Here is a 57,064-nt window from a genome sequence, read left to right as displayed (position 1 = left end):
CTCCTCTGTCTTTCTATATTCATCCGCGATTAAAGCGAAAGTATTTTTGCCTGATTTAGCTTCTTCTTCATTTTTCTTCACAACCGCTGGATCTATATTTTGGGCGAGTAATTCTCGACATTCAGTTCTTTTTGCTCTTGCATTTAGCAACGATACCTCTGGGTATGTCCCAAAAGAAATGCTATTACGTTTTTTAGTAATTGGGCGAGCATAGTCCCACCTCCAATAGGTGTTACCATTTTTATCAATGATAAAAAATAGTCCTTTACCATCGGCTAGTTTAATTTGAACCTTGGTTGATAACTTTTTATGCGAATTTACTGCTGAACGAATCTGTGTATCTGTCAGATTTACAATTATTTTTGGCATTTTTACGGTAAGCCTTTGCAATAATTTTGAAATTACCGCAAAAATTACCGCAAAAAACTTAAATAACCTAAAACATGCTCGGACAATATCGGATAACAGAAATACATAAGTTGTTTATTTTTAATGATTTTCGTATTTGATCGGATGAGGTAAAACAAAGAAATGGTGCGCTCAGCGGGACTCGAACCCACGCCACAGGCTTCGGAGACCTGTACTCTATCCAGTTGAGCTATGAGCGCGCGTGCACATCATATCAAAAAATTCTCTCAGGTAAAGCAACTATATATAAGTCTTGCATATTAGTGTCTACGCTTTGTACAAAGTTCTATATTTGCAACTCAGAATTCCATCCCATTTACTTGGTTTATTTGCCTAGATCGCTCACAATAACCACATTATTCACCAAGTGAGAACCACATGACTGATGCACTGACACTCAGGGAACTGTCAAAAACCTATAAAAATGGGTTTCAAGCTTTAAAAGGCATTAATTTGACGGTGCCCGAAGGTGAGTTTTATGCCCTACTTGGCCCAAACGGTGCAGGCAAATCAACCACGATTAGCATCATCAGTTCTTTGACCAAAAAAACTTCTGGAACAGTTGAGATTTTTGGCCATAACTTGGATACCCATCCTTCACATGCAAAACAACAGCTAGGTGTCGTTCCTCAAGAATTTAACTTTGGGCAGTTTGAAAAAACCTTCGACATTTTAGTCACTCAAGCTGGTTATTATGGCATTCCTAAAAAAATTGCAGAAAAACGTGCAGAAGAATATTTAGAAAAGCTTGGTCTCTGGGAAAAACGTAGCACTCAAGCACGTATGCTTTCTGGCGGTATGAAACGCCGCCTAATGATTGCCCGCGCCATGATGCATGAACCAAAACTGTTAATTCTTGATGAACCAACAGCAGGTGTCGATATTGAATTGCGCCGTTCAATGTGGGACTTCCTGACAGAAATAAATGAAAAAGGCACTTCCATCATTCTCACCACACATTATTTAGAAGAAGCTGAAGTACTGTGCCGTCGCATTGCAATTATTGACCGCGGTGTGATTAAAGAAGATACCAGCATGAAAGGCTTCTTAAGCCAGTTAAATGAAGAAACCTTTATTTTTGATTTAGCTGAGCCTATTCAGCCACTTCTGATCGATATTATTGGTGTGCGTTTTAATTTGGTCGACCCTATGACACTTGAAGTGACCATGGATAAATCTCACAATTTGAATGATTTATTCCAGCTGATGCAAGCACAGAATATTCAAGTTCGTAGTATGCGCAATAAATCAAACCGCTTAGAAGAACTCTTTGTAAAAATGGTTGAAAAAAATCTTGAGGGCGCAGCACAATGAATTTCTCCCAGCTCCAAGTCGCACTTTATACCCTCGTTTATAAAGAAATCCGCCGTTTCATACGGATTTGGCCACAAACACTACTTCCACCTGCAATTACCATGAGTCTGTATTTTGTGATTTTCGGCAATTTAGTCGGTTCACGTATCGGTACGATGGGTGGCTTTACCTATATGCAATTTATTGTGCCTGGCCTAATTATGATGGCAGTGATTACGAACAGCTACGCCAATGTATCATCCAGTTTTTTCAGTGCTAAATTTCAAAAAAGCATTGAAGAGCTGATTACGAGCCCAGTACCGTTGCATATGATTTTATGTGGCTATGTGATTGGTGGTGTTTGCCGTGGTGTATTGGTCGGTATTATTGTTACTGCAATGAGCCTATTTTTTACCGACTTATATATTACCAATTGGTTTGTAACTATATATACAGTATTAGTCACTTCCCTACTTTTCTCATTGGGCGGGTTTATCAATGCTGTCTACGCAAAATCATTTGATGACATATCCATTATCCCAACTTTTGTACTCACACCACTGACTTATTTAGGTGGCGTATTTTATGCAATTTCAGCATTAAGCCCTTTTTGGCAAAATCTTTCTTTAATTAACCCTGTGGTATACATGGTCAACGCTTTTCGTTATGGTATTTTGGGCCATAGCGATGTCAATGTTGCTATTTCATTGACTGTTATTACAGCCTGCTGTGCTGTGTTGTATACCGTAGCTTATCAACTCCTCTCCCGCGGTTCAGGAATGCGTGAATAATGACTGTAGAACAATCACTTTTAGGTAAAGACACCAATTACCCAACTGAATATCAGCCCGATATTCTATTCCCGATCGCTCGTGCACCTGCACGTGAGACTTATGCACATGTTGAAGGCATTCAACAAGGTAAAGACTGGTGGCATGTTTTTGAAATTTCATGGCTCAATGCAATGGGCATTCCACAAGTTGCAATTGGCCGACTCACTTTACCTGCATCATCAACCAATCTCATCGAATCTAAATCATTAAAGCTCTACTTTAATAGTATGAACTTTACCAAGTTCGACTCTAAAGATGCCTTTATTGCAACCGTAGAGAAAGATTTATCACAAGCCGCTCAAGCACCTGTGACGATTGATCTATTTGCTGCTAATGATTTAGCCATTGCACAACCTGAAGGTATTTGTATTGATACGCTTCAACCGGAGCGCTTAGAAGAACATCCTGATGCCTCTTTATTACAATTTGATGCAAGTGATGAGCACGTTGAAGTCCAACTTTATTCACATTTATTAAGAAGTAACTGTCCAGTCACTGGACAACCGGACTGGGGCACTGTATTTATACGTTATAAGGGTAAAAAGCCTTGTTACAAAAGTATCTTGGCCTATATTATCTCTTACCGTCAGCACAATGGTTTTCACGAGCAATGTGTAGAACAAATGTATGCTGATATATGGCAGAACCTGAAACCAGAACAACTGATGGTTTATGCCACTTATACACGTCGCGGTGGTTTAGACATTAATCCTTGCCGTGTATCGGACCCAACATGGATGCCTCGCCCAATTCGATTGGCGCGTCAATAAAATAAAGAACATTGAGGTTTAATAAGATGCCATTTTTTGGTTTTATTCCTTCAGAGGAACTTCTCAGCAGTATTCAAGAAGGTCATGCAAAGAAAAATTCAAGCGAAACACTTTATCCACTACGTGATAAAACTGCTCTGCTGATTAACGAAGAAATTATTGGAGCGACAATATTAGCTCCAGTACATCTATTCCCAGCCAGCGACAAACGTGATACCGCCGAGAAATTAGCGGGTTACGTAAAGTCCACAGTTGCAGTATTACTGAAACAACTTTTAAGCAAAGCTTCGAATGATGTAGTTAAACAATCGATTGAATTTTCTGAACGGAGCTTATTTAAAGATGCAGCTGGTGCACATCGTGTCGGCTTTAGCCTGGATACAAGCTTGGTAACCAACCTTAAAAATAGCTTTGCTGAAATCAAAAGTGGCGCAGATGTAAATAAAGCTGCACTTGCAGAATTGTATAAACAATTTGCAGAAGCAGCCGTACGTCATTTTATGAATGATTTTAATAAAACTTTAGATTTGGGCATGATCAAACGCAAAGCAGCGGATATCGGCTCATCTGCTGTGATTAAAGCCATCCATATTGCAATTGATAAAATCTTCCCAAATTTGACCAAAGATGAACTTATAGCACTTGCTGAAGCACATGACGATATGTTCAATATGAACTAAATATTGTCTTTCACAAAAAACCTAGCCTAGCTAGGTTTTTTTGTATGAATAACCATACTATCACGGATGAAGAACAGATCACGTGATAGCATCGCGCCCAACTTCATGTGGGCGGATGATAACGATTATGCCTTTACAATCAGATATTCAGCTAAAATTTTTACGCCATTCTCCACGCGATGGGCTCAGCATCAAAAATGAGCATCGATTTTTCACACGTATTCATCTAGATCCGTGGCTATGCCTTTTTATACTGCTGACTGCTTGTCTCGGCTTAATGACCTTATATAGTGCTTCAGGTCAAAATACGTCTATGGTTTTAAAACAAGCCATGAGTTTCGGCATTGGATTTGCCGTCATGTTTTTTCTAGCACAAATCCCACCTAAAATTTACCAAGCATTATCACCATTTTTTTATGTTTTTGGTTTGTTGTGCCTATTTGCAGTATTTGCATTTGGTGAAGTCCGCCTTGGCGCTAAGCGTTGGATTGGTATCCCTGGATTCGGCAGTGTGCAACCCAGTGAGTTTATGAAAATTGCTATGCCAATGGCTGCCGCATAGATTTTATCCAGAGCATCCATCCCACCTGCTATGAGTAAAATTTTTAAAGCATTATTGCTGACTTTCGTTCCATTTTTACTGATTGCGAAACAACCTGACCTCGGAACCTCCGCATTGGTCTTAGCAAGCGGGATTTTTATTTTATTTTTAAGTGGCTTGTCGTGGAAATTAATTGGTAGTGCAACGGCGCTCATTTCTATTATTGTCCCTATGCTTTGGGAATTTTTACTACATGACTACCAAAAAACTAGAGTCCTGACGTTATTTAATCCTGAAGCAGATGCTCTAGGTGCAGGCTGGAACATTATTCAATCCCAAATAGCCATTGGATCTGGTGGATTCTTTGGAAAAGGTTACTTAAATGGCACGCAGTCTCACCTTCATTTTTTACCTGAAGGGCATACAGATTTTATTATTGCTGCTTTTTCTGAAGAATTTGGACTGATGGGCATCATTATTTTATTTTCACTTTATTTGTCCATTATTTTACGAACACTGCAAATTAGCATGCAATCCTTTCATCATTATGGAAAATTGCTCGCAGGTGGCTTAGGTTTGTCCTTTTTTGTATACATTTTTGTAAATGCAGGAATGGTTAGCGGTATATTACCTGTAACGGGTATTCCTCTGCCGTTTATGAGTTATGGCGGAACTGCAATCATTACTTTGATGGCATCTTTTGGCATCGTCATGTCGATTTACACCCACAAATAATATTCGTGGAATTGAGTTTTTATGCATACACACTTTTATAACAAACTGAAAAGCATTTTATTAATTACTGGCGCGTTATCGCTGACCAGCTTTTGCCAAGCCAACGACTTTCAATCCAACCCTGCTTACCCCAGCTTTAAACAAAAAACCATGCAAACCTATGGTTTAACAGCCGAACAGGTTGATTGGGCGATGAATGGTGCGAAAAATATACCCAACATTATTAGTATTATGAACAGACCTGGTGAAAGCAAACCATGGTATGACTATAAAACCAACTTTTTAGCCAACAGCACGATTCAGCGTGGTGTCCGCTTTAAACAACAATATTCCGACACACTCAATCGTGCTGAACAGCAATTTGGTGTACCGCAATCGGTTATTTTAGGCATTTTAGGTGTAGAAACAGGTTTTGGCTCAAATAAGGGTTCATTCGTGACCCGTGATGCGCTCGCAACCCTAGGTTTTGGCTATGAACGTCGTGCTACTTATTTCCAAGATGAGCTAGCAGCTTTAATCGCTTGGTCATACCGCGATGGGATTCCAACCAACTCGGTAGTTGGCTCATACGCTGGCGCAGTGGGTTACCCACAGTTTATGCCGAGCAATGTAGCCAAACTCGGTGTCGACTACGACGGCAATGGTCATGTTGACCTTAGAAATTCCGCTGTAGATGCCATCGGCTCGATTGCAAATTATTTAGCACAACATGGCTGGCAACGTGACCAACCGATTGCATTTGCAGCCCGTTATGCTGGCAATAATCCAGATAGCGTTATTTCTAAAGATTTAACACAGCCCGTACCCTACGGTGTGTTAAAGGCTCAAGGCATTAGCCCATTGAATCCTATCGTAAAAATAGATGACTTAGATCTTGTGAATGTCATTCAATTGCAAGACAGTTATGGGCCAATTTATTACATTACCTACCCCAATTTTCAAGTCATTACCACCTATAACAAAAGTCGTATGTATGCCACTGCTTTATGGCTCCTAGGTAACGAAATTACAAGCCAATAAGGCTTGTAATTTAAAACTGACAAAAAATGTCAACATTTTTTTAGACAATTTGATCACATTTCGCACTTTTTACATATATTGTTACAATATTGATTATTTTTTATACAGCAAATGTTATTTTTTCGTACAATTTTAAATTATTTTAATTAAACACTAGACAGCGGAATCGGAGGATGAATATTATCCATTTCGTTAAATGTAGTTGCAAAAGTGAAATATCAGACATGTTGGTATGAATATCAATCACTTGAATGATTCATGCTAAATGTCCTTGGGAGATAAACAATGCAGTCGTCGATTATTAAATATATCTTAGCGGTCGCTACCACAGTTGCCCTGAGTCAATCGCAAGCTGAGATGGTTCAATCATCATCATTCAATAATGATAATGATCATTCACGTCTAGCCGCTCGTGCCCTCAACAAAGAAGCACAGAGCTTTAATTCAAATTTTAAAAACCTAAGCAGCCTTTCAATCACTGAGCGTTCTGGCGATAAAATTCGTCGCGAAACAATCGCTGCTAAAATTGAGATTCCTGAAGACGAGCCTTCAGTGATTGAAAAACTGAACGATGTTGCATCAAACACCGTACGTCGCTTTAGCCAAACAGGTACAGCGTCATGGTATGGTCGTCAATTCCACGGTCGTAAAACTGCCAGTGGTGATACATTCGATATGAATGCATTGACAGCAGCACATCGTAGCTTGCCACTCAACTGCTTTATTCGTGTAACGAATAAAAACAATGGCAAAAGTATTGTTGTAAAAGTAACAGATCGCGGTCCATTCCACGGCAACCGAATCTTAGACTTGTCTTATGGTGCTGCAAAACAACTCGGCATTACCAACAGTGGTACAGCAAGAGTCAATATTGAACGTGTAGATGGTCCATCTTCATAAGGCTCCCTATGAATTTGCATACATTTAACAAAAAAACCGCTTATGCGGTTTTTTTTATATCTTGTGTTTATAAATGGGCTTCACGTATATCAGCTCCGCCCTATCTTGATCCAACATTTTTTAGCTTCGTTTTGACCAACACATCAAACTGAATTATATTTTTAGCTATACCCGATTAAACTACGCGAAGGACATCGCAATGAAAACTATTCAGGAATGGTTTGATGAATATAGCGAAAGCCACCAAGATCCCACTAATAAATTAATGCATTGGGTCTGCGTGCCAACCATCTACTTTTCCATCATCGGCATCTTGGCTAATTTTAGTGTGTTGTTGGCGGCATTAGTGTTTATTTTAGCCCTCATTTTTTATGCGCGTTTAGATGTCGTATTAGCCATTGCAATGGCTGCCCTCACCTTGGTCATGGCATGGCTTATTTTTCTCTTACCGAAGGGCTTTGGTTTATATATTTCGCTGTTTGTTTTGGCATGGATTGGCCAATTTTATGGACATAAAGTTGAAGGGAAAAAACCTTCTTTCTTTAAAGATCTTCAATTTCTCCTGATTGGCCCTATTTGGTGCCTAGATACATACCTTGGTAAAGTTAGCGCAAAATGGAAAACACGCCATAAAACGCAAATGAAGAGCATTTAGCACATATATTTTTTTATTATGCTGAAAATTACTTTTTAAAATGTATTTTTCAGCTTTTTTAGTCTATTTCAATATGCAATTCGAAGGGTTTAAGCAAAGTTAAAATAAATACAGCAATCCATAAAAAAACAATAAACTTGCCACAATACTGAGGAGCATTTTTTGGGTGATTGCTGTTATTAAAATGCAAAAAATAGCACCATAAATATATTCATTATGCCCCATGCCTTTCCATGTAGCATGATCAAAAAACACGATAGGTGTTGCAATTGAAATCATTAAACAGGGGGCAGCATATTTCAGCATACACATCATAAATTTAGGCACAACAACACCTGTTTTCGGCTCCAAAAAAAGATAACGATTAAAAAATGTCACCATTACAAGACTGATTAATAATACCCAACTCATGTTTAAGCCTCCTGCAATGTATCGAGACATGCTGAAACACACATACCGCTCAACCCAGCAAGTAAAATCGCCACATCCAATTGCATCCACGTTAAAACAATGGCCATAACAGCAGAAACACATATCCCAACGATCGCAATTTTATTTTTAATGAGAAGAATCGCCATCACAATAAAAATGGCCACAATAGAAAATTCCAAATGAAAGCTATTTAAATTGGGAATCCGAGTAACCAAACGTATTCCTACAAGGCTAAAACCCACCCAACAGACATAAAAGCTCAAGCCAGCCCCAAGTAAATACCAATATGGACGGTGATGTTTTAACATTGCTGTCGCGTATAGCTCATCTGTCAGTAAAAAGCCAATCGTGATGCGTTGAATAAGTGGCCTATGACCGATGTCTTTTTGAAGTTGTAATGCATATACAAAATGCTGACTGGTGAGAAAAAAATAGTTAACACAATACTAAAAATTGATGCGCCTGCAGTCAGCATACTTAAACTGACCAGTTGCGCAGCGCCAGCAAATACCATGCTGACATTCCTAAGGCTTGCATAAATGTTAATCCAGCATGCACAGCAACAGAACCTGCCAGCACAGCCCAAGGAATAACAGCAATTGATAATGGCAATATATCTTTCATGCCATGCAAAAAACCTAAAGATGGGTGTTTATTATCCTTACAATCTGACCTATTCATCGCCAACGACTCAATTCAACATTTTGACCTTGCCAATATGCAACTTCAGCACGTGTGATACTTGTACAAAATTGCTCATGTATTTATTCAAATAGTGGAATCACACGTTGAATAAGCTTCAATTGTCTTAACACAAGATCATCTTATTTATGATGCAATGTATATTGAGCAGGTGTACAGCCTAAGGATTTTTTAAAATGTCGATTAAAATGGCTTTGATCTGAAAATCCGCACAATTGCGCTGTAATGGCAATCTCTTGACCCTGTTTTAATAATTTTAATGATTTACGTAAACGGCACTGGATGAGCCATGCATGTGGTGGCAATCCTGTATGCTTTTTAAACTGTCGTAACAAATACCACTGGCTTAAGCCCACCATTTGCGCTAAATCCGCAAGCTGGTGCTCTTTTTCTGGCTCAGCGACTAAAAGATCTTGAATAATTTTTATTTTATCCTGCACCTCGGTGCATATTTTAAGTTGTTGTTTTTGTTTAGCATACTTACTGCACAAATAGGCCACAGTTGACACATATAAACTTTGTTTAAACAACACATTTTTAGGTTGTATTAACAAGTCAAAGAGTAAATTTAATTGTTCAGCTAGCCCCTGATCATGTATGACGGCTTCAGGAAACCAAGGTGCCATACTACGCTCATTAAAAAAATCGTAGCTCATCTCTTTGATCATTTCAGGTGTTGGATAAATAGCTCGATAACACCAACCCGTTTCAACAGCCGATGATCCCGTATGCACCTCATCAGCATTGACTAAAATAATGTCACCTTTGGGTGCAATATGTTGAGAGCCCGTACGTAAGAATGATTGCGCACCTTCATCAATCAAACCAATACAATAGCCCTCATGTGTATGTTTTGAAAAATGTGTTTGTTGATAGGATGCTTTTAAGAGCTCTAAACCTCCCAACTCTTGGACATGCCAATAATCTACAAACTCAATCACATTAGTATCTTGCATACTCATTCCTATGCGCTAAGAATTTACATTAGCAAGAACGTATGAAAAGCATAGAACAAAATTGCTCTCCCCCTTCATAAAATATACAATTATTGGTAAATTTTACCCTGATGTTTCAGCCAACCATCCACATGGCGACCATTTGGATCATGATGCGTCCAATGAATTACACCACCTTGCGCCGAATATTCGTACTCACCATAAAATTCCACAGTATCTCCTTTTTGCAAATGATCAATTCGCGGTGAAAGATCAATATTATGTGCAACCAATACTGTCTGCCCATTATTCAACTTTAAAATAAATTTTTGATGGCGCGATCCTTCGTTATCATCTTTTAACACAGCTTTAACTGTACCGACAGATTGCACCTGTACATTACTTTTCTGTTGAGCAAAGGCTTGCTGAATTTTTGCAAGGTCATCCTGCGATACAGTATCTGTATTTTTTTGATGATCAAATGTTTTAGGCGTTTCTTCTGGCTGAACTTTGGGCTCATTTGCCTGTTCAGCTACAGATACCTGCTGCGATCCAGATTGCTCTGATTTAGACCCTACATCTAAACCCAAATATGCTGCAATCAGTAAAACGATGACCGAGCCAATTCCAAGATGTGTTTTATTCGCCATTTTTAATCTATTTCTTCCTCTATTTGCTCATTATCTTAAAGCAGTTCATCACATTCTAAATGCACAATTTTGCTGCAAACTTACAAAACTTAAAATGATGTTCATATAAAAGTGCAAACATAAAAAAAGCCCCCAGTGGGGACTTTTTTAACACTTAATTTTTAGCGAAATCGCAAAAAATTATTGTGCAGCAGCAGCTTGAGCAGCAGCAACTTCGTCAGCAAAGCTCATTTCTGCTTTTTTCTCAATACCTTCACCAACTTCGAAACGTACGAAGTTTGCTACAGTAGTTGAAGTCGCTTTAAGAATTTCAGCAACTTTCTTGTCGTTGTCAATTACGTACATTTGGTTAACAAGTACAACTTCGTTAAGGTACTTTTGAACTGAACCAGTAACCATTTTTTCAACGATGTTCGCTGGTTTACCAGATTCAAGTGCTTTAGCTTCAGCGATTTCTTTCTCTTTAGCGATAAGATCAGCAGAAACGTCAGCTTCAGTTACAGCAACTGGGTTGAACGCAGCAACGTGCATTGCCAAACCTTTACCAGTAGCTTCGTCACCTGTGTAAGATACAACAACACCGATTTTTAAACCGTGTTTGTAAACAGCAAGGTTTTCGCCTTCAACGATAGTTGCGCGACGAACTTGGATGTTTTCACCGATTTTTTGAACAAGAGCAATACGAGCTTCTTCAACTGTAGCGCCATCTTCAAGTTTTAATTCAGCAATTTGAGCAGCATCAGTTACGTTTGCAGCAAGCGCAGCAGCAGCAACTTTAGCAGAGAAGCCAGCAAAGTTTTCGTCTTTAGCAACGAAGTCAGTTTGGCAGTTAACTTCTAAAAGAAGCGCTTTGTTACCTTCTTGAGCGATAGTGATCGCACCGTCAGCAGCAATGTTACCAGCTTTTTTAGCTGCTTTTGCTTGACCAGATTTACGAAGGTTGTCAATCGCTAATTCGATGTCACCGCCCGCTTCTGTTAATGCTTTTTTACATTCCATCATCGCAAGACCAGTACGGTCGCGCAATTCTTTAACCATGCTTGCTGTAACTGCAGTCATGTTATTCTCCTAAATACGGTAGAAAATGAATTCTTTTTAGAACAGAAACGGCCCAGAGGTATCTCATGGGCCGCCTGCATACATAACGCTTACTTTGCCACCATCACATGTCGCAAAAATGACAAGCTCACGTCAAACGCATTAAGCCTCAGAAGCAGGAGCTTCTTCGCCTTTAGCTTGTGCATTTGCTTGTGATTGAGCATATTCTTTACCAGCAAGAATCGCGTCAGCCATAGCAGAAGCATAAAGAGTAACTGCACGGATCGCATCGTCGTTACCAGGAATAACGTAGTCTACGTTGTCTGGGTTAGAGTTTGTATCAACGATACCGATTACAGGAATACCAAGGTTTTTAGCTTCTTTAATTGCAATAGCTTCGTGATCAACGTCGATTACGAATAATGCGTCAGGTAAACCACCCATGTTTTTAACGCCGCCAAGACCGCGTTCAAGTTTTTCCATCTCACGAGTACGTTCTAAAGCTTCACGTTTAGTAAGCTTAGCGAAAGTGCCATCTTGAGATTGAGTTTGAAGGTCTTTTAGACGGTTGATTGACTGGCGAAGAGTTTTCCAGTTAGTCAACATACCACCCAACCAGCGGTGATCAACGTATGGTTGACCTGCGCGTTGAGCTTGTTCACGGATGATTGCAGAAGCTGCACGTTTTGTACCAACGAACAAAACTTTGTTCTTTTTGCTAGCCAAGTTGTTAGCAAAGTTCAAAGCATCATTTAACGCAGGAACAGTGTGCTCAAGGTTGATGATGTGAATTTTGTTGCGCGCGCCGAAGATGTATTCGCGCATTTTTGGATTCCAAAAACGTGTTTGGTGACCGAAGTGAGCGCCAGCTTGAAGAAGGTCGCGCATGCTTACGTTGTAATCTGCCATTTTCTTTACCTTAAAGTTTGGGTTAGGCCTCCATATACCCGCATTCTCCACCTAAAAAGGCACCCAGAGATATGTGTCGATATATGTGCGGATTTTAATGCCCCATCGCACAAAGCTCGTGAAAGATATTCACGAAAAAGCATTTGATAAAATGGGCGGCTATTTATACCATAGTCACATACAAATTTCCAAAAGTTTTTAGAGATCATGAACAGTACTTACGAAGCTCCCCGCCGTTTAATTAAAACTCCAGACGAAATTGAAAAAATGCGTGTGGCTGGTCGGCTGGCTGCAGAAGTTTTGGATATGATCAAACCGCATATTGTTCCAGGTGTGACTACCCTCGAACTTGATACGATTTGTCATGACTATATTGTCAACAAACAAGATGCAATTCCAGCATGTTTAGGTTACGGTGCAGCGCCTGGTCGCCCAGCGTTTCAGCATGTAATTTGCACATCTGTTAACCACGTGGTATGCCACGGGATTCCATCTGAATCTAAAACATTGAAAAAAGGCGACATCCTCAATATTGATGTGACTGTAATTAAAGATGGTTATCATGGTGACACCAACATGATGTATATCGTCGGTGGTGAAACATCTATTTTGGCCAACCGTTTATGTAAAGTAGCTCAAGAAGCAATGTACCGTGGTATGGAAACTGTTAAACCTGGTTCTACCATTGGTGACATTGGCCATGCGATTCAAAAATATGTTGAATCTGAACGTTTTGGCGTAGTACGTGAATATTGTGGTCACGGTATCGGCACAGTGTTCCATGATGAGCCACAAGTATTACATTATGGCCAAGCAGATTCAGGCATGATTTTAGAAGAAGGCATGACTTTTACCATTGAACCTATGGTAAATGGTGGTGACTGGAAAACTAAACTTCTTGGTGACAAATGGACTGTGGTAACTAAAGACCACAGTTTATCTGCTCAATACGAACATACGATTTTAGTGACTAAAACGGGTATTGAAGTATTAACTGCACGTCCAGAAGAAGATTTATCACGCTTCCAAAACTAAGTGTGAGATAAACATAAAAAGGCCGCCCTGTTGCGGTCTTTTTTATTGCGCATGTGAAATGGTATATCACTCTATTTTTCTCAAAAAATTTAGATTTAATCTGTAGTTCTCTTTTATCCATATTCATATTAATGGCTAAAAATTCAAAATAAGTTGAAGTCTCCACTTCATTTTTATGCTTTTTCAAAATTTATGTAGACTTTTTTATGATTAAGCCAATTCACACTCCCCTTTATGCACCATTTTAGGCTAAGATAATGTGCTTTTTAATTTTTAATCCCTATAAGAAGGAATACTGCCGTGGACGTACGTCTCTCTGATCGTGTAAATGCCATCAAACCGTCCCCAACTCTTGCTGTAACGAACAAAGCAGCTGAATTGAAAGCTGCGGGTAAAAACGTTATTGGTTTGGGCGCTGGCGAACCTGATTTCGACACACCACAACACATCAAAGATGCAGCAATTGCAGCAATTAACAACGGCTTTACAAAATATACAGCTGTTGACGGTACTCCAGGCCTTAAAAAAGCAATTATCGCAAAATTAAAACGTGATAATAACCTTGACTATGCAGCAAACCAAATCTTGGTTTCTTGTGGTGGTAAACAGTCATTCTTCAACTTAGCACTTGCTTTGTTAAACAAGGGCGATGAAGTGATCATCCCTGCACCATTCTGGGTAAGCTACCCTGACATGGTCATCATCGCTGAAGGCGTGCCTGTAATTGTAAAATGTGGTGAAGAACAACGCTTCAAAATCACACCTGCTCAATTAGAAGCAGCAATTACTAACAAAACTCGTTTAGTTGTTTTAAACAGCCCTTCAAACCCAACAGGTATGATCTACACTAAAGCTGAATTAGAAGCTTTGGCTGAAGTTCTTCGTAAATACCCAGAAGTTTATATCGCTTCTGACGATATGTACGAACCAATCCGTTGGGACGACGAATTCTACAACATCGCAACTGTAGCGCCTGACCTTTATGACCGCACTATCGTTCTTAACGGTGTATCCAAAGCTTATGCAATGACTGGCTGGCGTATCGGCTACGCAGCGGGCCCTGCTAAACTGATTGGTGCGATGAAAAAAATCCAATCTCAATCAACTTCAAACCCAACTTCAATTTCACAAGTTGCTGCAGAAGCTGCATTGAATGGTCCTCAAGACGTTCTTGAGCCAATGATTGAAGCATTCAAACGCCGTCACGACTTAGTTGTGAAAGGTTTGAACGACATCAATGGTATCACTTGCCTTCCTGCTGACGGTGCATTCTATGCATACGCAAACATCCGTCCTTTAATTCGTGCAAAAGGTTTAAAATCTTGCACAGAATTCTCTGCATGGTTGTTGGAAGAAACTGGTGTTGCAGTAGTTCCTGGCGATGCATTTGGTCTAGGTGGTTACATGCGTATTTCTTATGCAACTGCAGACGAAGTACTTGTAGATGCGCTTGCACGTATTAAGAAAGCTGCTGATTCAATCGAAGGCGTAGATGCTGCGATTGCTTCAATTGCTGCTGAAAAATAATTTGATTTAAATATCAAATTTGAAAAACCCGCGAATTTCGCGGGTTTTTTTATACCTACTCATAAGTCATGAGATAAATCAAAGCACTCCATCTTCCCACACAACCAATTAAATGAAATTCACGATTCAAACTAGATCAGTAAACTCATTTGGCCTTTTTTCCAAAAAAATTAACTCAAATACAAAACCTAAAAACTTAAAATTGACTTTTGCATTCAAATATTGAATTTGCATTCTTTTTATATATTCAGCTATGTTATTCAAACAAGTTCCTTTTTAGAACCTATAACCGACCACAAAATTAATTTATCTCGAGAAATAGCAATGAATATAAAAGAAATGACTGGACTTGAAATTTTAAAGGCAATGATGCGAGGCCAAATTCCTCCAGCAAGCATTAGTGAAATCATTCCTATGCAACCGCAAAAGATTGAACAAGGTCATGTAGAGTTTGTTGTACAAGCTGATCAGCGCCATTTAAACCCACTTGGTGGGGTACATGGTGGCTTTGCCGCAACGGTATTAGATACGGCCATAGGATGCGTCGTACACTCAGCATTAGGTGCAGGTGTCGGCTATGGCACGATTGATCTCAATGTCAAAATGTGTCGCCCAATCCCTAAAAACCAAGAGCTACTAGCAATAGGTGATTTAATTAATATCAGTAAAAACTTAGCTATTTCAGAAGGGAAAATTATTGATGCTAAAGGAAAGATATATGCACATGCCACTGCAACATGCATGATTATTCATCCTTAAAAAGTTTTCTGCTCGCATGGTCATGCGAGCATTTAATTTTTAACTTTAAATGGCGGACTGCAATGCACGAATTAATTGATGCTGCGTCAAATCAATTCGATTGCTACCTTTCTGAAAGCAATAATATTTGAGTGTGCTATCTAGCTCAACACTTAACACTTTCTGCTCAGACACAGACCAGACTTTTGATCGGTTTGAACCAGAGAGTGCACTACCCGCCAACTGAAATAAAAACAGATCATGATCACGCTGCAAGGGAATGCGACGGCCGTCATCCTTATGTTCAAAGCGCAAATGACAAGAGGCATTAATTAACCACTTTTCACTAAACCATAATTGCAATAAATCACCCAACTGCAAGTCACGATGACCCAAAGGCCAAACGTTAACATACGCACCTTCTACAGGTGTTTGATATTGAGTTTGATCGGCAATAATCGACAAGTAGTTGTCTTGATAGAATTTGAAATTTGAGAAGATTTGAGAAATGCTAAGCGTATTCATTCGCTTTCTCCTATTTAGCCATTTTAGTGCTGGCAAGTTGGATTTAAATCCACACTGTCTAAGCTTTCGCCTAAACGCTCTGTTGTTAAATTCAGACTATCAACTGAATTTTATTTTTGCAAGCCCACATTTAACATTTCAGTAAAATTAAATTCTTTTGCGCAAATAAACAACATCCAAATCAAATATCAACGAAAGATCGCAATTTCTTCTTGACCCTCCCTCAAATGTCCTTATAATCGCACTCAGATTCTCCCATAGCTCAGTCGGTAGAGCGACGGACTGTTAATCCGCAGGTCCCTGGTTCGAGCCCAGGTGGGAGAGCCAAATACTTAAAAAACCCGTTCATTGCGAAACGGGTTTTTTATTAACTATTATTTTTACTTTTCTTTCTTTTCATTCCTTTTAATCATCTTTACTCACGATTAACTTGCACTCTAGCTCAAAAAATCCAACATCCTTACAACACAATGCTAAACAAGCAACAAACCAAACAGAGTGTTTCTCAACATCTCAACTCAACAGATTTAACACCCACCCAACACCCAGCCTTAAAAATAAAGTTCTTTCAAAAAGTAAAAAATGATTTATGAGAAAAGTCTAATACTGCTTAAATTTAGCACCAATTTTTAAAAAACATTTTAGCAAGATTATGCAATATCGTATTTAACAAGCATTTTTTTGATTAAATAAAATTTACGACTTGTCAGCAAAATACCAATATTGATAAATAGCTAAGAAAAACAAAAAAAACCGCATAAATGCGGTTTTTTTGGTTGCATTGACTGCAACATAAAGCAATCGCATGGGCGTAAAGTCCCACTTATATTGCTCTATATAGAGAAAATAACCATATTTTTAATCTTTGTCAAAGTTTCAATATAAACCCACAACCCTTTTAAACCATAAAACCAACGACAAAAATTATAACAACAGTCTAAAACTTCTCTCAACTCAAGTTAGATATCACATGCCCTATTGATTCAAAAAAATGCCGACTTCAAGTCAGCATTTTCATGATCATGTTATTCAACAACGTTAAATGCCAATGTGTATTTATAACGTTTTAACTGATCCCCTTTTGCAGTAAACGGTTGCTGATAATCTACAGTCAAAAGATACTGGCCTTGATCTTTAATCACAAAATTTAAGTGACCTTTATCATCAGATTGCAGGGTTTGATAAACACGATCTGTACGTTCAAAAGCATAACTTTGTGCCAACACCGATGCTTTTACATCTTTCACACCTTGAGCAGAGTCAACAACTTGCAACTGAATTGGCTGATTTACTTTCAACGTATTTGGATGACTTATAAAACGCACATCAAAACCTTCATGCACATGCTTTACAGAAACATCTGACATAGTACGACGTGAAATAAAAGTTTCTATAATTTCCTGTGTTTCTACAGTTTTAACTTTGCTATTTTTTTTCAAATCAGATTAATACACCACATTTGCTTTAAGCGGCTTAGCTTCATCACGTTTTGCTTGAATAAGCGCTTTCCACTGCCCGTCAACCAAAGCAAAGCGAGATGCAGAACCTTGTTTTACGCCACGAATACGGTAAGTACCTTCTTTTTTATTTTCCAAACTAAAACTACTTAATGTTTGAGTTTTTGCCCAAGCATCATCTGCAATTTCAATTTTTTCACCGGAAGGCGTGTGATAGTGGAATTTGAAATTCTTAATCGCGATCTCAGACACAAAAGGATTGTCATAAAAGCCTGAAACCACTGCGCTATAATTATTAAAAGTCTGATAATTTAAAGGTGCAATATAAGGATAGTGCGCAAAACCTGCTGTACTCAACAAGCCCAATGACAAGAACATCCAAGGTTTTAAAAAAGAATGCATAAAAATTTGAATCATCGATTAATAATGCCGACATTTTAAAAACCAAAAACCCAATTGTAAATGATTATCAATTATATTTATTTATTGGTATAAAAAATCCCCCATTTATGGAGGATTTTTTTAACTTAAGCAGCCTGAACTGGCACACCACTATGAAAACGAAATAATTCATCAGGTGAACTAATCAGATTCTTTTCTACTTCACGAATATGATCAATCCGCTCCTGAATATCTTCTTTCGGGTTTTTCAGTTTAGACGTCGTAGCCACATCCATTGCAAGCGACAGATAGTCCTCATAATGGCGTGATTCAGACTTAAGTAAATAACGGTAGTAACGACCTAACTCTTCATCTACACGCGGTGCAAGCGCATAAAAACGCTCACATGAGCGTGCTTCTACAAAAGCACCAATCACCAAAATATCAATTAAGGCTTCTGGCTCATAAGTACGTACTTCTTTTCGCAAACCACCCGCATAACGACCAGCACTAATTGCCGTCCACTCTTGACCGCGCTTTGCCATCAACTCAAGCACTTGTTCATAATGAAGCATTTCTTCACGCACCAATTGCGCCAGTTTAATCTGTAAATCTGAGAAAAAACTGTAACGGAACATCAAGTTCATGGCCGTGCTGGCAGCTTTCTTTTCACAATTGGCATGATCCTGCATCAGGATATCCAAATTATCTACTGCCATATCCAACCATGCAGTTGGCGTTTCACAGCCCAAGAAGCCAATGACTGGCTTCATGAGTTCATCATAATTAATATTCGACATTATCTTTACTATTTAATTAACGAGCGGCTTTAATCACAGCTTTCATCTGTTGCACAGCTTGTGCCAAACCAACAAATACAGCATCTGCAATGATTGAGTGACCAATGTTTAATTCGTGAATCTGTGGGATTTTCGCAATTGGCGTCACATTGTCAAGGTTTAAACCATGCCCAGCATTTACAATTAAGCCCTGAGATGCTGCATATTCAGCACCTTTCACAATACGCTCTAATTCATGTTGCTGTGCTTCTGCTGTTTCGGCGTCCGCATAAGCACCCGTGTGCAATTCAATGGTCGGCGCACCACATGCAACAGCCGCATCAATTTGCGCAAAATCAGCATCAATAAATAATGACACTTCACATCCGATTGCTGCTAATTCTTGTGTCGCTTTTTTAACATCTTCAAAATGCCCCACCACATCTAAACCACCTTCTGTGGTAACTTCTTGGCGTTTTTCAGGCACAAAACAAACATGATGAGGTTGGATCTCTTTTGCAAAGGCCACCATTTCATCTGTAACTGCCATTTCCAAATTCATGTGTGTTTTTAATACAGGACGCATACGACGCACATCATCATCTTGAATATGACGACGGTCTTCACGCAAATGCAAGGTAATACCTTCTGCACCTGCTTGTTCGCAAATCAGCGCCGCATTTACAGGATCTGGGTAAGTGGTGCCACGTGCTTGTCTTAAAGTCGCGACATGGTCAATATTTACACCAAGTAATGCAGCCATAATATTTTCCTAAATTACGCTTTCGTTTGAGAATTCTGTATCCAAAGCTGGCGACTTTTTAAAGGTCTGTCACCCAACAAAGAGCTAATCATTTGCCGATAGAGCTTAGAGAGTAATTGTAACTGTTCTGAATTAAAATCCATACCCTTTTCATAATTACACATAGACAAGATCTTCTGTCCACTTAAGCTCGCTCGACTGGCTTGCACAATCGGCATAAAGCCTGCATTCAGTTGAAACTGATAATACTGTAGGGGATTAATATCGGCCTGTGATGCATCAACAGAAAAGTCTAATGGATAACCCAATTCTTCAATCAATTCATGTTCAAATTTTCTTAAAATTTGCCTTAAAAATTCATTTGGATTGATCTGCTGAGCCATCGTTTGCAAACTACTTAGGGTTTCAGCATATTGTAAAAATGTTTGAGGCATTTCTACTTCTAATGGGCATAGTCGCAACAAAATTTCATTTAAATAAAAGCCAGAAAAGAAGGCATCACCAAAAAAGAAAATCGGCTGATTGACAATTTCTAATTTTGTAAAATTTTTTAGATCAGATTTACCTGATGCTTGCAGTGAGATTGGCTGATATTGAGGAGGTGGCGTTTGCCTAAGAATACCATCGACACGGCCGTGTTCTTGTGTAAATAAATGCACAATATGACTACGTTCACGGTATTTTCTATGATGGATGAGATAACCATGCAAAACTTCATTACGCATGATTCAGGCAATTATTCCTTGCTCTGTTTATCTTGTTCTTTACTGCTATCTTCTTCACCATCTGGAATGATAGCTCCAACTACAGCTGCAGTGCCTTTCACTACACCTTTCGTCGTTTTATACGCAACTTTAACAGGAACAGTCACAATTTTAGTAATACAGCCTTGTAGTAAAAAAACACTCGCTACAATGAATACAACTTTTATCATGACCATTCCTTTTAAAGTTTAAACTTTAGATATCGCTATATCCTAAGCTTTTTAATGCACGCTCATCATCAGACCAACCGCCTTTCACCTTAACCCACAGTGTTAGCATGATCTTTTGTTCGAACATTTTTTCCATGTCCACACGTGCATCCATACCAATTTTTTTCAGCTTCGCGCCTTTTTCACCAATCACAATGGCTTTTTGACCTGGGCGATCCACAAAAATAGTTGCATCAATATAAGTACATGCAGCCTTCGGACGACCTGTTTTTGGATTGATGGTTGCTTCTTCTGTTTTAAATGATTCAATTTGAACCGTTAAATCATACGGAAGTTCTTCACCCAATTGACGCATAATCTTTTCACGAATCACTTCAGATGCAAGGAAGCGCTCTGAACGATCTGTAATTTGATCCATTGAATACAGTGGTGGCTGGAATGGCAAATACTTTTCAATTGTGTCACGCAGGTGATCTAAGTTTGCACCACGTAATGCTGATACAGGAACAATTTCCGCAAAATTCATCAGTTTTGCACGTTCTTGAATCAATGGTAATGCGTGGTTCTTGTTTTCTAGCGTATCAATTTTATTGATCACAAGCAGCACAGGCATATCTGCATTTTTAAGTTTTTCCAAAACTAAATCATCGTTTTGAGTCCACTTATCTGCGTCAATCACGAATAACACAAGGTTAACGTCACGCAGTGCCGAATGCGCCGCACGGTTCATCATTTTATTGATAGCGCGAACTTCTTTTTTATGCATCCCCGGTGTATCCACAAATACAGCCTGTGATTTTTCTCGCGTATCAATACCAACAATTTTATGTCGTGTAGTTTGTGGCTTACGTGAAGTAATAGACAATTTTTGACCCAAAATATGGTTCATTAATGTCGACTTACCTACGTTTGGACGACCAACAATCGCCACAAAACCACTTTTGAAGTCTGACGGAATTTCAGTACCTTGGGCACTAAAAAACTGACTAATTAAATCGTTACTGTCGCTTTGCGACTCGTGATCAGCATCAACGTGATCGGAATGAGTAGTCATTAAGACTTTTGCTCCAAAATTTTTAAAATATCAGCCGCCACTGCTTGTTCAGCAAAACGACGACTGGATCCTTCACCATATTGCACAGCAATACCCTCAACAATACATTCAACTTTGAAATGCTGATTTGGAGCATCACCTTGAATATCTATCACATCGTAAACCGGGAGAGGCTTTTTACGTGCTTGTAAATATTCTTGCAATCGCGATTTTGGATCCTTCAATTGATCTGTTGGTTCAATGTGGTCTAAATAAGGTACATACCATTTCAGCACGATTGGCTCTAAAACCTTCAGGTCTTGGCAATCCACATAGATTGCACCAATAATCGCTTCTACCGTATCTGCCAGTATAGACTCACGATGATGACCGCCAGATTTCAACTCACCCGTACTTAAAATTAAGTTTTGGCTGAGTTTTAAATCGTTAGCAATTTTACCAAGTGCTTCCTGACGTACAAGCGTTGCACGCATACGCGTTAAACGCCCTTCATTTTCATCAGGATAAGCGTGGTATAGATAATTGGCAATTATCATACCCAACAATGAATCGCCTAGATATTCTAAGCGTTCATAGTTGTATTTGTGGCTCACCGATCGGTGGGTCAACGCCAGTTTCAGCAATTCAGGCTGTTTAAACTGATAACCGATTCGACTCGCTAAACGGGCCTCATTTAGCTTGGACTGAGCTTTGATCAAAACGTTTCTCGAACTTTAACACAATATCTATATTCAATAAGAATGGCTTTCTTATTTCATAATTTTTTTCAACAAGTAGACCATTTTCATTGCTGACTTTTGCAACATCAGCAAACTTCTTATCCACCATATTCATCTGAAAACGCTTATCCATCTCCTTATCAAATGCCGCCGGAGATAGATTTTTAGGACCACTTGCTATTTGTTGCTCAATTTGATCATTGATCAAACGATCATCAACGTATGGCCCCCAAACTGCAACCAGTGCTTTAGCAATAAATGCTAAACCAATAACTGCAAATAGAATTGCAATGTATGACGCCCCTTTTTGATGTCGCATTTTTATTTTCCTAAAGACATATTAATCGATCGCACCATTTCGACCAAATGATGGGATTTTAAAGCCAGGCTCTTTATGCATCCATTTGTAGAATGCACGACCTGTTAAGTTCTCTTCTGGTACAAAGCCCCAAAAACGACTGTCAGCACTTTGATCACGATTATCCCCCATCGCAAAGTAATGACCTTCTGGCACTTTCACTTCCCAATATAAACCATTTTCATTGGCATACTTACCATTGTCAACATAGTTGATAAACGGTGCTTGACGCGCAACATTCACCCCTTCAAGTTCACGCATCGTAAATGTATGCGTACCTAAAGTTTCTTTATGATAAATAGACGTTGGTGTATCTAAACTATCTTTTTCTCGACTAAATTCAGTCGGAACTTTTGGAACCTTTTGACCATTAATAATCAACTGCCCATGATCATATACAATATGATCCCCTGGCAAACCCACAATACGCTTAATATAACTAATTGTTGGTTGTGGTGGATAACGGAAGACCACGACATCGCCACGCTCTGGCTCGCCTACGTTAATAATTTTCTTATTCACGATTGGTAAGCGTACACCGTATTCAAACTTATTCACCAAAATAAAATCACCTGTTTCTAAGGTTGGTACCATAGAATCCGAAGGAATATTAAATGGCTCATATAAAAATGAACGCAGAATAAGTACAACGGCTAATACAGGCCAAAAATCATAAGCCCATGTAATGATGACATTTTCATTACCCTTGCCCTTGGTTTGTCTTTGTTTCCAAACCAGTTTATCCAACAGCCACACTAAAAAGAAAATTAATGTAACTGGTACAAGGATTAAATTAAAATCAAAATCCATGAGCTAAATGACCTCTGTCTTTATTATCTTTCTACTTTCAATACTGCAAGGAACGCTTCTTGTGGGATTTCAACACTACCCACTTGTTTCATACGTTTCTTACCTTCTTTCTGCTTCGATAAAAGCTTTTTCTTACGTGATACGTCGCCGCCATAACATTTTGCCAATACGTTTTTACGCATTGCTTTTACGGTTGAACGAGCAATGATTTGAGCACCAATGGCCGCCTGGATTGCCACATCAAACATTTGACGTGGAATCAAGTCTTTCATTTTCTCAACCAATGCAATACCACGATGACGTGCATCTTGACGATGACAAATCATTGCTAAAGCATCTACCTTATCACCATTAATTAACACATCAACCTTAACTAAAGATGAAGACTCGAAACGAACAAAGTTATAATCAAGTGATGCAAAACCACGTGAGCATGATTTCAACTTATCAAAGAAGTCCATGACAACTTCAGCCATTGGAATTTCAAAGGTAATTGACACTTGGTTCGCCATAAACTTCATGTCTTTTTGCACACCACGGCGCTCTACACACAATGTCATTACATTACCCAAGTACTCTTGTGGAACTAAGATATGACATTCTGCAATCGGTTCACGCAGGTCTTCTACTGTCGAACCATCCGGCATTTTAGATGGGCTATCAATGTAAATGGTTTGACCATTTTTCATGACCGCTTCATAAATTACTGTAGGCGCTGAAGAAATAAGGTCTAAATCGTACTCACGTTCTAAACGCTCTTGTACGATTTCCATGTGTAGCATACCTAAGAAGCCACAACGGAAACCAAAACCTAAAGCATCTGAGCTTTCTGGTTCAAAGAACAACGCTGAGTCATTAATTTGTAGCTTGTGCAATGCTTCACGGAATGGTTCAAACTCGCTGGCATCAATTGGGAATAAACCTGCATAAACCTGTGGCTTCACCTTTTTAAAACCAGGCAAAATTGCAACATCTGGTGTGCTTGCCAAAGTAATGGTATCACCTACTGGTGCACCAAAGATGTCTTTAATACCCGCAATAACGAAACCAACTTCACCCGCTTCTAGGATGTCAGTTTCGGTATGTTTTGGATTAAACACACCCACAGAAGTAATAATGTGCGTTTGACCTGTTGATTTCATCAACATTTTGTCACCTTTACGCACACGACCTTCTTTAATTCGTACCAGCGAGACAACACCTAAGTAGTTATCAAACCAAGAGTCAATGATCAATGCTTGTAATGGTGCATTTCGATCGCCTTGTGGCGCTGGAATCACATCTACCAAACGCTCAAGCACGCCTTCAATGCCTAGGCCTGTTTTTGCTGAACATGTTGGCGCATCGGTTGCTTCCACGCCAATAATGTCTTCAATTTCTTGAATTACACGTTCAGGCTCTGCCTGTGGTAAATCAATTTTGTTTAGAACGGGAAGAACTTCTAGCCCTTGCTCAATAGCGGTATAGCAGTTTGCTACTGATTGTGCTTCTACACCTTGTGCAGCATCTACAACCAATAAAGCACCTTCACACGCAGCAAGTGAACGTGAAACCTCATACGAGAAATCCACATGTCCTGGTGTGTCAATAAAGTTCAGCTGGTATTCTTCGCCATTTGGATGTGTGTAGTACAAGGTAACTGAGGCAGCTTTAATGGTAATGCCACGCTCACGCTCAAGCTCCATAGAGTCGAGGACTTGCGCTTGCATTTCTCGATCTTGTAAACCGCCACACGTTTGAATAAATCGATCGGCAAGCGTCGACTTACCATGGTCGATATGCGCAATAATCGAGAAGTTACGAATGTTTTTAATATCAACAGATTTTTTAGCTTGCGCCATGGGCTACCTTGAACAAAATAAAACGCTATGCATTAAATCTCATGCATAACAAAAGCCGAATAGAAATTGCCGTGGATTATAGCAGATGGTTTTTTTAAAGTATCGAAAATAATGAACTCGTTTGCGTGCATTTCTAACCCAGCTAAACAATGAACCTAACTTGTATGTTCCCCAGTCATATCCTCTGTATGATACTGCTGAAAGTCCGTTGGATTTTGATCTGCATCAATCGGCTGATAAGCTTGGGTAAATGTTGGAGATAAACGTTTTGGTCGACCTGTGGCAATTTCAATACAAGCCCATTGCGTATTGCCCATAAACAAAATTGCACGATCTTTTGGTCGATAAAACATATATTGGCGATATGAATACAGCGCATTAATATCACTAAGCCATGTTCGCAAAATAATTTCATCTCCTAACATCGCAGCTTTGCGATATTGAACATGATGTTCTACCGCAACCATGGCATGTTTTAAAGCCAAATATTCATTTAAACCTAATCCTAAAGCCTCGATATGCGCTGTTGCTACATCTTGCATCCAACTTACATACACCACATTGTTGACGTGACCCAATATATCTATATGTTCTGGCTGTACTGTCAGTTTTAAATCAAATGGGGTACTCATGTTGGCCTTCATTTTTACTTTTCAAGATCCCTACAGTCTACGGTAAAACACATATAGGTAAATGACCAAATGTTAAAAAAACCGTTTCTTTCGAAACGGTTTTTAGCTATGCATTCATCAATAGCCAGTTTTTTATTGAATACGCATTCCAACGATTGCACGTTGCCCTTCACGAATAATCGCCACTCGTGCAATCGTTCCTTTTTTCAGCTCAGAAACGGCTGATACAAAATCATTGGCATTATTAATGGTCTTATTGTTTAGCTGTGTCACCACATCGCCTGGCAAAATTTTCGCTTGGGCAGCAATACCATCTCGTAAGACATCCTGAATTAAAACACCACCCTTAACATCTAAACGGCTTAATTCAGCTTCGGTTAAATTGCGAATACTCACTCCCAAAACTGGACCTTTACTTACCGGTGCCTTATTTTGTGATTGTGCAGGTGTATCATCTGGAGCAACCACTAAAGTCGCACTAATATTACGGCGCTTATCATCACGTAATACTTCTAATTGAATCGTTTGATTTGGCACAGATCGATTCAAGTTATTTAATAAATCAGAAGTTCTTGAAATTGGTGCACCATCTAATTTTAAGATGACATCACCCGCTTTTAATCCTGCTCGAGCAGCTGGAGAATTTGGAGTGACTTGAGTAATTAAAGAACCTTCAGGTTTAGATAAGTTATAAGACTCTGCTAAATTACGGTCAATATCTTGCAAACTCACCCCTAAATAAGTTCGCGTAACTTTACCGTTCTTTTTCAATTGCTCTGCGACATCCATTGCAACATCAATAGGAATAGAGAATGACAAGCCCATATAACCACCCGTTCCACTAAAAATACGTGAGTTCACACCCACGACTTCTCCACGCTGGTTAAACAATGGACCACCTGAGTTACCTGGATTTAGCGCGACATCTGTTTGAATAAATGGTACTGAGGTTTCCCCCATCATATTACGCATTTTTGCACTGACAATACCTGCAGATGCTGAATAATCAAATCCGAATGGCGATCCAATTGCTAAAACTGGCTCACCCACTTTTAATTGCTCAACATTCCCCGTGCGTAGTTCAGGAAAATCAGTCCCTGTAACTTTTAATAAAGCCACATCGGTACGTTCATCACTACCAACTACTTTGGCATCAATTTCACGGCGGTCATTCAATACAATGGTGACTTTAGATGCATCTTCCACAACATGGTGGTTCGTGAGTAAATAACCATCTTTACTGATAAAAAACGCACTACCATACGCAGTTTTTTCTTGTGGCATACGTTGCTGCGGAATAATAACTTGATTACCGAAAAAACGCTTCAAAATCTCAGGGACTTGCTGTTGTAGTAGTTCTTCTTGACTTAACTTTTTAACTACATTCACACTGACCACAGCAGGACTGACCTGCTCTACCAAATTGGAAAAATCGACAGGTGCCGCCGCTTGAACTTGCGTCGCCGCTACAGTGAAAACCGCCGCGTATAATCCTTTTTGTAGGTATTGGTTTTTCATAACAAGTATGCATCCCTTTTTATTGAAGTTTTGAAATAAAATTGTTTTTATCACAAAGTAAAAGCTTCATTCGTAACAATATGTTTAGATATACATCCTAATAAACAATAGCTTAATTATTCCTTAAAAACACACGGTGTATGAATAATATTCATCATTTTTCAATCAACAAAGGCTTGCCTTTTTGATTAAAAAGCGCTGTTATTACCAAACTTTTTTCAAATTAGCTTAATGGATATGCCTAATTTAGAAACAACACATCATTTTGATGTAATTATTGTAGGTAGCGGTGGTGCTGGCCTGAGTTTGGCCTTGTCATTACCCGCACATTTTAATATTGCAGTTTTGGCTAAATCGACACTCACCGATGCCAGCACTTATTATGCACAAGGCGGTGTGGCTGCAGTACTAGATAAAACCGACTCACTTGAACAACATATTGATGACACCATGATTGCTGGTGCATATTTATGTGAACGTGATGCAGTCAAACAGACGGTTAAGGGTGGCAAACCCTCCGTCGATTTTCTACTCGATCATGGTGTGCAATTCACCCTAGATCAGGATGAACAATTACACTTAACCCGTGAGGGTGGCCATTCACAGCGTCGTATTATTCATGCTGCAGATGCGACAGGGCGTGCAATCTCGACTACCTTAGTACAACGGGCACAAGAAAAACAAAATATTCATATTTTTGAAAACTATATTGCGATTGATTTAATTACTTCGCAGAAGCTTGGCCTTGCAGGTAAGCATCGAGCTTTAGGTCTATATGCTTTAGACGAACAAAACAATCAAGTCCACACGTTTCTTGCACCATTTACCGCACTGGCATGTGGTGGTGCAATGAAAGCTTATTTGTATACCTCAAACCCAGACATTGCGACAGGTGATGGCATTGCGATGGCATATCGTGCGGGTTGTCGTGTCGCAAATATGGAATTTAACCAATTTCATCCGACCTGCTTATACCATCCTCAAGCACGTTCTTTTTTAATTACAGAAGCCATGCGTGGTGAAGGTGCATATTTACGCCTTCCAGATGGCGAACGCTTTATGCTCCGTTTTGATGAGCGTGCCGAACTCGCACCACGTGATATTGTCGCACGTGCAATCGATTATGAAATTAAACGTTTAGGCATACGTCATGTTTGGCTTGACATTAGCCATAAACCTGCTGATTTTGTCAAAGAACACTTCCCGACACTCTATGAGCGTCTATTGGAATTAGGCATCGACATTACTACAGATATGATTCCTGTGGTACCTGCTGCCCACTATACCTGTGGTGGTGTGGTGGTTGACGAAAATAGCGAAACAGATATTGCAGGATTATATGCAATTGGTGAGACATCTTATACGGGCTTACATGGCGCCAACCGTATGGCAAGTAACTCACTTTTAGAATGCTTTGTCTACGGTATGGCCGCTGCCAAACATATTGAAACGCATCTACAGCCTGAGTATGTTTCCCCTGAAGTTCCTGCTTGGGATGATTCTCAAGTTACCAATCCTGATGAAGATGTCGTGATCTTGCAAAACTGGGATGAATTACGTCAAACCATGTGGAATTATGTGGGGATTGTACGTACGACCAAGCGTTTGCAACGTGCTTTGCATCGAATTGAAATGCTTAACCATGAAATCACAGAATACTATCAAGACTATCAAGTCAGTAAAAACCTGATTGAATTACGCAATTTGGTTTTAGTTTCGGAAATGATTGTACGCTGTGCGATGGAACGTAAAGAATCTCGTGGATTACACTTTACACTTGATTATCCAGATTTGGCTCCTGAATTACGTAAAACCGTTTTAGCACCTCCTAATTTCCAAGTCGATTGCCCACTAGTGAACGAAGACTAAAACGTTGTAGATCATTCAAAACCATTTAAACAACAAGTAAAACGTCAGGTCGTGGCTTACACGGCCTGATATTTACCCGATTTTCAGCCTGCTATGGATGATGAATTCCATAAGCCTCTTGAGCAGCCCGAAAGCTCAATAAGTGTAATTGCACCAAATCTTCTAATTTTTGATAGCCACCTGCTAATACAAACATCATGGGTATTTGACTGCGATGCGCGAGTTTAAACACCATTTCTTCACGCTTTTGAATGAGTTCCGTACTGAACCATGAAGAGCCAAAAGGATCTGCTTGATGACAATCCATCCCTGCTTGATACACAATTAAGTCCGCTCCCCAATCTTTTGCCATTTGAAAAGCCTCATGCACGGCCAGCGTATATTGTACAAAACTGCCTTTATCTTTATGAACATGCCGTGTCACGGAACGTGGATATGTAGGGCAACCAAAAATTAAGCCATAAATACTAAAGTTAAATAGATTACTGAAGCGTCGCGTAAATTCAGCAGTACCGTCTCCACCGTGTTGATCACAATCTAAAACAAATATTTTTTTATTGGGAAACTGCTGTGCAACCAGTGCTAAACCATTAAATGTGCAAAATGACCCACCAAATTCAGGCATCGCATGATGAAATCCTTGTGCGATATTGGCAGCAATACCATTTTTCCATGCCAGTTCTGCAGTCAAAATTTGCCCTGCATTAATATTGAGTACTGCATCACGCAGCTGTGTATTCCACGGTTTAAAACCAGAAAATGTGGCTAATTTTTCAGGTATTCCAGTATTAACAGCATCAACATAAATTGGGTCATGTAACTGTTTTAAAATTTCTATATCCAGAACTTCTGGCCTGTGGAAACGAATATTAGGCCATGTCCCCAATGCATCTGCAACCGCTTTAAGCTTTTCCATACTATTGGTATGTGTATGTGCCACATACTGAGCTGAATAGCAGACATCTAACATGCAAATTATTCCAATTGTGCTAAAGCAACATCCATTAATTGTTGTAACTCTGTGGTCCCTGGGCTAAATAACCCATTGGCCACTTGCTGTTCAAAATGCGTACTAAACGCTCGTTTTCGATGTACTGGAGAAACAGCCAAAGTAGTTAATCTTAAAAACCAGAAACCATCAATGGCATTATGTGGAATGATATAGCCACTATATTCTTGGTTTGGAATTTTTTGCGCAATCTGCGTAATGTCATAATCTACTGAAAATAAAGAACCCGCAGGAAGTCGTACACCGTTCATAATCACTGGGCGCAAACTAATACAAGAGTGATTATCTCCCATATTCATTTTTTCCATGAGTAGAGGCTTCCCCTGTTCATCAATAAAAATATTAATTTCACCCTGTCTTAATACTCTACGATGTGCAATTTTTAGAAAAAAATTCTCTGCCATTGGGCAAGACCCTACTTTGGGCTTTTCACTTCGATTTTTTAATTCAACCACCCCTGTTCCATCACGGGTCTTAGGTAAAATGACATCCTCAATTAAATCGCAAATGAGCTTGCTTTCCTCTAACTGCGCATGTTGACCCAGTCCACGTAATGCTGTTTGAAGCTGATATTCAGTTTTTAATTGCTGCTTATAATCTGAGTCTGGCGCATGTGCCAAGAATTGTTGAACTTGCAGATTTTGATCCAGATTATGCCAGTCATCAACCTCTAGCTGATACGAACTACTTTGGTCTTTTAACTGGCGTAAGTTTTTAGCTTCCCATGTCTCAAATAACTTTAAATCTTGATAATCTGCGACATCACGTGTGGTATTTACATACTCCGCGAGCACACGTGTGGCCTGCGTATAACCACAGCCACGACGTTCACTTTGATGTGAATAATGTTCATTGAGCATTTCACTTAGTTTTACAGACAAAGGATGTACACGAGAAGTGAAAAGCTGAAGGACTTCATGATCTTTATCTGCCATTTTTATTATTCCTGTCTAACTGTTTTTATTATATTTTTTATTTTTTTTTGCAACATAAGTATTTTGTATGTCAGTCCATTTTCCCGCCTAGTAGCCAACATAAACACCAACAATTGCAATAAAGTTGGCATTTATATTCGACAAATGGTCATGCGCATTTTTCATTTACATGATTAGTCTTTATTCAGCCTCACGTTTTGGAGGGATCGAATATGTTCCTGTGACATGCGCGACGGGATCTTCTGAATCAACTGAATAAATCCACACCTCTCCCACAACCAATACTTTACCTACTTTGATTAAGCGGCATTCAGCCCGCAAATTTAATCCCCCAGTAGGCTTACGTAAAAAGTTAATGTTCATATTTGTGGTGACAGCCAGCCCCACTAAACCAATTTCTCCCAAAATGGCCACATACATTGCAAGATCAGCCAATGCCATCATGGTGGGTCCTGAAATGGTTCCGCCTGGGCGAATATCAATGCTACTCACTTTCCACAATACGGAAGATGAACGTTCATCTACAGCCAAAATTTCACACTTTTCTAAACTCGGCGGATAGACCAATGATAAAAATTGAACCACCTCTTCCAGTTTCACAGACATTAAAAATCACCCATCACGATGTAATGGATGATTTTTAAAGTAGTTTGCTGGTGAAAACTATGACCATTTGGACAAGTGTAGTGAATTTATTTATCCAGTTATCGCAGTATTATTCATACATGGTCACAGATCTATGCAAAACTTATAAGTAGTTCATTGCTTGTGTAAAAACATGTTCAGGGCTTTGTGTCGCATCTAAGCGTTTCACACGCTGTGGTTCACGCATTGCCAAACTTGCATAACCCGACCTTACTTTCTCAAAGAAAGTGACTTTCTCTTGCTCAAAACGATCCAGCGCACCACGTGCTCGTGCACGATCCATACCCAACTCAATAGGCGCATCTAACCAAAATGTGACATCGGGCATACGACTAACAAAATGCTCATTTAGCATCTGTAGTTTGCTTTCACTTAAACCTCGGCCTGCACATTGATAAGCAAAACTTGCATCAGTAAAACGATCACAAAGTACGATTTTCCCTGCTTCTAATGCTGGCATAATCACTTGTGCAATATGTTGCGCACGTGCGGCATACATCAGTAAAAGCTCAGTATCATTACACATTTGCTCTTCATGATTTACTGCTAAAAGTAAGCCACGAATCTGCTCTGCCATAGGTGTACCCCCTGGCTCACGTGTAAGAACCACATCTTGAGCTTGGCTTTGAAAGTGCTCATAGATTTTACGAATGAGCGTGGTTTTACCAACCCCTTCAGTACCTTCAAAACTGATAAACATGCTCACTCCTTATTTCTTCGAACGTATCACAGCAAGATACTCTTGCACTGCGCGATTATGATCTTGCAAATTTGCGCTAAATTTATGCCCACCATTGCCAGTTGCAACAAAGTAAATATTGTCTGCAGCATCTGGATGCATAGCCGCTTCTATGGCTTTTTTACTTGGTAAGGCAATTGGTGTTGGCGGTAAGCCACTCATAGTATAGGTATTATACGGCGTTGGCGTACGCAAATCCTGACGGGTAATATTGCCTGTATATTTATCACCCATGCCATAAATCACGGTTGGGTCGGTTTGTAAACGCATGCCTAATTTTAAACGGCGTACAAATACGCCTGACACCTGTTCTAATTCACTGTCGAGACTGGTTTCCTTTTCAATAATGGATGCCATTACCAGCGCTTCGTATTTATCTTGATATGGCAAATCTGTTGCACGATTCGCCCAAGCTTGATCTAAAGCTTTCATTTGACGGCTGTATAAGTCTTTTAAAATCTTTTTATCCGACTCACCTTTGGCAAAGAAATAAGTATCTGGTGCGAATAAGCCTTCAGGATGGTCAAAAGGAATATCTAATGCCTTTAACAGCTCAGCTTGAGATAAATGAGATACATCATGTTGTACCAATGGATCTTTTTTTAGTGCTTCAATCAATTGTTTAAAGGTTGTGCCTTCAATGACTAAAATGCGATTCATTTGAGCATTATCAACATTTGAAATCATTTGCATGACTTCGCGAATGCTCATACCTTCACGCACTTCATATACACCCGCTTTTAAGGTGTCGTGTATCATCAATTTTTGATACAGCTTCAAAACAATTGGAAAACTAGCTTTATCTTCCTTCACCAATCGATCGATAAAACCTGAATATGTATCGCCCTGACCAATGGCGAGCATCTGTTTTTTACCCTCAATTGGATAAGACTTAAACAAGCTCGACCATAGTACAGCACAGAGCATCACAGCCATGAGCAAAAGCACAAGTAAAATGACTTTTGGCTTTTTAGAAGCAGGCTGTGGCTTTTTATTTTTAGATTTTGGCTTAGCGGATGACATATTCATGAATCTGATTTAATTGAAGGATATGAAACAATTCAGTACAGGCCTGAACATCTAAAGGTGTCGCATTTAAGTGTGAAACAATTTTCATTGGGTGTAAGGCATTGCAAAAAAATAAGCTTTGAATATTTGCTATCTCACTCATATCTATTGAGCGTTGCACACACTGAACGCCAGATTGTTGCATACGCATTAAGATGGCTGCCCGCATTACACCATGTACGCCATTATAACGAAGTTCTGGCGTAATCCATGAATCGTTTATACGAATAAAACAATTACTGCTCACACCTTCAACAACTGTCCCTTGTATATCTAAAACGAGTGCTTCACTCCAATTGCTTTGATCGGCCTCTTGTTTAAGCAATACTTGCTCTAAGCGATTCAAGGTTTTAAGTCCTACCAAATTAGGCATACTCAACCCTATCGCCTGCTCCAATACACCACTTTTAATAATGTCGTATTCAAAATCAGTTTGCGTTTTAGGATAATAAAACAGCCATACATCTGCAGGGTGCTGTGGCCAACTATAACCTCGCTGTCCTTCACCACGGCTCAACACAATTTTGACTGTGCCCGACGCTTTTGTATTTGCCTGAACAATTAATGCTAATGTTTTTAAAATAAGTGATAAATCTGCGTTTAGCCCTAATCGCTCATTGGCATGTTGTAAACGTGCCCAATGTAAATCGTGTAATTCAAGTTGCCCTTCACGTAAACGCGCGGTACTAAAGCAACCATCCCCATAATGAAAAGCACGATCCGACAAAGCAATTGTTGCCTGTTCTGCCCCATTTTTAAAACACAGCATGCACTACGCCCCCGCCTTAGCAACTTAATTTTGCGCCTAGTTTAAAAATTGTGAGTCACAATTCCTAGTGTTTATTGGTATTGCATTTTTACAGATATCAAATGCATTTCTTATTATTTTTTCTAAAAACAATCAGCAGATATTCTGCACCCAAGCTATCTGATAAATCAAAATCCAAAGGATAAATAATCATGCATACACTTAAAATTGGGGTATTGGCGGCACTCATTTCAGCGACGTCATTCAGCGCTTTAGCAAAAGACTTTCTCAATGTTTCATACGATCCGACACGCGAACTATATGATAACTTTAACAAAGACTTCGGTGAGTATTGGAAAAAGAAAACTGGCCAAGATATTACATATAAACAATCACATGGTGGTTCTGGCAAACAAGCTCGTTCTGTAATTGATGGCTTAGGTGCTGATGTCGTAACTTTAGCGCTCGCTGCCGATATTGATGCCATTGCAGAAAACTCAAATTTATTGCCTAAAGATTGGCAAAAGAAATTTCCAAATAACTCAACACCCTATACTTCAACCATTGTCTTTTTAGTGCGTAAAGGCAACCCGAAAGGCATTAAAGATTGGGGCGATTTGGTTAAAAATGACGTAGCCATTATTACGCCTAATCCTAAAACTTCCGGTGGTGCACGTTGGAACTACTTAGCGGCATGGGCATGGGCAAAACACCAAGCAGGTGGTAATGATGCCAAAGCACAAGAGTTCGTACGTCAAATTTATAAAAACACAAAAGTACTAGACTCAGGTGCACGTGGTGCTACCACTACATTTGCTGAGCGTGGTATTGGGGATGTACTCCTGGCTTGGGAAAATGAAGCCTTCCTTGCACTACGTGAACAGCCGGGTAAGTTTGAAATCGTGACACCGTCTTTGTCTATTTTGGCTGAGCCACCTGTGGCAATTGTAGAGAAAAATGCCGAAAAAGATGGCAACCTGAATTTAGCCAAAGCTTATCTTAACTACTTGTACTCACCAGCGGGTCAAACCATTGCAGCAAACAACTACTATCGCCCACGTAATAGCGCTGTAGCTGCCAAATACACGTCTGTATTTAAGCCATTAAAGTTAGTCACCATTGATAAAGAATTTGGTGGCTGGTCTAAAGTACAGAAAAAACATTTTGATAACGGCGGTATATTTGATCAAATCGTAAAAACCAACAGCGCAAAATAATTTTTATTAGATATTCAAACGCTTATTTTTATATCAAACAGCAGCAATCTTCGGATTGCTGTTTTTTTTAGTCATGCCTTCAGCACACTTATCTTATAATTTCATATTAAATTCATTTTTTATTATTTTTTATGCATAAAGATTGGCGCTATTCTTCTCTGCATTGATAAACATTCAAAAAATTGAGGTCTGTATGCGCTTTTCAGCACAATTGAAACTTGGGGTAATCGCCCTCGCAGTATCAACATTTTCTTTAGGTGCTGCTGCCAAAGACTTTTTAAATGTTTCTTATGATCCGACACGCGAATTATATGAAGCGGTAAACAAAGACTTTGGCAAATACTGGGAAAGCCGTACAGGACAAAAAATTAATTTCAAACAATCTCATGGTGGGTCAGGCAAACAAGCTCGCGCCGTGATTGATGGCCTCGATGCTGATGTTGTAACTTTAGCTTTAGCTGCCGATATTGACGTCATTGCAGAGAAAACCAAAATCTTACCAAAAGATTGGCAAAAAAAATTACCAAACAATGCCACACCATATACCTCAACTATTGTGTTCTTAGTGCGTAAAGGCAATCCAAAAGCTATTAAAGACTGGGGCGACTTAGTTAAACCAGGCGTAGGTATTATTACACCTAACCCTAAAACATCCGGTGGCGCACGTTGGAACTACTTAGCGGCATGGGCATGGGCAAAACACCAAGCAGGTGGTAATGATGCCAAAGCACAAGAGTTTGTACGTCAAATTTATAAAAATACGAAAGTGTTAGACTCAGGTGCACGTGGCGCAACCACAACTTTTGCTGAACGTGGCATTGGCGATGTACTCCTAGCTTGGGAAAACGAAGCATATTTGGCGCTTCGTGAACAACCAGGCAAGTTTGAAATCGTAACGCCGTCGTTGTCTATTTTGGCTGAGCCACCTGTTGCAATTGCCGAAAAAAATGCAGAGAAAAAAGGCAATAAATATTTAGCACAAGGTTATTTAAATTTCTTGTATTCACCACGAGGACAACAACTAGCAGCTGAAAACTTCTACCGTCCACGTAATGAAAAAACTTTAGCGCAATACCGTCACGTATTTAAACCACTCAAATTGGTCACGATTGATCAAGAGTTTGGGGGCTGGGACAAAGTACAAAAAGCCCACTTTGATAATGGCGGTATCTTTGACCAAATCGTAAAAGCGAATAACGGAAAATAATTCCGACACCGTATAAGGAGTATAGACATGACGCATACTGTAATTGTTCCTGGTGTAGGCGGTAGTGAATACAATCACTGGCAGTCTTGGCTTGAACGCCAGCTCATGTCATGCTCACGTGTACAACAAAAAGATTGGAACCAACCTATATTAGAGCAATGGATTGCACAATTTGTGCAAACCGTAGCTCCAATACAAGACCAAATTCAGATTGTTGCGCACAGCTTTGGATGCTTAACCACTGTAGCTGCTCTTGCACAGCACCCAGAATTCAATCAAAAAATTAAAAAATTGATTCTGGTTGCACCAGCAAACCCTGCTCGCTTTGGTGAGGCTGGTTTTGCTCGTGATAGTCAAAATGACTATGAAGCTTATTTTCATCAATTAAGCATTCATGTCCCAACGACTTTAATCATTAGTGAAAATGATCCGTGGTTAGCTTTTGATGATGCACAGCGTCTGGCAAAATCTTGGCAATTGACACCAGTCAATGCGGGACTTGCAGGACATATTAATGTTGCGTCTGGTTTTGGGCCATTTCCTGAAGTATTTAATTATCTAGTTTCAGAAAAAATCATGCCACATATCAGTAAAGCTGATGACAGCAAGTATTTTTTTAAATTTGCAATTTAGTCATCGCCACTTATGCTTGAGCCAATTTTTCATATTTTTGTTGACTGACTTCAGTCAACGTTCTCTCTTTGAGGAGTAATCATGTCGCAGCGATCCCGAGTGCTGCCAGGATTTGGTCTGTCTCTAGGCTTTACCCTAGCGTATTTGTCTTTAATTGTGCTCATTCCTTTATCTGCGGTGTTTATCAAATCGTTAGGTATTGGTTGGGACGGTCTTTGGGAAATTTTAAGTTCTGAGCGAATTTTAAAATCCTTACAATTAAGCTTTAGTGCCGCCATTATTGCGGCCTTAATCAATGTCGTATTTGGCTTATTGTTGGCTTGGTGCTTAGTGCGCTATACCTTCCCAGGTAAACGTATTGTTGATGCCTTAGTTGACTTACCTTTTGCATTGCCAACTGCAGTTGCAGGTATTGCCCTAACGTCGCTGTATGCACCAACAGGCTGGATTGGTCAGTATCTTGAGCCCATTGGCATTAAAGTGGCATATACCCCGATTGGTATTACCCTCGCTTTAATTTTTATTGGTATTCCTTTCGTTGTACGTACCGTACAACCTGTACTGAGTGACTTGGAAACTGAGCTTGAAGAAGCTGCTTCTGCTTTAGGTGCAAACCGTCTGCAGATTGTGACCAAAGTGATTCTGCCGATTTTATTCCCAGCACTTATTACAGGCTTTGCACTCGCATTTGCACGTGGTGTGGGTGAATACGGTTCAGTCATTTTTATTGCAGGTAACCAACCGTTCAAAACGGAAATTGCGCCGCTAATGATCATTTCTCGCCTAGAAGAATATGACTATGCAGGTGCAACGACTATTGCTGTCGTTATGCTGGTTATTTCGTTTGCAATTTTGTTCCTCATTAACTTGGTACAAGCTTGGGCGAGCCGCCGTACAGGGAGAACTGCGCGATGAACGTAAACAGCAATGCTTTAGCTGAAAAATTGCAGTCACGTGATGCAACGCGTGAACCGACTTGGGTTCGTCGTACACTCATTATCATTGCCATGATTTTCTTTGCCAGCTGCTTAATGTTGCCATTGGTACTGGTATTCGTTGAAGCCTTTAAGCAAGGGGTCGGTGTCTATTTCCAAGCTTTGGTTCATCCAGATACTTTATCTGCAGTTAAACTCACCTTGCTTACGGCGGCAATTGCTGTGCCATTGAACGTCGTATTTGGTGTGGCTGCTGCGTGGTGTGTTGCTAAATTCAATTTCCGTGGTAAGTCTATTTTAACCACCATTATTGATATGCCATTTTCAGTATCGCCAGTTATTGCAGGTTTAATGCTGGTACTGATGTTTGGTACTCAAGGCTGGTTTGGTGGCTGGCTCATGGACAACGACATTAAAATTTTATATGCCGTTCCTGCGATTGTATTAGCCACTGTGTTTATTACAGTACCTTTTGTTGCACGTGAGCTTATTCCTTTGATGGAAGCACAAGGTACCGAAGAAGAAGAAGCTGCGATTGTTCTTGGTGCTTCAGGCTGGCAAACCTTTTGGAAAGTCACACTTCCAAATATCAAATGGGGCTTAATTTACGGCGTGATTCTGTGTAATGCACGCGCAATGGGCGAGTTTGGTGCGGTGTCGGTTGTTTCTGGTCATATTCGTGGTGAAACCAACACCCTACCCCTGCACGTCGAAATTCTTTATAACGAATATACCTTCAGTGCAGCTTTTGCGGTTTCATCTCTCTTGGCATTACTGGCAATTATCACCCTGATTTTAAAAACATGGGTTGAAATCCGCCAAGAGAAACAAGACAAACGCAATGATGATTCAACAGCTTCTTAAGGAATGACCTCATGAGTATTCAAGTAAAAAATATTGAAAAACACTTTGGTGCATTCCATGCGCTGAAAAATATTTCACTCGATTTTCCAGATGGCCAATTGGTTGCACTCCTTGGCCCATCTGGCTGTGGTAAAACAACCCTGCTACGTATTATTGCTGGTCTAGAATCTGCAGATGGTGGTCAAGTGATTTTAGAAGGTGAAGATGCGACCAATGTGCACGTTCGTGAACGTGAAGTTGGTTTTGTATTCCAGCACTATGCCTTGTTCCGCCACATGACTGTATTTGACAATATTGCCTTTGGCTTACGTGTACGCCCACGTGCTACGCGCCCTTCTGAAGCTGAAATTAAAAAACGTGTAACGCGTTTACTTGATTTGGTTCAACTGGGTTTCTTAGCGGATCGTTATCCTGCTCAATTGTCTGGTGGTCAACGCCAACGTATTGCTTTGGCACGTGCTTTAGCTGTTGAGCCACGTGTACTTTTACTCGACGAACCATTTGGTGCCCTCGATGCCAAAGTACGTAAAGAACTCCGTCGTTGGTTGCGTACTCTTCATGATGAATTACATATCACCTCTATTTTTGTAACGCATGACCAAGAGGAAGCTCTGGAAGTTGCCGATCAAATTATTGTGATGAACAAAGGTAATGTTGAGCAAATTGGTTCGCCACGTGAAGTCTACGAAAAACCAGCAACACCGTTTGTGTTCGACTTTTTAGGTCAAGCTAACCGTTTTGAAGGTCAAAATAGCAATGGCATTATTCAAATTGGTGAAGACCGCATTCAATTGCCACAAGCACCAAATTCGCCACAAGGCCCAGTGATTGCCTTTGCCCGTCCTGATGAACTGCGTATTCATGCACAGCCTCAAGACAATGCCATTCAAGCAACGTTCTTACGTGAAGTATGGATTGCAGGCAAAGTACTGGCTGAACTACAAGATCGCCAAGGCAATTTAATTGAAATTACCCTTACACCAGATGATGCAAAATTGCACCAATTCCGTCCAAATCAGACGGTTTGGTTAAGTGCTACTGCTTTGCATTTATTTGAAAATCAAGTCGCATAATACTTATAGATGGGGCTAGGAAAGCCCCATCATTTTTGAGGTAGTCAGAATTATGAATTTCCAACAACTTAGAATTATTCGTGAAACCGTTCGACAAAGCTTTAACCTTACTGAAGCTTCAGCAGCGCTTTACACTTCACAATCTGGCGTAAGTAAACATATTAAAGATTTAGAAGATGAACTTGGCGTACAACTTTTTATTCGTAAAGGTAAGCGTCTTTTAGGCTTAACTGAGCCTGGCCAAGCTTTACTTGGCATTGTAGAACGCATGTTGGTCGATGCCGATAATATTAAACGCCTTGCCGATGACTTTAACAAAGTAGACGAAGGTACATTGACCATTGCCACCACACATACCCAAGCGCGCTATGTGTTACCGCCGATTGTGAATCAATTTAAAAAAGAATTCCCTAAAGTTCATTTGATTTTACAACAAGCAAGCCCAGTCGAAATTACAGAAATGCTGTTACAGGGTGAAGCAGATATTGGTATTGCAACTGAATCACTTACAACTGAAAGTAATCTAGCAAGTGTGCCTTACTATAACTGGCAACACAGTATCATTACGCCACAAAATCATCCATTGGCAAGTCAAGACAATATCCAAATTGAAGACCTTGCCCAATATCCAATTATTACTTATCACGGTGGCTTTACAGGTCGTTCTAAAATTGACCAAGCCTTTGATGATGCAGGCTTAGATGTCGACATCGTAATGTCTGCCCTCGATGCCGATGTTATTAAAACCTATGTAGAGCTGAACATGGGTGTGGGCATTGTCAACAATGTTGCTTATGACAATGAACGCGACTATCGCCTAAAACAAATTGAAACGGATATTTTTGGTATCAACACCACATGGCTTGCCGTACGTAAAGGTCATTTATTACGTGGCTATGGTTATGAATTTATTTCACTCTGCTCACCTGATGCAGATATTAAAGCGCTGAAAAAAGTCGCCTACCCAGAAGATTAAACATAAAAACATAAACAAAAAGAGGCTTCGGCCTCTTTTTTTATCTTAAAAAAAATTTTTTGTGCTTTTTTTAACTTACACTATGGAACAAAAATCACCCAATATTAGGCCCGTTTATGAAATCTGCATCTATGCTTGCGCTACTCCCCCTATGTATCGCATGCCACACGCAAGCAGCAGCGCTCGAACGATCTGGACAAAGTACCTTGGCCTTCCTAGAACCCAACAATTATACGGAATTTAATTTTGGCGTTGTTACGGGCAATCTAAGTGGTGAAAACTCAAATAAAGAAGAATTGTCCCAAGTCCTGAATGTCACTGACTTTTCAACAGGGAACTTAATTGAAGATTTCCATTTTGTGCAAAGTGCTATTAAATTACAGCTCAATCCACAGGTTTCAGTAGGATTATTACTCGATCAACCCTTTGGCGTTAAACTGAATTATGACTATTCACCTGAATCTATTCTTGGACATGAACAATTAGAAGCTATTGATATTCATCTTAAATCAGAAAATATTACTGCACTAATGGGGTATCAACCCACACCTCAATGGAATATTTATGGTGGATTGGCCTATCAAAACTTTGGTGGCGACCTGAACTTATTTGGACAAAGCTTCTATTTTTTTAACGGCTACAACGTCACCTTAAAAAATGATCGAGCATTAGGATGGCTGGGAGGTATCAGTTATCAGATTCCTGAAATTGCATTACGGGCCAACTTAACTTATCGCTCTAGAATCAAACATAAAAATCAAGCAATTGAAAGCACAGCCATGCATGGCGATTTTTCCGATCGCACTGAAATTGTCACACCTCAATCTGTTAATTTTGACTTTATGAGTGGCATCACCACACATAATCTGATTTATGGTTCTGTAAGATGGGTGGATTGGTCAAATTTTAAAATTAAGCCTAAAGGCTTTGACCAAATTATTCAAAATACCATTTCCGATTTTAAGGCCTTAACACCCACACCAGAAATTTCTGCATTTATTCAGGCATTGGCTAATTTTAATTTAATCGATTACCAATCAGATCAATGGTCAGCCAAAATTGGTATAGCGCATCAGCTCAATGCTCGCACTTTCGCAAGCTTAGAAACGGTATGGGACAGTGGTAGTGATAATCCCGCTTCAACCATTAACCCCGCAAATGGTTATAACGGATTAGGCACAGGTCTTCGTTATCAATTTAGCCCCAAAAGTTTTATTTCTGGTGGTTTGTACTATTTAAAATTTAAACCCTCCAAAGAAGACAAGGGCAGTATTTCAGTAAGTTCTATTTCAACCTTAGATGATCGTACTGCTTGGGCTTATGGTCTAAAAATTGGGCATTTCTTTTGATATTTCAATCGCGAATCTTTTAATATCAGACCATAAAAAAACAGGTCGGAGCCTGTTTTTTTATATGCGGTGAATGCAGCTTACCAATGGTAGCTCACACCCACTTTGCCGACTGGAAGCCATTCAAATTTATCATCATTGGCAATTTGATTCGCTTCGTCATCGACTGCAGCCTGCGCGCCCGTTGGGTTGCCGCTGACTGGACTTAAATTATACTGAGACAATTGTACAGAAGGATTGCCGGTATAATAAGCGCCTACTTCACCGAACACACCCCAGTTTTTATTGATTTTTGGCGCCCAGCCTAAACCAAGGTATGGCGCGATATCATTTTTATATCCCATGGTGCCGCGCACACCGCCTTGACCGGCTGCTGTACTTGCAACTTGGTAGTTTTTACCGTCAATAGATAAGGTTTCGCCCGGGTTGATACGTTTTTGCAGGTCATAGTCGTTATCGATATAGCCAATACCCGCTGCAACATATAAACCTTGCGCCCAAGGGTTTTCACTTGCGCCCCAAGGACGGATTTCAGCGTTTAAATAGACATTGTTGTTTTCCATGTCTAAATCGTATTTAGTGCCGTTGACAGATACATCATCGGTCCATGAAATATCGCCACCGTTATAACCTAGAGCTAAACCAACATAAGGATTGGCTGTCCAAAGTAAAGCACCACCATAACCTGTTGTACCCACTTCAAGGCGTGCGCCAGTTGGAATCAGTTTATTTTGATCAAATGCATAGCCATCATGCACAACTGCTGAATCGGCCATTGCTGTACCAGCTGTAGCCAACATTGCAACTGCTAGAATTGTTGTATGTAGAGCTTTCATTTTGTTTCTCCTCTCAAATAACAACATTAGATAAATTGTTTTACAAATTGATTTTTCATTCTGAGTTGCAATATAAATTAGATACCGATCACGTTTTATTCAAATTTTGCTGAGTTTTTGTTATTTTTTGATACAAATTTGACTGAGATATTGATTTTTAATTTATTTAGAGCATTTTTTAACCACATCTCGGCTTGGTTTTTAACTTCTATTCATTTTAATTATTAATTCCGATCTATTGGTTATTTTCCATCTATTTTTAGCCCAATTTAGTGTAAAATCGATGAAAATTTTTTTCTGGATGGAAGATTATGTCTCAGCTTTCAACAATCATTGAACAAGCGTTTGACAACCGTGCTAACTTCACTGCAGCAGACTGCCCTGCTGAAGTACGTGCAGCAGTTGAGGAAGTAATTGCTGGCCTTGATAACGGCTCTTTACGTGTAGCTGAAAAAATCAATGGTGAGTGGGTTGTTCACCAATGGGTTAAGAAAGCGGTATTGTTATCTTTTAAATTAAATGACAACAAGCCAATCGAGTCATGTGACCTTCAATTCTACGATAAAGTAGACACTAAATTCACAGGTTGGACTGAAGAACAATTTAAAGCTGCAGGTGTACGTGTTGTACCACCAGCTGTAGCACGTAAAGGTTCTTTCCAAGCGAAAAACGTTGTATTAATGCCTTCTTATGTAAACATTGGTGCTTACGTTGACGAAGGTACAATGGTAGATACATGGGCAACTGTAGGTTCATGTGCTCAAATTGGTAAAAACGTTCACCTTTCAGGTGGTGTAGGCATTGGTGGTGTACTTGAACCACTTCAAGCTAACCCAACAATTATTGAAGACAACTGCTTCATCGGTGCACGTTCTGAAATCGTTGAAGGCGTGATTGTAGAAGAAGGTTCTGTAATTTCTATGGGCGTGTTCATTGGTCAATCAACTAAGATTTATGACCGCGCAACAGGCGAAATTTACTACGGTCGCGTTCCAGCGGGCTCTGTGGTAGTTGCAGGTAGCCTTCCTTCTAAATGCGGTACTTACAGCCTATATGCAGCAATTATCGTGAAAAAAGTTGACGCTAAAACACGTGCGAAAACAAGCTTGAACGATCTTCTACGCGACGAATAATTTTTTATTCATCTCTTTTGTGTCTCTACGATCAGTCATGATCGTAGAGATTTTTGTTTTCTAAACTATGGTTTAATTTTGCTATGAGTACGCTTCGATCTTCCGCCATTCCTGTTTCTGATCCTTCTGCGGGTTTACGTATTACGGAGATCTTTTATTCATTGCAAGGCGAAGCCAATGCAGCTGGTTTACCGACTGTATTTATCCGTCTTACAGGTTGCCCTCTACGTTGCACCTATTGCGATACCACATATTCGTTTGAAGGTGGTCAACGCCAATCATTAGAAGAAATTATTCAAACCACACTCGACTTTAAAACGCCTTATATTTGCGTTACAGGTGGTGAGCCCTTAGCTCAGCCCAATGCACTTCCACTCATGACCAAACTTGCAGATTTAGGTTGCCAAGTGTCATTAGAAACCAGTGGTGCTTTGGATGTGTCCAAAGTAGACCCTCGTGTATCTAAAGTTTTAGATTTAAAAACCCCAACTTCCGGCGAATCTGCACGGAATTTGCTTAGTAACCTCGATTATTTAACTGAGCACGATCAAATTAAATTTGTCATTTGTAATCGTGAAGATTATGAATGGTCAAAACAGCAAGTTGAACAGTTCCAATTGCATCAAAAAGTCAGCACCGTATGGTTCTCTCCTGCGTTTGCTGTAGAGAAAGGTGCTGCACGTCTTCCTCAACTTGCACGTGATCTTGCGCAGTGGATTTTAGATGACCATCTCCCTGTCCGCTTCCAACTTCAGTTGCATAAACTTCTTTGGAATGACGAAACTGGTCGTTAATAGTATTAAAGAATGTTTGGAGATTTGAACATGCGTCCTCGCGCGATTGTCTTATTATCTGGTGGCTTAGACTCTACTACTTGCTTAGCATGGGCACAGTCAAACTATGAATGTATTGCGCTTAGCTTTATGTATGGTCAACGCTCAACGACTGAATTAGTCGCTGCACAGCAACTGACTAAACAAGCAGGTGTTGAACACCGTGTAATTAATATCGACTTGGGTAATTTAGGTGGCTCTGCACTTACTGATCACAGTATTGAAGTACCTGACCATGAGCAAGAAGGCATTCCTGTTACTTATGTACCAGCACGTAACACGATTTTCTTATCTTATGCCCTCGCAGCAGCAGAAGTTTTTGGTGCTGAAGCAATTGTCATTGGCATCAATGCCGTTGATTATTCAGGCTATCCAGACTGCCGCCCTGAATTTATTGAGGCTTTTGCTAACATGGCGCGCTTAGCAACAAAAGTTGGCGTTGAAGGAAAACCTCTTAAATTTGAAACACCTCTGTTACATTTATCCAAAGCAAATATCATTCGCTTAGGTATAGAACATGGCGTAGACTATAGCCAAACGGTGTCTTGCTATCAAGCAGATGACCAAGGACGTGCTTGTGGTAAATGCGATAGCTGCCGTCTGCGTAAGCAAGGCTTTGCAGATGCAGGAGTTGCAGATCCAACACGTTATATACCGGTATAACAAGGTAGAGTTTATGAATATGCTAAAATCAAACATTATGCTTTCTATTGCAGTATCTGCAACAGCACTATTTGCTTCTGTTGCTCATGCTGACAATGACAAATTACAGCAAGCTTATAAAAGCACTAACGTTAAATCTGCGTTAATTAATGTTTGTAAAGAAGAAACTGGCAAAGGTAAAAAGCTATCTGCTGCTGAAGTCAGCAAATACTGTACTTGTGCTGTTGAAGCAGACGGTCGTTTGACGAATGCACAAAAATGGGACATCCAAAGTGCAATTAACCAAAAGAAAAGCCCTGCATCTTTAGCTTTTGTTCAAAAACAAAATAAAGATTTACAAGCATGTTTTGGCCCTCAGTTAACAGGTAAATTAAAAACCTTAACTGAAGAAGCAATGAAATCTGCTCAAGCATCTAAATAATTTTTTGATGCACTAAAAAGCCTGCAAATTGCAGGCTTTTTTATCTTTGGCAATCTCTTGCTTACGTATATCCAAGCACTCACTGTACCTCTTCGTACGAACTTCTGTATGATAGATTGATTATCTTCACTATATATTTTGATATAACAGCATCATTTTTGAAGGAACAGCCCATGTCTGATTTGACCCTACCTCAACACGCCTTCCCTGCAACAACAGGTGAAGTCAATTTAGCTGAATTGGCAACTGAATGGCTGATTGTTTATTTTTACCCAAAAGACTCAACGCCTGGCTGTACCACACAAGCAGTCGGCTTTTCTTGCTTAAAAGACCAATTTGATGCACTTAATACCACGATTATTGGTATTTCACGTGACTCCGTAAAAGCACATCAAAACTTCACTGAAAAACAAAACCTCAGCATTAATTTAATCAGTGATAAAGAAGAAGTTCTTTGTCAGCTATTTGATGTCATTAAAGAAAAAAATATGTATGGCAAAAAAGTGATGGGCATCGAGCGTTCGACGTTTATTTTCCATGAAGGTAAATTGGTAAAAGAATATCGTAAAGTAAAAGCTGCTGGGCATGCTGAAGCAGTTCTAGAAGACCTAAAAGTCCTTCAATCTGCATAAGCACAAGCACCACGCGCGACAAAATTACACGCACTTTTTCAAGCAAAGCTTCTCAATCAGCCTATTTTAAAATAGGCTTTTTTATTACTAAAAGATTAAAGACCAAGCAATGCTCCACATCACCAGCGCAATGAGACCATCTAAAACTTGCCATGCTTTAGGACTTTTAAACACTGGAGTTAATACACGTGCTCCATAACCCAGTGCAAAGAAAAATAACCATGATGCCGTAATTGCACCTGCTGCAAAATATGCAACAGCCTCAAATTGTGCAGAAATAGAGCCCAATAGAATAACGGTGTCTAAATAAACATGTGGATTTAACCATGTCAGACTTAAACTAATGAATATCAAATGTTTTAAGCCTTGCACACTTGCATTATTGAGTTCAATAGCAGACTGGCCACGTCGTGCTTGCTTAGCATGCACATAGCCATACCAAAGCAAAAATAATGCACCGCCCCATTTTGCCAATTGCACAATTTCAGGATAATGTTGCAACACCGTTGCAAAACCAATCACACCTAAGACAATCAAAATTGAATCTGATAGCGCACAGCTCAAGCAAATCCAAAACACATGCTCTTGTCTTAAGCCTTGCTTTAATACAAACGCATTTTGCGCGCCAATCGCCACAATTAAACTCAGGCCAACCAAAAGACCTTGAATATAGGTATGCCACATAAGCATCAAACATGGAAAAGATGAGGCTTATTATCAATACTTCTGTTTAAAATTGAGTATTATTAAGAAAATATCAACCTAACTAAATTATTTTAAGTAAAGATCAATATGCTGAATCATAAACAATGCGATGCATTTTTAGCGGTGGCTGAAACAGGCAGTTTTGAGGCTGCGGCCATCCGTTTATCCATTACTGCTTCTGCTGTGACTTTGCGTGTACAAAGCTTAGAAAAAAACTTGGGACATATTTTAATTGTGCGTGAACGGCCATGCTATGTAACAGATGCTGGACGCAGCCTATTAAATTACTTACAACATAACCGCTTACGTGAGCAGGATTTTTTACATCAATTAACTGGGCAGGCTCAGAGTTTTTACACGGTCAATATTGCGACCAATGCCGACTCGCTCGCGACTTGGCTACTTCCAAGCATAAAACCCTGCTTAACTCAGCATAAAATTATTGCGCATTTTCATGTAGATGATCAGTCCGAAACGCATCTATTAATGCAAACGGGTTTGGTTAATGCCTCTATTTCTGCAGAGCCACGTGCAATGCAAGGCTGTATTGCACAGCCTCTAGGCGAAATGCGCTATCGCTTAGTGGCAAATCCTGAGTTTGTAAACACATGGTTTAGTCAAGGTCTCACACGTGAAGCCTTAACTCATGCGCCAGCGATTATTTATAACAATAAGGATCAACTGCATAGCAACTTGCTTTTGCAACATTTTGGATTAAGCCCCGCATGCTACCCACACCATGTTATTCCCTCATCTTCCGCTTTTGCTGAGGCTATTTTTATGGGTTTAGGTTTTGGCCTAGTCCCAGACCACCAAATTGAGCAACGTTTAAAGACAGGGCAATTAATTGATTTAATGCCAAAGCTAAACATTGAAATAACGCTATATTGGCATCATTGGAAGCAACAGGCCTTGGCTCTTGATCAACTAACACAACACCTTTTACAGCATGCAAGTGAAAATATGAATGGTGCTATTAAGTAATTAATCTTATCCAAATGAATGATTAAAATAGCGAGCACATTATTTTGACTGTAACTGCCCTTTTAAACGAATATTCACTTTTTCCCCTACGCCACCATAGGCCTTTTTCATCCCAAAATCACTGCGGTTAATTGAACCCACTGCGTTCACATCCAATAGCCTTGGATTGGCTGTATTTGGCTTGAGTAAGGTCATAAATACTGTTGGTTTGGTAATGCCTTTTAAGGTCAAATTGCCATAGACGTTATAATGATCGGCATCAATAGGAACAAATTCAGTGCTCTTAAACATGATGGTTTTATATTGATCGGCATCAAAGAAATGTTCACTCAAAATCATTGGCCGTAATACAGGTGGATTAAACTGCAAACTGTTGGATGATAAAGTCACAACGACTGATGCATTTTTAGGTTGATTGATATCAAAATATAAACGTGCCTGAGCCTCGTCTGAAACACCTTGTACCACCGTTAAACCGACAGTTTTAATATCAAAACTAACCAAACTTTCTTTGGTAAGCCCCCAGACTTCTGCATGCGAAGTTGAATAAAGCAATGCTGATATACCAACACTTGCCCCAACTTGCATGACACCCCTCAGCCCCATGAACAACACTCCACGCTACCTAAAACGTAGCACTATATTTATATTTGCTGTATTTCATGCCTTGCATTAGTAATTGACATTGAAATACAAGCCTAGGATAAATTGCTTTTGTCTTGATTTTTGAAGTGTTTTTGTAACTGTTTATAGGTATCCGTGATTTGAAACTGCTTTAAAAATTCAATCGTTCCTGCTGGAAAGGCTGTTTCATCAATTTCACCGCGGTAATAGGCTTCACGGATGGGTGTTGCAGACATAGCGCCTTTTAAGCTTTCTAGCTCAACCAAAGGCCATTCTGGGAAGAATTTTAAATAATAAGATGAATCGTCTTTAAAATGCCCAATCAGGCCAATACGGTCATCGGGCTGTGTAATTTCTGCAACCGAAGTTTTCACTAGTTTTTGCCATTTCTCATCGTTATACACATCAATCACATGCACAAATTTAATCCGTACTTGATCTGCTTCAGAAAAATTCGACAAAATCATCTGCTCACGTTCAGTCGCTAAAAATGGATTTTTGATATTGCGTTCATTTTGTGCCGAGCCCAAAGCCAAAAGCACATTGCTACTTTGTTCTAAGGCAATTTTTATCGTTTGCAGGTGCGCCAAATGAAAAGGCTGAAAACGACCGATAAAAACCAAATAATCGAATGTATATTTCATATCAAATCAAACTTTTTATGAACTGAGCAGTTGTGCCACTGGCTGAAATATGCGACATAATGTCGGGCATAAAATCAAAACGAACTTTAACGCAAGGATAGTACGATGACACTGAGCTGTATTCAACAACCTCATGAACATTTGAATGCGAATTTGGACAATGGCGTACTGACCTTAGCCATTAACCGCCCTCAAGCAAAAAATGCGCTGTACAGCGAACTCTATCTTTGGATTGCCAAAGCGCTAGATGAAGCAGATCAAGACTCGTCTGTGCGTACGGTTATTTTACGCGGTGCAGATGCAGACTTCAGTGCCGGCAATGACATGCAAGACTTTATGAAGTCTGCTGCCATGAAAGATCAAATTCGCGCTGAAGATGGCCCTCCATTTGTACTCTTAAAATCTGCTGCAAAATTTTCTAAACCGCTCATTGCTGCGGTACGCGGTGTTGCCATTGGCATTGGTGTGACGATTCTTTTGCATTGTGATTTAGTCTATGCAGACAATACTGCCTTATTCCAAATTCCTTTTGTGAGCCTTGGTTTATCGCCTGAAGGTGCTTCAAGCAAATTGCTTGCACGCCAAGCAGGCCACGTAAAAGCAGCTGAATTACTGCTTACTGCAGACCGCTTTAACAGCGAAAAAGCGCTTGCGACCAATCTCATTAACAGCATTGAAGAAGATGTCTACACAACTGCTCAGAAAAAAGCAGCTCAGCTTGCAGCATTACCGCTTGCATCATTGGTGCAATCTAAAGCGCTTATGAAACATGATGTCGATGAAATCGTGTCGTGGATTGACCATGAAGCGGTGATTTTTATGAGCCGTGTCGGTTCTCCTGAAATGATGGAAGCTGTGGCTGCCTTTATGCAAAAGCGCAAGCCAGATTTTTCTCAGTTCAATTAATCTTAAAACTGCATCATCGTTAACAGAAACCATCCAAAATTTTGGGTGGTTTTTTTACATTTGCCCCCATCTCTATTGCAAAACAATCATGGTACATTTGTTATGACTGAATCTCAGAACACTGAAAAAAAGCGCTACTTTGAGCCTGCGCCTGAAGGCATCGATATTGAAAATTTTAAAAAAGTAGTTCAAAGCCGTCGTTCAGTACGTAAATTTACGGATAAAGCGATTCCAAGCGACGTATTAGATGAATGCTTAGACCTCGCCCTGCTTGCGCCAAACTCATCAAATTTGCAGCCTTGGACTTTTTATGTTGTGCAAAACCCTGCAAAGAAGAAACAGCTGGTAAAAGCCTGTTTAGGTCAATTGGCAGCGAAAACCGCAGCTGAGCTGATTGTATGTGTGGCGCGTACTGACCGTGTAGATGAAATGGCAAAACTGAATATTTCTGAATTTCCATTTCCTGAAGCACCTCCTGCTGTGCAGAAGTATTACAAGTTCATTCCTTATAACTACAAAACAGGTTACTTCAATGCACTAGGTAACTTTAAGAAAGTCGCTTTCAAAGTTGCACGTACATTGGATAAACAATTGCCTGTGACTGCCTTTAATGAAGCAGATGCGAAACTTTGGGCAAGTAAAACCACAGCCTTGGCTTGTGAAAACTTAGTTTTAGCTTTGCGTGCTTATGGTTTTGACAGTTGCATGATGGAGGGTTTTGATGAGCCGTTGGTGAATAAAATTTTAGGTTTAAATAGTCAGCAATACCCTGTGATGGTGATTGGCGCAGGTGAACGTGCAGCAGATGGTGTGTTCTTTCCGCAGTATCGTTTTGACCGTAATTTATTTATTCAGAAGGTTTAATTCAAACTATATTTACGTTTAGCAGTAATATGAGACGCGGAAATGTCATCAGCAGCTGTACGAGGCAGGACTCGATTCAATAATTATCGTTTTTGCGATGTTATTCATCACATGACGGAATATAACGAGTTCTGCTGATGACAATGGTTTTGCCTACTTTTCCCGAAAGAAAAGTAGGTCGAACCGAAGGTTATTCCCAAAAGTAAAATGTCTAATAGCAAGACACCTCTACAACCTTATTCTTTTAGAACGTTATATCCACCATTTGAATAAACTCAAAAGCTGGCTCTTCATAAGGATGACTTGCCTTTAAAGCTCTTGCTACCTCGCTCGCCCTTTCTTCAGACACTATCGTTTCCACGCGCCATTCTGGAATTTGCTCCAAAGCGTCCAGCTCACCTATAAACGGATTTGCGCCTTTAACAGGTTTAAATTGCCCTGTACCTAAAACTTGCCAAGCGCAGTGTTCATAGTTTCCTATACCGCCTGCACCTGCTTCAAAAATCGCGAGTTTTGTAGATTCAAGATGTGATTCGGGTACGTAGTAGATGAGTTTGAGCATTTCTATTTAAGATGTATTTCATTAATATCAAAATAATAATATGAAGCGGTTAGTACAATGTCTAATAAAAATTCGAAAACAGATTTAGTTTTAACTTCAGCTGAGAACCTTGCAGATGAAATTCTCTTTAAAACTGCCAACACTTTTTTAGAAAATGCTGCTAAATCCATTCCCTTTGCATCACTTATTAGCAGCTCAATTCAAGCTTATACACGATTTCGAACGCTTAAGGAGCAAAAACAACTTTTAGCTTTTATTCAAGAAACAGAAGCTAATAATCAAGATTTTATAAAACATTTTTTTCAAGATAAACACAACACTGAGCTCGGTTTAGAGCTACTAGGTGAACCGTACCAGGTTTGTCGGAGACTCAGTATTCTGAGAGAATGTTCCGATGACCAAATTAAAATATACCCCTGAAATCAGAGAAAGAGCGGTTCAATTATTGATTGAATCTGAAAAAGACTATCCATCTAATTGGGCTGCGATCACAGCTATTGCGCCTAAGATTGGTTGTACTCCTGAAACACTTCGTGCTTGGCATCAAAAGCATTTAGATGAGCAAAATCCTATCAAAGTACAACAGATCTCTGATCAAGAAAAAATGAAGCAAATGGAACGTGAAATCAAAGAATTAAAGCGTGCCAATGAGATTCTACGTAAAGCAGCCGCTTTTTTCGCCCAGGCGGAACTCGACCGCCCACACAAATAATGGTGGATTTTATCCATAATAATAAAGAGCTGTACGGAGTCGAGGCGATTTGTAGAATTTTACCGATCGCACCCTCAACCTATTACCGGACTCTAGATCTCTGCGAAAACCCAGAACATCGAGCAAAGCGAGATCTACATGACTTGCATCATGCTGAACAAATTAAACGAATTTGGAAGGAAAGTTCAGGTCGATATGGTGTACGTAAAGTTTGGCAAAAACTGAAACGTGAAGGCTATATTATTGCACGCTGTACAGTTGCTCGATTGATGCAAAAGCTAGGTATACAAGGTGTTTGGCGAGGTAAGAATAAATACACTACCCATAGCCGAGATGATCAAAAAAGAGCGGATGATTTAGTGAAACGTAATTTTACTGCTGATTATCCTGACCCTTGCGAAGCAATGCTTCTCAGGTCGGTGACTTCACGTATATTCAAACTCATTCAGGCTGGGTCTATACCGCCTTTATTATTGATGTGTTCTCACGAGCGATTGTTGGATGGAAAGTATCAACACGTATGAATACAGACATGGTGCTCGATGCACTAGAGCAAGCATTGCATGACCGAGGTATGCCTAAGAATGTGATTCATCATTCAGATAGAGGTGTTCAATATCTTTCAATTCGCTATACCAATCGTTTAGAAGCAGCAAATTTACGAGCATCAGTCGGTACGACCGGTGATTCATACGATAACGCTTTGGCTGAAACAGTGAATGGGTTATACAAAACAGAGGTGATTGAATATTTAAAAGCAGACTGGCAAGGTTTAGCGGATGTACAACTTGCGACATTAAATTGGGTAGATTGGTTCAACAAAAAGCGTGTACACAGCGCATTGGGTTATGTATCGCCTTTTGAGTTTGAAGCAATGTACTATGATAAGATTAACCCGTTAGGTCACGTGGCCTAACTTAAATAAAAATGTCTCCGACAAACCCGGTACGGTTCAAGGTATATTGGATCAAACCTATTTAGAGCATCAAGCTCGAATGATTGGACGCGCTGTTTTATTAAAATATAATGGGGAAATATCAAAGCAAGAATTTGATAAATATACTTATATTATTACAAAGTTAAACAATCACTTAATTTATTTAATTCAATCTCTAGTTAATACTGGAAAGGATTTTGAAGCTGAAATGCATGATACTGGAAACCCTTTAATTACTGTTATCGGCGTAGGGATGCAAATGTCTTTTCCTAGTCCCAATATGGACTTAGTTAGTTTTGGATTCCTAGAAGAATACTCAAACGAAAATAAACAAATGATAAACTCTCTTTCTCAATATCGAAGAACTCAATTCTTTTATCAATTTTACGAAACCATTTTCAAAGACTAAATCTAATCACATGACTAGCGACATGGATGTCGTCCGTTAGACTGTGGGACAGGACGTCCCATCAGTCTGACAAAGCATTTTTGTTACTTTTGATGCTTCAAAAGTAAGGCTAAAATTACTATTAACTCATTACAAAAGATCACATCTGCAACGCATAACCCAAAACTAAAAACACCAACTGCAAACATATAACTGCACCAAAAAGCTTCCAGCCCTTTTTACGCAGTGCAGACTTATCAACTGCCGAATATTCCACTGTTTTAATCATGTCATCACCTCATCATGAGTGTTGATACTGAACTCGTTTAGTTATCCATCTTTCTTTTATTTTGCATAGTGATTGTGCATAAATTACACACTAGCATGTTTCCACAAATATAAAAGCAAAATCTAAACCAAGTTCAGCATGGGAGACTGCAAAAGTTGCAGACACAAAAAACCACCAAATAGGTGGCATAATAATGAGGCATCTTAACCAATGTTTTAATATTTTTCCATAAGGTAAAATTAAGACATTATTTTACAATATTATTTATTACATAAATTACTATTAGCCAATGTCATTACAGTTCCATCCAAAGCCTGACTAAATGCTAAATGCGCTTTAAAACGTATTTTGGTATTCATAGTAATTGCACTGATATCTTTAACAACCGTCATTGCTCTAGGTAATTCATCTGCTGGAAAACGTTCATAGATGCACCCTATCGCACGTGATTTCTCAAATGAAATATGTTTAACCTGCGCTAGGTTCTGTTTATCTACTAATAGGCTATTTTGTAATTGCACCGCATATTGGCTAACTGCCCTTTGCTGCTCTATCTGTTTAAAATTTTGAGCGATATAAAGATCAATATCATCACGGATACCATTCAGATCTGCATCCACTCCCATTAAATTGTGATCAATATCCAGCTGAAGTTGTCCACCTCTTTTTTCCACTTCATGGAGCTGTACAACATTCTGTCGCCACATATACGCTTCGCAGCCATTCAAAAAAATAATACTCAGAATAACAATCAGAGGAATTTTTACTAATTTTTCTAGATTCATAAGCGATCTATTTTTTATTTTAACAATCCATCTTAAACGAAAAGCTGAACCATTTAAAACGCTGAAAGATGAGTATCTCTTCGCCATAAAAAAAGCCCCTTGCGGGGCTTTTTCAATTTGTTGATTAAATCAATTAACCAATAAATTTACGGGCATTACGGAACATACGTAACCATGCACCATCTTGATCCCAATCTTCTGGTTTCCAAGAATGCTGAATCGCACGGAAGTTACGTTCAGGGTGTGGCATCATAATCGTTGCACGGCCGTCTTTAGACGTTACACCTGAAATCGCTTCTGGTGAACCATTCGGGTTCATTGGGTAATGCTGTGTTGGGTTGCCTTGGCTATCTACATAACGCAAGATCACTTGATCACCAGCATTCAATGCTGTAATGTTTTCCGCGCTAGCAACCACACGGCCTTCACCATGTGCAACAGCGATAGGAAGAATCGAACCTTCCATACCTTCTAACAATACAGAATTTGATTTTTCAACGCGTACGTTTACAGCACGCGCTTCAAACATCTCTGAAGTATTGCGGTGGAAACGAGGCCAAGCTTCTGCACCCGGAATTAACGGCGCAAGCTGAGACAGCATTTGACAGCCGTTACAAATACCTAGAGAGAATGTTTCATCACGGTTGAAGAATTTCTCAAATTGGTCACGAAGTTTTGGATTGAACAATACAGATTTAGCCCAGCCGCCGCCTGCGCCCAATACGTCACCGTAAGAGAAACCGCCACACGCGACTAAACCTTCAAAGTCATCAAGACTAATATGGCCAGCAAGCAAATCGCTCATGTGTACGTCTACAGTGTTGAAGCCGACTTTATCGAATGCAGCAGCCATTTCTACATGACCGTTAACACCCTGCTCACGCAGAATCACCATGTTTGGACGGCGTTCATTGATGTACGGTGCTTCGATTGGCTCGTTCAAATCAAATGTTGGTTTTGCAATTAAACCTGCATGTGATTTATCAGCGATCAACACATATTCTTGATCCGCAGTTTCTACGTTGTCACGCAGACGTTGGATTTGATGTGACACTTCAGTCCATGCTTGCTGTAATTCAGCACGGTCTAAGCTCAAACCATTTACAGTTAAAGTATCTGTATTGTTTACAGTACCTACAACTGCAATTGCATCTTTAAGGCTAGACGCTGCAACTTCAGCTTCTAATGCAGCCCAATCCGCTTTGCTGATTTGAAGCACTGCACCAATTTCTTCTGCAAACAAGCTTGCAGTAGATTGATCTTCAAGCGCTGCACCAAGGCGTGAAGCGAACATCATTTCTGCGACA

63 protein-coding genes, 2 tRNA genes, 3 pseudogenes and 1 other annotated feature (2 of these 69 cut by a window edge) are annotated in these 57,064 nt (G+C 39.7%); of the genes and pseudogenes, 32 read left to right on the top strand and 36 right to left on the bottom strand.

Features of this window, described 5'->3' with window-relative positions; translation table 11 throughout:
- A protein-coding gene (locus C9E88_RS05685) for a tyrosine-type recombinase/integrase (RefSeq protein ID WP_106985876.1) crosses the window boundary here: on the bottom strand, positions 1-369 show its beginning. 864 nt of this gene lie to the left of the window's left edge; only the first 369 of its 1,233 coding nucleotides appear in the window; its start codon is at positions 367-369; its stop codon lies off the left edge, out of view.
- A 163-nt stretch (positions 370-532) separates the two neighbouring features.
- Positions 533-608: transfer RNA gene (locus C9E88_RS05680), tRNA-Arg, on the bottom strand.
- Positions 609-786: 178 nt separating this feature from the next.
- Between C9E88_RS05680 and C9E88_RS05675 the strand changes: the two genes are divergently transcribed.
- The 8 genes and pseudogenes from C9E88_RS05675 to C9E88_RS05640 all read left to right on the top strand — a co-directional run bounded on the left by C9E88_RS05675 (position 787) and on the right by C9E88_RS05640 (position 7,835).
- Entirely contained in the window at positions 787-1,722 is a 936-nt protein-coding gene (locus C9E88_RS05675) for an ABC transporter ATP-binding protein (RefSeq protein WP_106985877.1), read from the top strand.
- Positions 1,719-2,492, top strand: coding sequence for an ABC transporter permease (locus C9E88_RS05670; RefSeq protein WP_106985878.1), 774 nt, complete (start codon positions 1,719-1,721; stop codon positions 2,490-2,492). Before C9E88_RS05675 ends, C9E88_RS05670 begins: the two co-directional genes overlap by 4 nt.
- Positions 2,492-3,304: an NADPH-dependent 7-cyano-7-deazaguanine reductase QueF gene (gene queF, locus C9E88_RS05665; RefSeq protein WP_106985879.1), complete on the top strand. Its 813-nt coding sequence runs from the start codon at positions 2,492-2,494 to the stop codon at positions 3,302-3,304. The genes C9E88_RS05670 and queF overlap by 1 nt, the downstream gene beginning before the upstream one ends.
- A 26-nt stretch (positions 3,305-3,330) precedes the next feature.
- Positions 3,331-3,984: a hypothetical protein gene (locus C9E88_RS05660; protein ID WP_106985880.1), complete on the top strand. Its 654-nt coding sequence runs from the start codon at positions 3,331-3,333 to the stop codon at positions 3,982-3,984.
- A gap of 127 nt (positions 3,985-4,111) precedes the next feature.
- A pseudogene (gene rodA / locus C9E88_RS05655) lies at positions 4,112-5,260 on the top strand (rod shape-determining protein RodA).
- A 21-nt stretch (positions 5,261-5,281) separates the two neighbouring features.
- Positions 5,282-6,280: a lytic murein transglycosylase B gene (gene mltB, locus C9E88_RS05650; protein ID WP_106985881.1), complete on the top strand. Its 999-nt coding sequence runs from the start codon at positions 5,282-5,284 to the stop codon at positions 6,278-6,280.
- A gap of 285 nt (positions 6,281-6,565) precedes the next feature.
- Positions 6,566-7,180 (top strand): septal ring lytic transglycosylase RlpA family protein, encoded by a 615-nt coding sequence (locus C9E88_RS05645; RefSeq protein WP_106985882.1) that lies wholly within the window; start codon positions 6,566-6,568, stop codon positions 7,178-7,180.
- A gap of 199 nt (positions 7,181-7,379) precedes the next feature.
- Positions 7,380-7,835: an Mpo1 family 2-hydroxy fatty acid dioxygenase gene (locus C9E88_RS05640; protein ID WP_106985883.1), complete on the top strand. Its 456-nt coding sequence runs from the start codon at positions 7,380-7,382 to the stop codon at positions 7,833-7,835.
- Between the two features lie 99 nt (positions 7,836-7,934).
- Here the strand turns inward: C9E88_RS05640 and C9E88_RS05635 are convergent, their stop codons facing one another.
- The 6 genes and pseudogenes from C9E88_RS05635 to rpsB form a co-directional block, all read right to left on the bottom strand.
- Positions 7,935-8,216 carry an AzlD domain-containing protein gene (locus C9E88_RS05635; RefSeq protein ID WP_264766855.1) on the bottom strand — a complete coding sequence of 94 codons (282 nt, stop codon included), beginning with the start codon at positions 8,214-8,216 and terminating at the stop codon, positions 7,935-7,937.
- A gap of 32 nt (positions 8,217-8,248) precedes the next feature.
- Positions 8,249-8,948, bottom strand: a pseudogene (locus tag C9E88_RS17970) (AzlC family ABC transporter permease).
- A gap of 143 nt (positions 8,949-9,091) precedes the next feature.
- Positions 9,092-9,925: an AraC family transcriptional regulator gene (locus C9E88_RS05625; RefSeq protein ID WP_106985885.1), complete on the bottom strand. Its 834-nt coding sequence runs from the start codon at positions 9,923-9,925 to the stop codon at positions 9,092-9,094.
- 89 nt (positions 9,926-10,014) lie between these two features.
- Positions 10,015-10,554: a DUF3465 domain-containing protein gene (locus C9E88_RS05620; RefSeq protein WP_106985886.1), complete on the bottom strand. Its 540-nt coding sequence runs from the start codon at positions 10,552-10,554 to the stop codon at positions 10,015-10,017.
- A 180-nt stretch (positions 10,555-10,734) separates the two neighbouring features.
- On the bottom strand, positions 10,735-11,613 hold the full coding sequence (gene tsf, locus C9E88_RS05615; RefSeq protein ID WP_106985887.1) for a translation elongation factor Ts: 879 nt from the start codon (positions 11,611-11,613) through the stop codon (positions 10,735-10,737).
- A gap of 141 nt (positions 11,614-11,754) precedes the next feature.
- Positions 11,755-12,501 carry a 30S ribosomal protein S2 gene (rpsB, locus tag C9E88_RS05610; RefSeq protein ID WP_106985888.1) on the bottom strand — a complete coding sequence of 249 codons (747 nt, stop codon included), beginning with the start codon at positions 12,499-12,501 and terminating at the stop codon, positions 11,755-11,757.
- 207 nt (positions 12,502-12,708) lie between these two features.
- On the opposite strand from rpsB, the gene map reads away from it, so the two are divergent.
- From map to C9E88_RS05595, 3 genes are all read left to right on the top strand, one after another.
- Positions 12,709-13,536: a type I methionyl aminopeptidase gene (gene map / locus C9E88_RS05605; RefSeq protein WP_106985889.1), complete on the top strand. Its 828-nt coding sequence runs from the start codon at positions 12,709-12,711 to the stop codon at positions 13,534-13,536.
- Between the two features lie 300 nt (positions 13,537-13,836).
- A complete protein-coding gene (locus C9E88_RS05600; RefSeq protein WP_106985890.1) occupies positions 13,837-15,063 on the top strand; it encodes a pyridoxal phosphate-dependent aminotransferase in 1,227 nt (408 codons plus the stop codon).
- Positions 15,064-15,387: 324 nt separating this feature from the next.
- Positions 15,388-15,822 (top strand): PaaI family thioesterase, encoded by a 435-nt coding sequence (locus C9E88_RS05595; protein ID WP_106985891.1) that lies wholly within the window; start codon positions 15,388-15,390, stop codon positions 15,820-15,822.
- A gap of 45 nt (positions 15,823-15,867) precedes the next feature.
- Here C9E88_RS05595 and C9E88_RS05590 read toward each other — a convergent pair whose 3' ends face one another.
- Entirely contained in the window at positions 15,868-16,326 is a 459-nt protein-coding gene (locus C9E88_RS05590) for a hypothetical protein (protein WP_106985892.1), read from the bottom strand.
- 251 nt (positions 16,327-16,577) lie between these two features.
- Here C9E88_RS05590 and C9E88_RS05585 point away from each other — a divergent pair.
- Positions 16,578-16,653: transfer RNA gene (locus C9E88_RS05585), tRNA-Asn, on the top strand.
- 698 nt (positions 16,654-17,351) lie between these two features.
- Here the strand turns inward: C9E88_RS05585 and C9E88_RS17750 are convergent.
- The 13 genes from C9E88_RS17750 to C9E88_RS05525 form a co-directional block, all read right to left on the bottom strand.
- Positions 17,352-17,765, bottom strand: a complete 414-nt coding sequence (locus C9E88_RS17750; RefSeq protein ID WP_227865874.1) for a DUF4198 domain-containing protein — start codon at positions 17,763-17,765, stop codon at positions 17,352-17,354.
- 6 nt (positions 17,766-17,771) lie between these two features.
- Positions 17,772-18,185 carry a hypothetical protein gene (locus C9E88_RS17745; RefSeq protein WP_227865872.1) on the bottom strand — a complete coding sequence of 138 codons (414 nt, stop codon included), beginning with the start codon at positions 18,183-18,185 and terminating at the stop codon, positions 17,772-17,774.
- Between the two features lie 125 nt (positions 18,186-18,310).
- Positions 18,311-18,964 (bottom strand): MiaE family protein, encoded by a 654-nt coding sequence (locus tag C9E88_RS05575; protein WP_106985893.1) that lies wholly within the window; start codon positions 18,962-18,964, stop codon positions 18,311-18,313.
- 16 nt (positions 18,965-18,980) lie between these two features.
- Entirely contained in the window at positions 18,981-19,706 is a 726-nt protein-coding gene (gene pdxJ, locus C9E88_RS05570; protein WP_106985894.1) for a pyridoxine 5'-phosphate synthase, read from the bottom strand.
- A gap of 14 nt (positions 19,707-19,720) precedes the next feature.
- A complete protein-coding gene (recO, locus tag C9E88_RS05565) occupies positions 19,721-20,434 on the bottom strand; it encodes a DNA repair protein RecO (protein ID WP_171501791.1) in 714 nt (237 codons plus the stop codon).
- 8 nt (positions 20,435-20,442) lie between these two features.
- On the bottom strand, positions 20,443-20,640 hold the full coding sequence (locus C9E88_RS05560) for an NF038104 family lipoprotein (protein WP_106985931.1): 198 nt from the start codon (positions 20,638-20,640) through the stop codon (positions 20,443-20,445).
- Positions 20,641-20,665: 25 nt separating this feature from the next.
- On the bottom strand, positions 20,666-21,694 hold the full coding sequence (gene era, locus C9E88_RS05555) for a GTPase Era (RefSeq protein WP_106985896.1): 1,029 nt from the start codon (positions 21,692-21,694) through the stop codon (positions 20,666-20,668).
- Complete coding sequence (gene rnc / locus C9E88_RS05550; RefSeq protein ID WP_106985897.1) at positions 21,694-22,392, bottom strand: ribonuclease III; 699 nt, start codon at positions 22,390-22,392, stop codon at positions 21,694-21,696. Before rnc ends, era begins: the two co-directional genes overlap by 1 nt.
- Positions 22,364-22,732, bottom strand: coding sequence for a DUF4845 domain-containing protein (locus C9E88_RS05545; RefSeq protein WP_106985898.1), 369 nt, complete (start codon positions 22,730-22,732; stop codon positions 22,364-22,366). The genes rnc and C9E88_RS05545 overlap by 29 nt, the downstream gene beginning before the upstream one ends.
- A gap of 21 nt (positions 22,733-22,753) precedes the next feature.
- Complete coding sequence (lepB, locus tag C9E88_RS05540; RefSeq protein ID WP_106985899.1) at positions 22,754-23,581, bottom strand: signal peptidase I; 828 nt, start codon at positions 23,579-23,581, stop codon at positions 22,754-22,756.
- A 23-nt stretch (positions 23,582-23,604) separates the two neighbouring features.
- Positions 23,605-25,422 (bottom strand): translation elongation factor 4, encoded by a 1,818-nt coding sequence (gene lepA, locus C9E88_RS05535; protein WP_106985900.1) that lies wholly within the window; start codon positions 25,420-25,422, stop codon positions 23,605-23,607.
- A gap of 155 nt (positions 25,423-25,577) precedes the next feature.
- Positions 25,578-26,054: an acyl-CoA thioesterase gene (locus C9E88_RS05530; protein ID WP_106985901.1), complete on the bottom strand. Its 477-nt coding sequence runs from the start codon at positions 26,052-26,054 to the stop codon at positions 25,578-25,580.
- Positions 26,055-26,186: 132 nt separating this feature from the next.
- On the bottom strand, positions 26,187-27,572 hold the full coding sequence (locus C9E88_RS05525) for a Do family serine endopeptidase (RefSeq protein WP_106985902.1): 1,386 nt from the start codon (positions 27,570-27,572) through the stop codon (positions 26,187-26,189).
- 231 nt (positions 27,573-27,803) lie between these two features.
- Here C9E88_RS05525 and nadB point away from each other — a divergent pair, with 231 nt between their 5' ends.
- Positions 27,804-29,441, top strand: coding sequence for an L-aspartate oxidase (gene nadB, locus C9E88_RS05520; protein ID WP_106985903.1), 1,638 nt, complete (start codon positions 27,804-27,806; stop codon positions 29,439-29,441).
- Positions 29,442-29,532: 91 nt separating this feature from the next.
- On the opposite strand, the gene C9E88_RS05515 is transcribed toward nadB, so the two are convergent.
- From C9E88_RS05515 to pabC, 6 genes are all read right to left on the bottom strand, one after another.
- On the bottom strand, positions 29,533-30,411 hold the full coding sequence (locus tag C9E88_RS05515) for an arginase family protein (protein ID WP_106985904.1): 879 nt from the start codon (positions 30,409-30,411) through the stop codon (positions 29,533-29,535).
- A gap of 5 nt (positions 30,412-30,416) precedes the next feature.
- Positions 30,417-31,385 carry a hypothetical protein gene (locus tag C9E88_RS05510; RefSeq protein WP_106985905.1) on the bottom strand — a complete coding sequence of 323 codons (969 nt, stop codon included), beginning with the start codon at positions 31,383-31,385 and terminating at the stop codon, positions 30,417-30,419.
- A 180-nt stretch (positions 31,386-31,565) separates the two neighbouring features.
- On the bottom strand, positions 31,566-31,991 hold the full coding sequence (locus C9E88_RS05505; RefSeq protein WP_106985906.1) for a PaaI family thioesterase: 426 nt from the start codon (positions 31,989-31,991) through the stop codon (positions 31,566-31,568).
- A gap of 142 nt (positions 31,992-32,133) precedes the next feature.
- Positions 32,134-32,730 (bottom strand): dTMP kinase, encoded by a 597-nt coding sequence (gene tmk, locus C9E88_RS05500; RefSeq protein ID WP_106985907.1) that lies wholly within the window; start codon positions 32,728-32,730, stop codon positions 32,134-32,136.
- Positions 32,731-32,739: 9 nt separating this feature from the next.
- The gene (gene mltG / locus C9E88_RS05495) at positions 32,740-33,705 is read right to left on the bottom strand and encodes an endolytic transglycosylase MltG (protein ID WP_425267154.1); all 966 of its coding nucleotides are present in this window, start codon (positions 33,703-33,705) and stop codon (positions 32,740-32,742) included.
- A 73-nt stretch (positions 33,706-33,778) separates the two neighbouring features.
- Complete coding sequence (pabC, locus tag C9E88_RS05490) at positions 33,779-34,606, bottom strand: aminodeoxychorismate lyase (RefSeq protein WP_106985909.1); 828 nt, start codon at positions 34,604-34,606, stop codon at positions 33,779-33,781.
- Between the two features lie 191 nt (positions 34,607-34,797).
- On the opposite strand from pabC, the gene C9E88_RS05485 reads away from it, so the two are divergent.
- The 8 genes from C9E88_RS05485 (at position 34,798) to C9E88_RS05450 (ending at position 42,839) form a co-directional block, all read left to right on the top strand.
- Positions 34,798-35,802 carry a sulfate ABC transporter substrate-binding protein gene (locus C9E88_RS05485; protein ID WP_106985910.1) on the top strand — a complete coding sequence of 335 codons (1,005 nt, stop codon included), beginning with the start codon at positions 34,798-34,800 and terminating at the stop codon, positions 35,800-35,802.
- Between the two features lie 193 nt (positions 35,803-35,995).
- Positions 35,996-37,009, top strand: a complete 1,014-nt coding sequence (locus C9E88_RS05480) for a sulfate ABC transporter substrate-binding protein (RefSeq protein ID WP_106985911.1) — start codon at positions 35,996-35,998, stop codon at positions 37,007-37,009.
- A 27-nt stretch (positions 37,010-37,036) separates the two neighbouring features.
- Positions 37,037-37,642 carry an RBBP9/YdeN family alpha/beta hydrolase gene (locus C9E88_RS05475; RefSeq protein ID WP_106985912.1) on the top strand — a complete coding sequence of 202 codons (606 nt, stop codon included), beginning with the start codon at positions 37,037-37,039 and terminating at the stop codon, positions 37,640-37,642.
- An 81-nt stretch (positions 37,643-37,723) separates the two neighbouring features.
- Positions 37,724-38,557 carry a sulfate ABC transporter permease subunit CysT gene (gene cysT, locus C9E88_RS05470; RefSeq protein WP_106985913.1) on the top strand — a complete coding sequence of 278 codons (834 nt, stop codon included), beginning with the start codon at positions 37,724-37,726 and terminating at the stop codon, positions 38,555-38,557.
- Positions 38,554-39,441, top strand: a complete 888-nt coding sequence (gene cysW / locus C9E88_RS05465; RefSeq protein ID WP_106985914.1) for a sulfate ABC transporter permease subunit CysW — start codon at positions 38,554-38,556, stop codon at positions 39,439-39,441. Before cysT ends, cysW begins: the two co-directional genes overlap by 4 nt.
- An 11-nt stretch (positions 39,442-39,452) precedes the next feature.
- Positions 39,453-40,514, top strand: a complete 1,062-nt coding sequence (locus C9E88_RS05460) for a sulfate/molybdate ABC transporter ATP-binding protein (RefSeq protein ID WP_106985915.1) — start codon at positions 39,453-39,455, stop codon at positions 40,512-40,514.
- Positions 40,515-40,566: 52 nt separating this feature from the next.
- Positions 40,567-41,490, top strand: a complete 924-nt coding sequence (locus C9E88_RS05455; RefSeq protein WP_106985916.1) for a CysB family HTH-type transcriptional regulator — start codon at positions 40,567-40,569, stop codon at positions 41,488-41,490.
- Between the two features lie 116 nt (positions 41,491-41,606).
- On the top strand, positions 41,607-42,839 hold the full coding sequence (locus C9E88_RS05450) for an OmpP1/FadL family transporter (RefSeq protein WP_106985917.1): 1,233 nt from the start codon (positions 41,607-41,609) through the stop codon (positions 42,837-42,839).
- An 80-nt stretch (positions 42,840-42,919) separates the two neighbouring features.
- On the opposite strand, the gene carO is transcribed toward C9E88_RS05450, so the two are convergent.
- Complete coding sequence (gene carO, locus C9E88_RS05445; protein ID WP_106985918.1) at positions 42,920-43,675, bottom strand: ornithine uptake porin CarO type 1; 756 nt, start codon at positions 43,673-43,675, stop codon at positions 42,920-42,922.
- A 311-nt stretch (positions 43,676-43,986) separates the two neighbouring features.
- Between carO and dapD the strand changes: the two genes are divergently transcribed.
- From dapD to C9E88_RS05420, 5 genes are all read left to right on the top strand, one after another.
- Positions 43,987-44,808, top strand: coding sequence for a 2,3,4,5-tetrahydropyridine-2,6-dicarboxylate N-succinyltransferase (gene dapD / locus C9E88_RS05440; RefSeq protein WP_106985919.1), 822 nt, complete (start codon positions 43,987-43,989; stop codon positions 44,806-44,808).
- Positions 44,809-44,891: 83 nt separating this feature from the next.
- Positions 44,892-45,602 carry a 7-carboxy-7-deazaguanine synthase QueE gene (gene queE / locus C9E88_RS05435; protein ID WP_106985920.1) on the top strand — a complete coding sequence of 237 codons (711 nt, stop codon included), beginning with the start codon at positions 44,892-44,894 and terminating at the stop codon, positions 45,600-45,602.
- 30 nt (positions 45,603-45,632) lie between these two features.
- Positions 45,633-46,304: a 7-cyano-7-deazaguanine synthase QueC gene (queC, locus tag C9E88_RS05430; protein ID WP_106985921.1), complete on the top strand. Its 672-nt coding sequence runs from the start codon at positions 45,633-45,635 to the stop codon at positions 46,302-46,304.
- A 13-nt stretch (positions 46,305-46,317) separates the two neighbouring features.
- Entirely contained in the window at positions 46,318-46,725 is a 408-nt protein-coding gene (locus tag C9E88_RS05425; RefSeq protein ID WP_106985922.1) for a hypothetical protein, read from the top strand.
- 173 nt (positions 46,726-46,898) lie between these two features.
- A complete protein-coding gene (locus C9E88_RS05420; RefSeq protein ID WP_106985923.1) occupies positions 46,899-47,357 on the top strand; it encodes a peroxiredoxin in 459 nt (152 codons plus the stop codon).
- Between the two features lie 87 nt (positions 47,358-47,444).
- Here the strand turns inward: C9E88_RS05420 and C9E88_RS05415 are convergent, their stop codons facing one another.
- Positions 47,445-48,041 carry a LysE/ArgO family amino acid transporter gene (locus C9E88_RS05415; RefSeq protein WP_106985924.1) on the bottom strand — a complete coding sequence of 199 codons (597 nt, stop codon included), beginning with the start codon at positions 48,039-48,041 and terminating at the stop codon, positions 47,445-47,447.
- Between the two features lie 108 nt (positions 48,042-48,149).
- On the opposite strand from C9E88_RS05415, the gene C9E88_RS05410 reads away from it, so the two are divergent.
- The gene (locus C9E88_RS05410) at positions 48,150-49,046 is read left to right on the top strand and encodes a LysR family transcriptional regulator ArgP (RefSeq protein ID WP_106985925.1); all 897 of its coding nucleotides are present in this window, start codon (positions 48,150-48,152) and stop codon (positions 49,044-49,046) included.
- A gap of 39 nt (positions 49,047-49,085) precedes the next feature.
- Here the strand turns inward: C9E88_RS05410 and C9E88_RS05405 are convergent, their stop codons facing one another.
- A complete protein-coding gene (locus tag C9E88_RS05405) occupies positions 49,086-49,634 on the bottom strand; it encodes a YceI family protein (RefSeq protein WP_106985926.1) in 549 nt (182 codons plus the stop codon).
- Between the two features lie 110 nt (positions 49,635-49,744).
- Positions 49,745-50,314 (bottom strand): nicotinate-nicotinamide nucleotide adenylyltransferase, encoded by a 570-nt coding sequence (locus C9E88_RS05400; RefSeq protein WP_106985927.1) that lies wholly within the window; start codon positions 50,312-50,314, stop codon positions 49,745-49,747.
- A gap of 105 nt (positions 50,315-50,419) precedes the next feature.
- Between C9E88_RS05400 and C9E88_RS05395 the strand changes: the two genes are divergently transcribed.
- Both C9E88_RS05395 and C9E88_RS05390 read left to right on the top strand, forming a co-directional pair.
- Complete coding sequence (locus C9E88_RS05395) at positions 50,420-51,220, top strand: enoyl-CoA hydratase-related protein (protein ID WP_106985928.1); 801 nt, start codon at positions 50,420-50,422, stop codon at positions 51,218-51,220.
- Positions 51,221-51,322: 102 nt separating this feature from the next.
- On the top strand, positions 51,323-52,084 hold the full coding sequence (locus tag C9E88_RS05390; RefSeq protein ID WP_106985929.1) for a nitroreductase family protein: 762 nt from the start codon (positions 51,323-51,325) through the stop codon (positions 52,082-52,084).
- A gap of 244 nt (positions 52,085-52,328) precedes the next feature.
- Here C9E88_RS05390 and C9E88_RS05385 read toward each other — a convergent pair whose 3' ends face one another.
- Complete coding sequence (locus C9E88_RS05385) at positions 52,329-52,646, bottom strand: YqfO family protein (protein WP_106985930.1); 318 nt, start codon at positions 52,644-52,646, stop codon at positions 52,329-52,331.
- 57 nt (positions 52,647-52,703) lie between these two features.
- Here C9E88_RS05385 and C9E88_RS05380 point away from each other — a divergent pair, with 57 nt between their 5' ends.
- The 3 genes and pseudogenes from C9E88_RS05380 (at position 52,704) to C9E88_RS05370 (ending at position 54,704) form a co-directional block, all read left to right on the top strand.
- Positions 52,704-53,066, top strand: a complete 363-nt coding sequence (locus C9E88_RS05380; RefSeq protein ID WP_137287944.1) for a hypothetical protein — start codon at positions 52,704-52,706, stop codon at positions 53,064-53,066.
- A pseudogene (locus C9E88_RS05375) lies at positions 53,041-54,274 on the top strand (IS3 family transposase). The gene C9E88_RS05380 and the pseudogene C9E88_RS05375 overlap by 26 nt, the downstream one beginning before the upstream one ends.
- Positions 53,316-53,432: a sequence feature (AL1L pseudoknot), on the top strand. (Overlaps the previous pseudogene by 117 nt.)
- A gap of 46 nt (positions 54,275-54,320) precedes the next feature.
- Positions 54,321-54,704 (top strand): hypothetical protein, encoded by a 384-nt coding sequence (locus tag C9E88_RS05370; protein WP_137287945.1) that lies wholly within the window; start codon positions 54,321-54,323, stop codon positions 54,702-54,704.
- 139 nt (positions 54,705-54,843) lie between these two features.
- Here the strand turns inward: C9E88_RS05370 and C9E88_RS17900 are convergent, their stop codons facing one another.
- From C9E88_RS17900 to purL, 3 genes are all read right to left on the bottom strand, one after another.
- Complete coding sequence (locus tag C9E88_RS17900) at positions 54,844-54,972, bottom strand: KGW motif small protein (RefSeq protein ID WP_252383555.1); 129 nt, start codon at positions 54,970-54,972, stop codon at positions 54,844-54,846.
- A 260-nt stretch (positions 54,973-55,232) separates the two neighbouring features.
- Positions 55,233-55,844: a hypothetical protein gene (locus C9E88_RS05365; protein ID WP_106985639.1), complete on the bottom strand. Its 612-nt coding sequence runs from the start codon at positions 55,842-55,844 to the stop codon at positions 55,233-55,235.
- A gap of 46 nt (positions 55,845-55,890) precedes the next feature.
- Positions 55,891-57,064 carry the final stretch of a phosphoribosylformylglycinamidine synthase gene (purL, locus tag C9E88_RS05360; RefSeq protein WP_106985640.1) on the bottom strand. The gene runs 2,663 nt beyond the window's last position, so the window shows 1,174 of its 3,837 coding nt (coding positions 2,664-3,837); the start codon falls outside the window, past its right edge — the gene reads right to left on this strand; the stop codon is at positions 55,891-55,893.

Origin of the sequence: Acinetobacter cumulans, from assembly GCF_003024525.3 — a bacterium.
GTDB lineage: Bacteria > Pseudomonadota > Gammaproteobacteria > Pseudomonadales > Moraxellaceae > Acinetobacter > Acinetobacter cumulans.
This window is presented reverse-complemented; position numbering and strand designations above follow the sequence as displayed.

Coding starts and splice junctions, on each gene's coding strand:
- C9E88_RS05475 (WP_106985912.1), top strand. CDS start 37,037: ATGACGCATACTGTAATTGTTCCTGGTGTAGGCGGTAGTGAATACAAT.
- C9E88_RS05390 (WP_106985929.1), top strand. CDS start 51,323: ATGACTGAATCTCAGAACACTGAAAAAAAGCGCTACTTTGAGCCTGCG.
- C9E88_RS05530 (WP_106985901.1), bottom strand. CDS start 26,054: ATGAGTACCCCATTTGATTTAAAACTGACAGTACAGCCAGAACATATA.
- C9E88_RS05405 (WP_106985926.1), bottom strand. CDS start 49,634: ATGCAAGTTGGGGCAAGTGTTGGTATATCAGCATTGCTTTATTCAACT.
- C9E88_RS05560 (WP_106985931.1), bottom strand. CDS start 20,640: ATGATAAAAGTTGTATTCATTGTAGCGAGTGTTTTTTTACTACAAGGC.
- C9E88_RS05485 (WP_106985910.1), top strand. CDS start 34,798: ATGCATACACTTAAAATTGGGGTATTGGCGGCACTCATTTCAGCGACG.
- C9E88_RS05625 (WP_106985885.1), bottom strand. CDS start 9,925: ATGCAAGATACTAATGTGATTGAGTTTGTAGATTATTGGCATGTCCAA.
- C9E88_RS05640 (WP_106985883.1), top strand. CDS start 7,380: ATGAAAACTATTCAGGAATGGTTTGATGAATATAGCGAAAGCCACCAA.
- C9E88_RS05505 (WP_106985906.1), bottom strand. CDS start 31,991: ATGTCTGTGAAACTGGAAGAGGTGGTTCAATTTTTATCATTGGTCTAT.
- C9E88_RS05525 (WP_106985902.1), bottom strand. CDS start 27,572: ATGAAAAACCAATACCTACAAAAAGGATTATACGCGGCGGTTTTCACT.
- tsf (WP_106985887.1), bottom strand. CDS start 11,613: ATGACTGCAGTTACAGCAAGCATGGTTAAAGAATTGCGCGACCGTACT.
- C9E88_RS05670 (WP_106985878.1), top strand. CDS start 1,719: ATGAATTTCTCCCAGCTCCAAGTCGCACTTTATACCCTCGTTTATAAA.
- C9E88_RS05400 (WP_106985927.1), bottom strand. CDS start 50,314: ATGAAATATACATTCGATTATTTGGTTTTTATCGGTCGTTTTCAGCCT.
- queC (WP_106985921.1), top strand. CDS start 45,633: ATGCGTCCTCGCGCGATTGTCTTATTATCTGGTGGCTTAGACTCTACT.
- C9E88_RS05620 (WP_106985886.1), bottom strand. CDS start 10,554: ATGGCGAATAAAACACATCTTGGAATTGGCTCGGTCATCGTTTTACTG.
- C9E88_RS05385 (WP_106985930.1), bottom strand. CDS start 52,646: ATGCTCAAACTCATCTACTACGTACCCGAATCACATCTTGAATCTACA.
- lepA (WP_106985900.1), bottom strand. CDS start 25,422: ATGGCGCAAGCTAAAAAATCTGTTGATATTAAAAACATTCGTAACTTC.
- rpsB (WP_106985888.1), bottom strand. CDS start 12,501: ATGGCAGATTACAACGTAAGCATGCGCGACCTTCTTCAAGCTGGCGCT.
- pabC (WP_106985909.1), bottom strand. CDS start 34,606: ATGCTGTGTTTTAAAAATGGGGCAGAACAGGCAACAATTGCTTTGTCG.
- dapD (WP_106985919.1), top strand. CDS start 43,987: ATGTCTCAGCTTTCAACAATCATTGAACAAGCGTTTGACAACCGTGCT.
- carO (WP_106985918.1), bottom strand. CDS start 43,675: ATGAAAGCTCTACATACAACAATTCTAGCAGTTGCAATGTTGGCTACA.
- era (WP_106985896.1), bottom strand. CDS start 21,694: ATGACTACTCATTCCGATCACGTTGATGCTGATCACGAGTCGCAAAGC.
- C9E88_RS17745 (WP_227865872.1), bottom strand. CDS start 18,185: ATGCATTCTTTTTTAAAACCTTGGATGTTCTTGTCATTGGGCTTGTTG.
- map (WP_106985889.1), top strand. CDS start 12,709: ATGAACAGTACTTACGAAGCTCCCCGCCGTTTAATTAAAACTCCAGAC.
- C9E88_RS05410 (WP_106985925.1), top strand. CDS start 48,150: ATGCTGAATCATAAACAATGCGATGCATTTTTAGCGGTGGCTGAAACA.
- nadB (WP_106985903.1), top strand. CDS start 27,804: ATGGATATGCCTAATTTAGAAACAACACATCATTTTGATGTAATTATT.
- C9E88_RS05380 (WP_137287944.1), top strand. CDS start 52,704: ATGTCTAATAAAAATTCGAAAACAGATTTAGTTTTAACTTCAGCTGAG.
- C9E88_RS05425 (WP_106985922.1), top strand. CDS start 46,318: ATGAATATGCTAAAATCAAACATTATGCTTTCTATTGCAGTATCTGCA.
- C9E88_RS05675 (WP_106985877.1), top strand. CDS start 787: ATGACTGATGCACTGACACTCAGGGAACTGTCAAAAACCTATAAAAAT.
- C9E88_RS05365 (WP_106985639.1), bottom strand. CDS start 55,844: ATGGCGAAGAGATACTCATCTTTCAGCGTTTTAAATGGTTCAGCTTTT.
- C9E88_RS05645 (WP_106985882.1), top strand. CDS start 6,566: ATGCAGTCGTCGATTATTAAATATATCTTAGCGGTCGCTACCACAGTT.
- C9E88_RS05450 (WP_106985917.1), top strand. CDS start 41,607: ATGAAATCTGCATCTATGCTTGCGCTACTCCCCCTATGTATCGCATGC.
- C9E88_RS05455 (WP_106985916.1), top strand. CDS start 40,567: ATGAATTTCCAACAACTTAGAATTATTCGTGAAACCGTTCGACAAAGC.
- C9E88_RS05595 (WP_106985891.1), top strand. CDS start 15,388: ATGAATATAAAAGAAATGACTGGACTTGAAATTTTAAAGGCAATGATG.
- C9E88_RS05480 (WP_106985911.1), top strand. CDS start 35,996: ATGCGCTTTTCAGCACAATTGAAACTTGGGGTAATCGCCCTCGCAGTA.
- C9E88_RS05590 (WP_106985892.1), bottom strand. CDS start 16,326: ATGAATACGCTTAGCATTTCTCAAATCTTCTCAAATTTCAAATTCTAT.
- C9E88_RS05635 (WP_264766855.1), bottom strand. CDS start 8,216: ATGGTGACATTTTTTAATCGTTATCTTTTTTTGGAGCCGAAAACAGGT.
- queF (WP_106985879.1), top strand. CDS start 2,492: ATGACTGTAGAACAATCACTTTTAGGTAAAGACACCAATTACCCAACT.
- cysW (WP_106985914.1), top strand. CDS start 38,554: ATGAACGTAAACAGCAATGCTTTAGCTGAAAAATTGCAGTCACGTGAT.
- C9E88_RS05460 (WP_106985915.1), top strand. CDS start 39,453: ATGAGTATTCAAGTAAAAAATATTGAAAAACACTTTGGTGCATTCCAT.
- mltG (WP_425267154.1), bottom strand. CDS start 33,705: ATGGCTGTGATGCTCTGTGCTGTACTATGGTCGAGCTTGTTTAAGTCT.
- C9E88_RS05415 (WP_106985924.1), bottom strand. CDS start 48,041: ATGTGGCATACCTATATTCAAGGTCTTTTGGTTGGCCTGAGTTTAATT.
- lepB (WP_106985899.1), bottom strand. CDS start 23,581: ATGGATTTTGATTTTAATTTAATCCTTGTACCAGTTACATTAATTTTC.
- C9E88_RS05515 (WP_106985904.1), bottom strand. CDS start 30,411: ATGTTAGATGTCTGCTATTCAGCTCAGTATGTGGCACATACACATACC.
- C9E88_RS05510 (WP_106985905.1), bottom strand. CDS start 31,385: ATGGCAGATAAAGATCATGAAGTCCTTCAGCTTTTCACTTCTCGTGTA.
- tmk (WP_106985907.1), bottom strand. CDS start 32,730: ATGTTTATCAGTTTTGAAGGTACTGAAGGGGTTGGTAAAACCACGCTC.
- queE (WP_106985920.1), top strand. CDS start 44,892: ATGAGTACGCTTCGATCTTCCGCCATTCCTGTTTCTGATCCTTCTGCG.
- C9E88_RS05420 (WP_106985923.1), top strand. CDS start 46,899: ATGTCTGATTTGACCCTACCTCAACACGCCTTCCCTGCAACAACAGGT.
- cysT (WP_106985913.1), top strand. CDS start 37,724: ATGTCGCAGCGATCCCGAGTGCTGCCAGGATTTGGTCTGTCTCTAGGC.
- mltB (WP_106985881.1), top strand. CDS start 5,282: ATGCATACACACTTTTATAACAAACTGAAAAGCATTTTATTAATTACT.
- C9E88_RS05660 (WP_106985880.1), top strand. CDS start 3,331: ATGCCATTTTTTGGTTTTATTCCTTCAGAGGAACTTCTCAGCAGTATT.
- pdxJ (WP_106985894.1), bottom strand. CDS start 19,706: ATGGCTGCATTACTTGGTGTAAATATTGACCATGTCGCGACTTTAAGA.
- C9E88_RS05545 (WP_106985898.1), bottom strand. CDS start 22,732: ATGCGACATCAAAAAGGGGCGTCATACATTGCAATTCTATTTGCAGTT.
- C9E88_RS05575 (WP_106985893.1), bottom strand. CDS start 18,964: ATGTCGAATATTAATTATGATGAACTCATGAAGCCAGTCATTGGCTTC.
- C9E88_RS17900 (WP_252383555.1), bottom strand. CDS start 54,972: ATGATTAAAACAGTGGAATATTCGGCAGTTGATAAGTCTGCACTGCGT.
- C9E88_RS05395 (WP_106985928.1), top strand. CDS start 50,420: ATGACACTGAGCTGTATTCAACAACCTCATGAACATTTGAATGCGAAT.